The sequence below is a fragment of the Kaistia dalseonensis genome, assembly GCF_030814715.1.
Lineage (GTDB): Bacteria > Pseudomonadota > Alphaproteobacteria > Rhizobiales > Kaistiaceae > Kaistia > Kaistia dalseonensis.
Window position 1 is genome coordinate 226748 of sequence record NZ_JAUSVO010000006.1, and the last position, 57671, is coordinate 284418.

The 57671-nt window shown below is 65.1% G+C and carries 47 protein-coding genes and 1 other RNA gene (1 of these 48 cut by a window edge); 12 read left to right on the forward strand and 36 right to left on the reverse strand.

Going from position 1 to position 57671, the window contains the following annotated elements; all coding sequences use genetic code 11:
- The 3 genes from QO014_RS20565 to QO014_RS20575 form a co-directional block, all read right to left on the reverse strand.
- Positions 1 to 584 carry the 5' end (the start) of an AsmA family protein gene (locus QO014_RS20565; RefSeq protein WP_307258996.1) on the reverse strand. Its footprint begins 3259 nt before the window's first position, so the window shows 584 of its 3843 coding nt (coding positions 1-584); its start codon is at positions 582 to 584; the stop codon falls past the left edge of the window.
- Between the two features lie 25 nt (positions 585 to 609).
- The gene (locus QO014_RS20570) at positions 610 to 2025 is read right to left on the reverse strand and encodes an FAD-binding oxidoreductase (protein ID WP_266350629.1); all 1416 of its coding nucleotides are present in this window, start codon (positions 2023 to 2025) and stop codon (positions 610 to 612) included.
- 121 nt (positions 2026 to 2146) lie between these two features.
- Entirely contained in the window at positions 2147 to 3133 is a 987-nt protein-coding gene (locus QO014_RS20575) for a zinc-binding dehydrogenase (protein ID WP_266350630.1), read from the reverse strand.
- Positions 3134 to 3635: 502 nt separating this feature from the next.
- On the opposite strand from QO014_RS20575, the gene QO014_RS20580 reads away from it, so the two are divergent.
- A complete protein-coding gene (locus QO014_RS20580) occupies positions 3636 to 5987 on the forward strand; it encodes an ATP-dependent helicase (RefSeq protein WP_266350631.1) in 2352 nt (783 codons plus the stop codon).
- Here QO014_RS20580 and QO014_RS24605 read toward each other — a convergent pair.
- The 3 genes from QO014_RS24605 to QO014_RS20590 all read right to left on the reverse strand — a co-directional run bounded on the left by QO014_RS24605 (position 5984) and on the right by QO014_RS20590 (position 7639).
- Positions 5984 to 6454, reverse strand: a complete 471-nt coding sequence (locus QO014_RS24605) for a zinc-ribbon domain-containing protein (protein WP_370877184.1) — start codon at positions 6452 to 6454, stop codon at positions 5984 to 5986. The genes QO014_RS20580 and QO014_RS24605 overlap by 4 nt on opposite strands.
- The gene (locus QO014_RS20585) at positions 6426 to 7067 is read right to left on the reverse strand and encodes a GYF domain-containing protein (protein ID WP_266350632.1); all 642 of its coding nucleotides are present in this window, start codon (positions 7065 to 7067) and stop codon (positions 6426 to 6428) included. The genes QO014_RS24605 and QO014_RS20585 overlap by 29 nt, the downstream gene beginning before the upstream one ends.
- A 173-nt stretch (positions 7068 to 7240) precedes the next feature.
- Entirely contained in the window at positions 7241 to 7639 is a 399-nt protein-coding gene (locus QO014_RS20590) for a GNAT family N-acetyltransferase (RefSeq protein WP_266350633.1), read from the reverse strand.
- A 69-nt stretch (positions 7640 to 7708) separates the two neighbouring features.
- Between QO014_RS20590 and QO014_RS20595 the strand changes: the two genes are divergently transcribed.
- Entirely contained in the window at positions 7709 to 8584 is an 876-nt protein-coding gene (locus QO014_RS20595) for a 50S ribosomal protein L11 methyltransferase (RefSeq protein WP_266350634.1), read from the forward strand.
- 152 nt (positions 8585 to 8736) lie between these two features.
- Here the strand turns inward: QO014_RS20595 and scpC are convergent, their stop codons facing one another.
- Complete coding sequence (scpC, locus tag QO014_RS20600; protein WP_266350635.1) at positions 8737 to 10230, reverse strand: succinyl-CoA:acetate CoA-transferase ScpC; 1494 nt, start codon at positions 10228 to 10230, stop codon at positions 8737 to 8739.
- A 614-nt stretch (positions 10231 to 10844) separates the two neighbouring features.
- Here scpC and QO014_RS20605 point away from each other — a divergent pair.
- From QO014_RS20605 to QO014_RS20615, 3 genes are all read left to right on the forward strand, one after another.
- Positions 10845 to 12686, forward strand: a complete 1842-nt coding sequence (locus QO014_RS20605) for an aminopeptidase P family protein (protein WP_266350636.1) — start codon at positions 10845 to 10847, stop codon at positions 12684 to 12686.
- 120 nt (positions 12687 to 12806) lie between these two features.
- Positions 12807 to 13331: a PRC-barrel domain-containing protein gene (locus QO014_RS20610; protein WP_266350637.1), complete on the forward strand. Its 525-nt coding sequence runs from the start codon at positions 12807 to 12809 to the stop codon at positions 13329 to 13331.
- Positions 13332 to 13521: 190 nt separating this feature from the next.
- On the forward strand, positions 13522 to 14466 hold the full coding sequence (locus QO014_RS20615) for an acetamidase/formamidase family protein (protein ID WP_266350638.1): 945 nt from the start codon (positions 13522 to 13524) through the stop codon (positions 14464 to 14466).
- Between the two features lie 15 nt (positions 14467 to 14481).
- Here QO014_RS20615 and ligA read toward each other — a convergent pair whose 3' ends face one another.
- The 3 genes from ligA to aceA all read right to left on the reverse strand — a co-directional run bounded on the left by ligA (position 14482) and on the right by aceA (position 18223).
- On the reverse strand, positions 14482 to 16626 hold the full coding sequence (ligA, locus tag QO014_RS20620) for an NAD-dependent DNA ligase LigA (protein WP_266350639.1): 2145 nt from the start codon (positions 16624 to 16626) through the stop codon (positions 14482 to 14484).
- Between the two features lie 102 nt (positions 16627 to 16728).
- Positions 16729 to 16920 carry a DUF4170 domain-containing protein gene (locus QO014_RS20625; RefSeq protein WP_266350640.1) on the reverse strand — a complete coding sequence of 64 codons (192 nt, stop codon included), beginning with the start codon at positions 16918 to 16920 and terminating at the stop codon, positions 16729 to 16731.
- A gap of 13 nt (positions 16921 to 16933) precedes the next feature.
- Positions 16934 to 18223: an isocitrate lyase gene (aceA, locus tag QO014_RS20630; RefSeq protein WP_266350641.1), complete on the reverse strand. Its 1290-nt coding sequence runs from the start codon at positions 18221 to 18223 to the stop codon at positions 16934 to 16936.
- A 165-nt stretch (positions 18224 to 18388) separates the two neighbouring features.
- Between aceA and QO014_RS20635 the strand changes: the two genes are divergently transcribed.
- Positions 18389 to 19837, forward strand: a complete 1449-nt coding sequence (locus QO014_RS20635; protein WP_266350642.1) for a helix-turn-helix domain-containing protein — start codon at positions 18389 to 18391, stop codon at positions 19835 to 19837.
- Between the two features lie 3 nt (positions 19838 to 19840).
- On the opposite strand, the gene QO014_RS20640 is transcribed toward QO014_RS20635, so the two are convergent.
- From QO014_RS20640 to QO014_RS20680, 9 genes are all read right to left on the reverse strand, one after another.
- A complete protein-coding gene (locus tag QO014_RS20640) occupies positions 19841 to 21115 on the reverse strand; it encodes a multidrug effflux MFS transporter (protein WP_266350643.1) in 1275 nt (424 codons plus the stop codon).
- A 322-nt stretch (positions 21116 to 21437) separates the two neighbouring features.
- Positions 21438 to 23108 (reverse strand): DNA repair protein RecN, encoded by a 1671-nt coding sequence (gene recN, locus QO014_RS20645; protein WP_266350644.1) that lies wholly within the window; start codon positions 23106 to 23108, stop codon positions 21438 to 21440.
- A gap of 18 nt (positions 23109 to 23126) precedes the next feature.
- A complete protein-coding gene (locus QO014_RS20650) occupies positions 23127 to 23993 on the reverse strand; it encodes an outer membrane protein assembly factor BamD (protein WP_266350645.1) in 867 nt (288 codons plus the stop codon).
- A 197-nt stretch (positions 23994 to 24190) separates the two neighbouring features.
- Entirely contained in the window at positions 24191 to 25147 is a 957-nt protein-coding gene (lpxC, locus tag QO014_RS20655) for a UDP-3-O-acyl-N-acetylglucosamine deacetylase (protein WP_266350646.1), read from the reverse strand.
- Positions 25148 to 25412: 265 nt separating this feature from the next.
- On the reverse strand, positions 25413 to 27170 hold the full coding sequence (gene ftsZ, locus QO014_RS20660) for a cell division protein FtsZ (protein ID WP_266350647.1): 1758 nt from the start codon (positions 27168 to 27170) through the stop codon (positions 25413 to 25415).
- 97 nt (positions 27171 to 27267) lie between these two features.
- Positions 27268 to 28560, reverse strand: a complete 1293-nt coding sequence (gene ftsA, locus QO014_RS20665) for a cell division protein FtsA (RefSeq protein WP_370877191.1) — start codon at positions 28558 to 28560, stop codon at positions 27268 to 27270.
- Positions 28561 to 28589: 29 nt separating this feature from the next.
- The gene (locus QO014_RS20670; RefSeq protein ID WP_266350649.1) at positions 28590 to 29387 is read right to left on the reverse strand and encodes a cell division protein FtsQ/DivIB; all 798 of its coding nucleotides are present in this window, start codon (positions 29385 to 29387) and stop codon (positions 28590 to 28592) included.
- 107 nt (positions 29388 to 29494) lie between these two features.
- Entirely contained in the window at positions 29495 to 30418 is a 924-nt protein-coding gene (locus QO014_RS20675; RefSeq protein ID WP_266350650.1) for a D-alanine--D-alanine ligase, read from the reverse strand.
- Between the two features lie 96 nt (positions 30419 to 30514).
- A complete protein-coding gene (locus QO014_RS20680) occupies positions 30515 to 31387 on the reverse strand; it encodes a LysR family transcriptional regulator (RefSeq protein ID WP_266350651.1) in 873 nt (290 codons plus the stop codon).
- A gap of 125 nt (positions 31388 to 31512) precedes the next feature.
- Here QO014_RS20680 and QO014_RS20685 point away from each other — a divergent pair, with 125 nt between their 5' ends.
- The gene (locus QO014_RS20685) at positions 31513 to 32304 is read left to right on the forward strand and encodes an MBL fold metallo-hydrolase (RefSeq protein ID WP_266350652.1); all 792 of its coding nucleotides are present in this window, start codon (positions 31513 to 31515) and stop codon (positions 32302 to 32304) included.
- A gap of 62 nt (positions 32305 to 32366) precedes the next feature.
- Here QO014_RS20685 and QO014_RS20690 read toward each other — a convergent pair whose 3' ends face one another.
- From QO014_RS20690 to QO014_RS20750, 13 genes are all read right to left on the reverse strand, one after another.
- Positions 32367 to 36446, reverse strand: coding sequence for an autotransporter domain-containing protein (locus tag QO014_RS20690; RefSeq protein WP_266350653.1), 4080 nt, complete (start codon positions 36444 to 36446; stop codon positions 32367 to 32369).
- A gap of 226 nt (positions 36447 to 36672) precedes the next feature.
- Entirely contained in the window at positions 36673 to 37620 is a 948-nt protein-coding gene (gene murB, locus QO014_RS20695) for a UDP-N-acetylmuramate dehydrogenase (RefSeq protein WP_370877192.1), read from the reverse strand.
- Positions 37614 to 39026 (reverse strand): UDP-N-acetylmuramate--L-alanine ligase, encoded by a 1413-nt coding sequence (gene murC / locus QO014_RS20700; RefSeq protein WP_266350655.1) that lies wholly within the window; start codon positions 39024 to 39026, stop codon positions 37614 to 37616. Before murC ends, murB begins: the two co-directional genes overlap by 7 nt.
- Complete coding sequence (gene murG / locus QO014_RS20705) at positions 39023 to 40147, reverse strand: undecaprenyldiphospho-muramoylpentapeptide beta-N-acetylglucosaminyltransferase (RefSeq protein WP_266350656.1); 1125 nt, start codon at positions 40145 to 40147, stop codon at positions 39023 to 39025. The genes murC and murG overlap by 4 nt, the downstream gene beginning before the upstream one ends.
- Before the next feature lie 4 nt (positions 40148 to 40151).
- Positions 40152 to 41312 carry a putative lipid II flippase FtsW gene (ftsW, locus tag QO014_RS20710; protein WP_266350657.1) on the reverse strand — a complete coding sequence of 387 codons (1161 nt, stop codon included), beginning with the start codon at positions 41310 to 41312 and terminating at the stop codon, positions 40152 to 40154.
- On the reverse strand, positions 41312 to 42712 hold the full coding sequence (gene murD / locus QO014_RS20715; protein WP_266350658.1) for a UDP-N-acetylmuramoyl-L-alanine--D-glutamate ligase: 1401 nt from the start codon (positions 42710 to 42712) through the stop codon (positions 41312 to 41314). The genes ftsW and murD overlap by 1 nt, the downstream gene beginning before the upstream one ends.
- Before the next feature lie 13 nt (positions 42713 to 42725).
- Positions 42726 to 43808: a phospho-N-acetylmuramoyl-pentapeptide-transferase gene (gene mraY / locus QO014_RS20720; protein WP_266350659.1), complete on the reverse strand. Its 1083-nt coding sequence runs from the start codon at positions 43806 to 43808 to the stop codon at positions 42726 to 42728.
- Positions 43808 to 45259, reverse strand: a complete 1452-nt coding sequence (locus QO014_RS20725) for a UDP-N-acetylmuramoylalanyl-D-glutamyl-2,6-diaminopimelate--D-alanyl-D-alanine ligase (RefSeq protein WP_266350660.1) — start codon at positions 45257 to 45259, stop codon at positions 43808 to 43810. Before QO014_RS20725 ends, mraY begins: the two co-directional genes overlap by 1 nt.
- Positions 45256 to 46716: a UDP-N-acetylmuramoyl-L-alanyl-D-glutamate--2,6-diaminopimelate ligase gene (locus QO014_RS20730; RefSeq protein WP_266350661.1), complete on the reverse strand. Its 1461-nt coding sequence runs from the start codon at positions 46714 to 46716 to the stop codon at positions 45256 to 45258. The genes QO014_RS20725 and QO014_RS20730 overlap by 4 nt, the downstream gene beginning before the upstream one ends.
- Before the next feature lie 53 nt (positions 46717 to 46769).
- Complete coding sequence (locus QO014_RS20735; RefSeq protein ID WP_266350662.1) at positions 46770 to 48506, reverse strand: peptidoglycan D,D-transpeptidase FtsI family protein; 1737 nt, start codon at positions 48504 to 48506, stop codon at positions 46770 to 46772.
- A complete protein-coding gene (ftsL, locus tag QO014_RS20740; RefSeq protein ID WP_266350663.1) occupies positions 48503 to 48880 on the reverse strand; it encodes a cell division protein FtsL in 378 nt (125 codons plus the stop codon). Before ftsL ends, QO014_RS20735 begins: the two co-directional genes overlap by 4 nt.
- Positions 48877 to 49887: a 16S rRNA (cytosine(1402)-N(4))-methyltransferase RsmH gene (gene rsmH / locus QO014_RS20745; protein WP_266350664.1), complete on the reverse strand. Its 1011-nt coding sequence runs from the start codon at positions 49885 to 49887 to the stop codon at positions 48877 to 48879. The genes ftsL and rsmH overlap by 4 nt, the downstream gene beginning before the upstream one ends.
- Positions 49884 to 50348: a division/cell wall cluster transcriptional repressor MraZ gene (locus QO014_RS20750; RefSeq protein ID WP_266350665.1), complete on the reverse strand. Its 465-nt coding sequence runs from the start codon at positions 50346 to 50348 to the stop codon at positions 49884 to 49886. Before QO014_RS20750 ends, rsmH begins: the two co-directional genes overlap by 4 nt.
- A gap of 389 nt (positions 50349 to 50737) precedes the next feature.
- Here QO014_RS20750 and QO014_RS20755 point away from each other — a divergent pair, with 389 nt between their 5' ends.
- From QO014_RS20755 to QO014_RS20775, 5 genes are all read left to right on the forward strand, one after another.
- Entirely contained in the window at positions 50738 to 51616 is an 879-nt protein-coding gene (locus QO014_RS20755; RefSeq protein ID WP_266350666.1) for a helix-turn-helix domain-containing protein, read from the forward strand.
- A 97-nt stretch (positions 51617 to 51713) separates the two neighbouring features.
- On the forward strand, positions 51714 to 52169 hold the full coding sequence (locus tag QO014_RS20760; protein WP_266350667.1) for a VOC family protein: 456 nt from the start codon (positions 51714 to 51716) through the stop codon (positions 52167 to 52169).
- A gap of 63 nt (positions 52170 to 52232) precedes the next feature.
- Positions 52233 to 53273 (forward strand): ABC transporter substrate-binding protein, encoded by a 1041-nt coding sequence (locus tag QO014_RS20765; RefSeq protein ID WP_266350668.1) that lies wholly within the window; start codon positions 52233 to 52235, stop codon positions 53271 to 53273.
- Positions 53274 to 53369: 96 nt separating this feature from the next.
- A complete protein-coding gene (locus QO014_RS20770) occupies positions 53370 to 54200 on the forward strand; it encodes an ABC transporter ATP-binding protein (protein ID WP_266350669.1) in 831 nt (276 codons plus the stop codon).
- Positions 54197 to 54958, forward strand: a complete 762-nt coding sequence (locus tag QO014_RS20775; RefSeq protein WP_266350670.1) for an ABC transporter permease — start codon at positions 54197 to 54199, stop codon at positions 54956 to 54958. The genes QO014_RS20770 and QO014_RS20775 overlap by 4 nt, the downstream gene beginning before the upstream one ends.
- Positions 54959 to 54972: 14 nt before the next feature.
- On the opposite strand, the gene rnpB is transcribed toward QO014_RS20775, so the two are convergent.
- From rnpB to QO014_RS20795, 4 genes are all read right to left on the reverse strand, one after another.
- An RNA gene (gene rnpB / locus QO014_RS20780) (RNase P RNA component class A) lies at positions 54973 to 55365 on the reverse strand.
- Positions 55366 to 55445: 80 nt separating this feature from the next.
- A complete protein-coding gene (locus QO014_RS20785; protein WP_307258956.1) occupies positions 55446 to 55952 on the reverse strand; it encodes a lytic transglycosylase domain-containing protein in 507 nt (168 codons plus the stop codon).
- Positions 55953 to 56079: 127 nt separating this feature from the next.
- Complete coding sequence (locus tag QO014_RS20790) at positions 56080 to 56871, reverse strand: N-acetylmuramoyl-L-alanine amidase (RefSeq protein ID WP_266350671.1); 792 nt, start codon at positions 56869 to 56871, stop codon at positions 56080 to 56082.
- Positions 56868 to 57572 carry a J domain-containing protein gene (locus tag QO014_RS20795; protein WP_266350672.1) on the reverse strand — a complete coding sequence of 235 codons (705 nt, stop codon included), beginning with the start codon at positions 57570 to 57572 and terminating at the stop codon, positions 56868 to 56870. The genes QO014_RS20790 and QO014_RS20795 overlap by 4 nt, the downstream gene beginning before the upstream one ends.
- Between the last annotated feature and the right edge of the window lie 99 nt (positions 57573 to 57671).

Below are 57671 nucleotides of genomic sequence, written 5' to 3' on the forward strand. Positions count from 1 at the left end.
GTCGGCGTGCCGGCTGCGTCGAGACCACCCTCGATCTTCCAGGGACCAAGCAGGGAGCGCGCATCGACGGAGGCGTTGATGTTGGTGAAGGATGCGGTGCGACCCGATCGCGTATCGACGTAATCGAGCGAGCCGTCGGAGATATCGACGCGATCGAGCGTGACGGCGTCCGGATTGAGCGCCTTGGAGGCTTCCGAGCGCTTGAGCCAATCCGGCGTGCCGTCGCCATTGATCGTCACGGTCAGATGCGGCCGCTCGATCGCCATGTCGACGACCTTGACCGTACCCGTGATCAGCGGAATGAGTTCGATCCGGACGGCAAACCGGTCAACCCGCATCATCGGCGCATCGGGCGTGCCGCCGACGCGGACATCGGTGAAGGTCAGTGACGGCATCGGGATCAGCGATGCATCGGCCGAGCCGAGCACGCGGACCGGCTGCCCCAATATCTTCTCGGCCTCGCGCTCGAAGGTCGAACGATAGGCGTCCCAATCGATGAACCACGGTACGACCAGCGCCGCGACGAGGATCGCGATGATCGTCCCGCCAAAGATCAGGTAAAGCCTGTTCAGGACAGCCTCCAGACTAGCGCGGTCGGTGCCAGATCCATCACAGGTCGGGAAGGATCTTGCCGGGGTTCATGATACCGAGCGGATCGAGCGCAGCCTTGATGGTGCGCATGATGCCGACTCCGGCGCCATGCTCCTTTTCCAGATATTTGCGCTTGCCCTGTCCGACACCGTGCTCGCCGGTGCAGGTGCCTTCCATCGCGATCGCGCGCTCCGTGAGGCGGCCGATGAAATGCTCCACCCGCTCGATCTCCTCCGCGTCATTGAGATCGACCAGAGGCTGAACGTGGAAATTGCCATCGCCGACATGGCCGACGATCGGCGCGATCAGGCCGCTCTCGGCAATATCGGCAACGGTTTCGGCAACACATTCTGCAAGCCGCGAAATTGGCACGCAAACATCCGTTGCGATCGAGGCGCCGCCGACGCGCAGCCCCTTGGCCGCAAAATAGGAATCGTGCCGCGCCTGCCAGAGTCGGGAGCGATCTTCCGGACGTGTCGCCCAGGTAAAATCGCCGCCGCCGAAATCCCGTGCGATTGCACCAAAGGCCTCGGACTGTTCGGCGACAGACGCTGTGGAGCCATGGAATTCGAGGAAGAGATGCGGCGTCTCGGGCATGTCGAGATTGGCGAACTGGTTGGTGGCGCGGATCATCAGCGCGTCCATCAATTCGATCCGGGCGACCGGAATGCCGCTTTGAATGGTCAGAATCGTGGCGTTGCAGGCGTCCTCGACCGTCGGGAAGGCGCAGATGCCGGCGGCAATCGCCTCCGGAATGCCCTGCAGGCGCAGCGTCACCTCGGTGATTACGCCGAGCGTGCCCTCCGAGCCGATCAGCAGACGCGTCAGGTCATACCCCGCGGAGCTCTTCTTGGCGCGGCTCGCGGTCTTCAGGATCGTGCCATCGGCCATTACGGCGGTCAGGTTGATGACATTGTCGCGCATCGTGCCGTAGCGCACGGCATTGGTGCCGGAGGCCCGCGTCGCCGCCATGCCACCGAGGCTGGCATCAGCGCCGGGATCGATCGGAAAGAACAGGCCCTGGTCGCGGATATATTCGTTGAGCTGCTTGCGCGTGACGCCCGCCTCGACGGTGCAATCGAGATCTTCAGGGTGGACGGCCACGATCCGGTTCATCTGCGAAAGATCGAGCGAAATGCCGCCAAACGGCGCATTCACGTGACCTTCGAGCGAGGTCCCGGTGCCAAAGGGGATGACCGGTACGCCATAGCGCGCGCAGAGCGAGACAATCTCGGCGACCTCATCGGTCGATGCCGCATAGACCACGGCGTCGGCAGGCTCGTTTGGCAGCCAGGTGGTCGTGTTCGCATGCTGGCGCCGGATCTCGAGGCCGCGCGAGAAGCGTTGGCCAAACCGCGCCTCGAGTTGGCCGAGCACAGCCGCGAGGCCGTCGCTGCCGAGCCCACTCCGTTCGCGCAGCGTTGAAACCACCATCTCAAAGAGCCTCCATCAAACCCGGCGCTGTCCGCGCCGGGGCAAACTAGCAAAACCATCCAGCCGCGCCAAAGACTTCCTGGATTTTTCGACTGCGTCGAAGGGTCTGTCGCCGCTCGCGTCAGGCCGCACCGCCCCGCAGCGCAATCTTGCCTGATCGGCCCGGCTGATCGCTCGCCTTCGCCGCCGCCGCGGCGTCGGTGAGATCGAATATGGCATCGACAGAGAGGCTGAGCACACCGACGGTCGCCATCTGGATCAGTTCGCCGATCATGCGGGCCATGTCGCCACGCTCGGTCATTGCCGAGCGCTTGGCGCCCCAGAAGCCGCGAACCGTGATCTGCTTGAAGATCAGATGGCCCGAATTGATCTCTAGCGGCTTGCCTGACATGGAGCCGAAGGCGATCAGCGCGCCACCTTCGGCGAGCACCCCCATCAGCTGGTTGGCTGCTTCGCCGCCCACCGATTCGAGCGCCCGCAGGATCGGCTGGCCACCCGTGATCGCCTGGACGCGTTCTTCCCATCCGGCTTGCTCGGTCGAGACGGCATTGCCGATGCCCGCCGCCGCCAGTTCATCAATGCCTGCATCGCGCCGAACCACATTGACGACGTGGATTCCGCGCGCCCGCCCAAAGGTGGCGACGAGCTTGCCGACGGCGCCGTTTGCGGCGTTCTGGATCATCCATTGGCCACTGGAGAGATCGATATCTTCCAGCAACATCAAGGTGCTGAGCGGCATCGCAATCAACTGGCAAGCCGTCTCGTCATCAATTTCGGGCGGAATCGGCACGACGCGAGCAGCCGGCGCGAGAAAATAGTCGGACCACACACCGTTGACGCCGGCAACGACAATACGCTGCCCGATCGCCGGGGCGGTTACACCCTCGCCATGCGCATCAACAATGCCGAGCGCCTCCGTTCCACCAACTGCCGGCAGGGCCGGCTTGTAGCCATAGGAACCCCGAACCGTCCAAAGATCGTGATTATGGATCGGCGACAGAACCATGCGGATGCGGACCTCACCCGGGCCCGGCTCCGGCAAGGGGCGCTCGGCGGTTGTCAGGACGAGGGCCGGATCGCCAAAGGTCTCATGAATGACGCTGCGCATGGTTCTCTCCGATCCAGTCTGTTCAGCGTGACTTCTATCTGATCATGCACCGACATGCCCAGATGATCCGCCTTCGCAAATCGTCTCGCTCGGCCAGCCTTCAAGGGGCTTTCTTCTGTTCGTCCAGGCAGTCGCGCAGAAATCTCGACGATCCGCGTCTGCTATCCTGGTCCCGATGCCCGGAAGATCGCCACCATGAGACCATTCGGGAGGCCCACAGCAATAGTGCGCGTCTCGCCATACGCGAAGCGCTCATCCGGCCCGTTCGACTGTGCGCCCCACAAAAAACCGCTGCATTATCGAGGATAATCGAGCCGCTTATCGCACGGCGCTGCCTCACGCCTCGTCGGATCAGGAACGATCTGCGCTCGTTTTCCATGTATGCAATCAGTGAGGTGGCTCTGCGAGCTGGGTGCGAGTTGCCGCGGTCGCTGGAAAGAGGCCGCCCGAAAGTCCATATTCTCCAAATGTTCACGGTATCGAATCGTATGCGGGACGCCGCATGACCGCCTCTTCCGACATCACCGCTCCCGGCCCGCGCCCCGGCGGGATCGCGGCACGCGCGCTCGGCGCCAAGCCCATTCCCGACTATGTCGCCCGCCTCAACCCCGAGCAGCGACTGGCCGTCGAGACGACAGATGGCCCTGTCCTCGTGCTGGCCGGCGCCGGCACGGGCAAGACGCGCGTGCTGACGACGCGCATCGCGCACCTGCTCGCCACGGGCAAGGCCCATCCGAGCCAGATCCTCGCCGTCACCTTCACCAACAAGGCGGCGCGCGAGATGCGCCACCGGATCGGCGATCTGATCGGCCCCTCGGTCGAGGGCATGAACTGGCTCGGCACCTTCCATTCGATCGGCGTGAAGATCCTTCGCCGTCATGCCGAGCTGGTTGGCCTCAAATCCAGCTTCACCATCCTCGACACCGACGACCAGATCCGCCTGATGAAGCAGGTGATCCAGGCGGAAGGCATCGACGAGAAGCGCTGGCCGGCCAAGCAGTTGGCGGCCCTGATCGATGGCTGGAAGAATCGTGGCCTCGTGCCGAAGGATGTCCCGCCCGGCGATGGCGGCTCATTCGCCAATGGCAAGGCGGTGAAGCTCTACATTGCCTATCAGGAACGGCTCAAAGTCCTGAACGCCTGCGATTTTGGCGATCTGCTGCTCGAAAACCTGCGCCTGTTCCGCGAGCATCCCGACGTGCTCAAGGAATATCACCAGCGTTTCCACTACATGCTGGTCGACGAATATCAGGACACCAACGTCGCGCAATATCTCTGGCTGCGACTGCTCGCTCAGGGGCGGCGCAACATCTGCTGCGTCGGCGACGACGACCAGTCGATCTATGGCTGGCGCGGCGCCGAGGTCGACAACATCCTTCGCTTCGAAAAGGACTTTCCGGGCGCCGTCGTGATCCGGCTCGAGCGGAACTATCGTTCGACCTCCCATATCCTCGGAGCGGCCTCGCATCTGATCGCTCATAATCAGGGGCGGCTCGGCAAGACGCTCTTCACTGAGGCGAACGACCCGGATTCGGTCAAGGTCCAGGTATCCTCATCCTGGGATTCGGAGGAGGAAGCACGCGCGATCGGCGAGAAGATCGAGGATTTGCAGCGCCAGGGCCACAGGCTCAACGACATGGCGATCCTCGTCCGAGCATCGTTCCAGATGCGCTCCTTCGAAGACCGCTTCATCACGCTGGGCCTCAATTATCGCGTCATAGGCGGTCCGCGCTTCTATGAGCGACAGGAAATCCGCGATGCCCTCGCCTATTTCCGCGTGGTGGCGCAGCCCGCCGACGACCTCGCCTTCGAGCGCATCGTCAATACCCCGCGCCGAGGCATCGGCGATACGTCGATCAAGCTGCTCTATGATTATGGACGCTCGCGCGGCATCCCCATCACGCAGGCGGCCGAAGAGCTTGTGCAGACCGAGGAGGTCAAGGCCAAGACACGCACGGCGCTCCGCGATCTGATGGCGTCCTTCGAGCGCTGGCGCGGCAAGCTCGGCACGATCAAGCATACCGAGCTCGCCGAGATCATCCTGGACGAGAGCGGCTACACCGAGATGTGGCAGCAGGACCGCTCGGCCGATGCGCCCGGCCGGCTCGAAAACCTGAAGGAACTCATCCGTTCGATGGACGAGTTCGAGAGCATGGAAGGCTTCCTAGAGCACATTGCCCTCGTCATGGACAAGGACAATGCCGAGAACCAGGATGCCGTGTCGATCATGACGCTCCATTCGGCCAAAGGTCTCGAATTCGAGACCGTGTTCCTGCCCGGCTGGGAGGAAGGCCTGTTCCCGCACCAGCGCGCGCTCGATGAGAGCGGCCGCGCCGGGCTCGAAGAGGAACGTCGCCTCGCCTATGTCGGCATCACGCGAGCCAAGAAACGCGCCTCGATCTGGTTCGCCTCCAATCGCCGCATCCACGGCCTCTGGCAGTCGAATGTTCCCTCGCGCTTCCTCGACGAATTGCCGGAGAAGCATGTCGATGTCGTCGAACAGACGTCGAACTATGGCGGCTACAATGTCGGCGGCGTCGGCAATTATGGTGCGAGCCGCTTCGACCGGGCGGACCCGTTCCAGAATACGTATTCAACGCCGGGCTGGCAGCGCGCGCAGGCGAACCGCGCCGCGGGCGCGAAACCTGCCGCGAAGTCAAACACCCGACTGATCGAGGGGGAACTGATCGCGAAATCGACGGGCTCGAAGTCGGACTATGCGATTGGCGAGCGCGTATTCCACCAGAAGTTCGGCTATGGCCATATCGAGGATATCGAGGGCAACAAGCTGACGGTCGCCTTTGAAAAAGCCGGCACCAAGAAGGTGGTGGATAGTTTTGTGAGCAAGAACTAGATGCTAAGGCCGCTGCCCTTACTATTTGGAACCGATTGCAGCCAATTCATGAACGAGCCCAAATGGTCAGCAATCTGGTTTCCTGCCCACCACCAGAAGAGAAGACTTACTAAGATGTTTACCAGCGCCAGAGTGTAAACCCAACGACGCTGCTCACCTTGAGGCTCTCCAGCATACGCCGCGATGGCTACCGCCAAGATTGGCGAGACTACCAAAAGGGGGATGACGCTCAGAAACCAAACGAGTATCGGAACCGGATCGCTGCGAATTGCGCCGAAACCGGGCCAAGCTTTCCGAAGACTCGCAGTCTTCAGATCTCGAAGCGCGACCTCCAGCTGTAGCAGCGCCCCACAGGTCGGGCATGTTCTAGCACCTTCCAGAATCTCGTTGGAGCAGGAAGGACAAGAATTCGTGCGTCGAAGGCGGGGCGCGCCCACCTCAGCCTCGGTAGCCGATCGGGGCTCCACCCGTCAAAATCATATGGTAGCGCAGGTTCATCGCTTTTGCGGTCCTGTAAGCGTCAACGGCGGACCAAATCCAAACAATCCAGCCAAGAAAAACGAACCACAACGCAACCATCATGATGAACATCAAAATGCCTTTGCCAACCTGGCCATTATAAAACTGCCCAAGACCAGCGCACAAAAGCGAAAGCAGGAGCGCTACACCGGCCGATTTATTTGCCGCAGGACCGTCGAGAAGGACGGCAGCAACGTTACTCGGCTGCTGACCAATAAGGTTGGTCACTTGTACGACAGTTGAACCCTCTGCCGCGCTAACTCGATGATCGGGGATTACTTGAGAAGGCGGTAACGGCGACGCCGATTTAGTCAACAGGCGACCCAGAATTGGATCGTCCTTAAGCGTCGACCATGTCGTGCCATCCTCGGCAATGACCTGTGTATTTTCGGAGACGCGTTGCTCGGACAGGAAGCGGCCGAAATCATGGCCGGGATAAGGGCCGTAGTTCTTTCCCTCATAGCTAATATACCACCGCCGATCCAACGGATGTGGCGGGGGCCCATCAGCACCTCCGGAAACCGAGTGATTTAACGAATCCGGAGCAACAAGATTTGTCATTGCCACTTTCCCCCTAGGTGCAGCGAAGATAACCTATGATTGTGCAATGTCCAGACGGCGCGCGGACGAGTTTGAGTTTCGCTGCCTAGGTAATGGCGGGGGTAGCCACAGGGCAGCAAACCAAACAGACTTTCGATGCGATTCCATCTGCATGGCGACCGCCCCAGAAGGCGCTAGGTCCGCCCAAGCCGCATTAGCCCGGCTTCGGTCGGCCGAAAGCCGCAGGCCCGGTAGAAGCCCGCAAGATGCGGTTCATAGTCGACATGAAGCCAATGCGCGCCACGATCGGCGGCGATCCGGGCCGCTTCCCGCACCAGGCGCATGCCGAGGCCGTTGCGCCGATAGTCGGGATCGACGGTTGGATCGAGCAGGAAGGCATGGATGCCGCCATCCCAGGCGACATTCACATATCCGACCAGCCGATCGCCATCATAGGCGCCGAGATGGACGAGACTGCGCGACAGGATTGCATGGGGATCGGCAGGCCCGGCACTGTTCCAACTGGCCCGCCAAAGCCGGTCCAGGGTGGAGGAATCGGGAAATGGGTCGGTTTCGATACGGATTTCGCTCAAGGGGCGTTTCCAAGATGGTGAATGCACGGATATGAAGCATCTCCGTTTTGAAAGACAAGGCCGTCAGCCGTGACCCTCATCGCCTCCCTGCACCTCGCCAAGGAAACTGACGCACAAGCGCTGGTCGAAGCCATCGGCGCGAGCGAGGCGTTGGATTTCCCGACCGCCGCCACCACGGAGCAGGACGACAAGAGCTGGGTTGTCGACATCTACTTCGAGGCTCAGCCCGACGAGGCTTTGCTCGCCTCGATCGTCCGCGACGTGCTGGGCGAAGAGGCCGGCACCTTCGTCGTGGCGCCGCTGCCGGATGAGGACTGGGTGGCGAAGTCCCTCGAGGGGCTGAAGCCCGTGCGCGCCGGACGCTTCCTCGTCCACGGCAGTCACGACCGCGACAAGATCCAGCCCGGCGACATCGCGATCGAGATCGAGGCCGGCGAAGCCTTCGGCACGGGCCATCATGGCACCACCGCCGGCTGCCTGGCCGAGATCGACCGGCTCGGCGCGCTCTATGACTACAAGAGCATTCTCGACCTCGGAACCGGCACGGGCGTGCTTGCAATTGCCATCGCCATGGCGTGGCACAAGCCTGTGCTCGCGACCGACATCGACCCGATCGCGACCCGCGTCACGGCGGAAAACGCCGCCCTGAACGGCGTTGCGACGCTGATCGAGGCGGCCACGGCCGAAGGGTTCGGCAATCCGGTCTTCGCCGCTCATGCGCCATTCGACCTGATCATTGCGAACATCCTCGCCGGACCGCTGATCGCGCTGGCACCCGAAGTGGTCCGTCATCTCGCCCCGGAAAAGGGCACGATCGTGCTCTCAGGGCTGCTGGTCGCACAGGGGCCGAGCGTCACAGCCGCCTATGAGGCTGAGGGCATGAAGCTGGCGCGACAGGGCGAAATGGAAGGCTGGCTGACGCTGACGCTGGAGCGGGCGTCGTAGGCCACCGCCGTCGCCGCACCGTCATCCCCGCGAAAGCGGGGATCCATCCAGCCCATACCTATCCGGGAAGGGTCCAGTTGGATGGGTCCCGGGTCTGCGCTACGCTCCGCCCGGGATGACGGACGGAGTGGAATCGACAAGGTCGCCATCCCTTACTTCGGCAGCATCGAGCCCGTCTCCTCCAGCCGCGTATACCAGGTGAACGCCTCGGCAAGCTTGTGCGGCGTCTGTCCGCCATGCTTCAGCGCTTCGCGATAATAGTCCTCGGCCAGGTCGCGGAAATTCGCGTGGATGCAATTGTCGATGATGACCCGCGCGCGCTCGCGCGGCGCGAGGCCGCGCAGATCGGCGAGCCCCACCTCGGTCACGACCACGTCGACGTCATGCTCGTTATGGTCGACATGCGGCACCATCGGCACCACGCGCGAGATCGTGCCACCCTTGGCGAGCGACTTCGTCACGAAGATGCCGAGATAGGCGTTGCGGGCGAAATCGCCTGAACCGCCAATGCCATTCATCATGTGCGTGCCGCCGACATGGGTCGAATTGACGTTGCCATAGATGTCGAATTCGAGCGCGGTGTTGATCGCGATGATGCCGAGGCGGCGGATGACCTCGGGATGATTGGAAATCTCCTGCGGCCGCAGGATGAGACGGTTCTTGTAGCGGCCGATTTCGGGAAAGACGCGCGCCTGGCATGCGGCGGACAGGGTGATCGACGAGCCGGACGCGAAAGCGAGCTTGCCGGAATCGAAGAGGTCGAAGGTGCTGTCCTGCAGCACTTCGCTATACATCGTCATGTCGTGGAACGGGCTCTCGATCAGCCCGTGCAGCACCGCATTGGCGATCGAACCGATACCGGCCTGAAGCGGGCTCAGCCGCTCGGTCAGGCGCCCCTTGCGCACCTCGGAGCCCAGGAACTCGATCAGATGGCCTGCGATCGCACGCGTCTCGTCATCGGGCGGCGTCGTCGCGGCGGAACTATCCTGCTGGTTGGTGACGACGATCGCAGCGATCTTTGCTGGGTCGATCGGGATGAAGGGCAGTCCGATGCGGCTATCCGGCGACACGACCGGAATCGGCTCCCGGAACGGCCGCCGCGTCGGAATATAGATATCGTGAATGCCCTCGAAATCGATCTGCTGGCCGAGATTGATCTCGATGATCACCTTCTCGGCAAGAATAGCGAAGGTCGCGGAATTACCGACCGAGGTCGTCGGCACGATGCCGCCCTCGCGCGTGATCGCGGCCGCCTCGATGACGGCGACGTCGACCGGCCCCATCTGGTTCGACCGCAACAGCTCGACGGTCTCCGACAGGTGCTGGTCGATGAACATCACCTCGCCGCGATTGATCGCCGCGCGCAGGACGGAGTCGGATTGGAACGGCAGGCGCCGCTTCAGCACATGCGCCTCGGTCAGCACGCTGTCGATGCCGCTTCCGAGCGAGGCGCCGGTGATGAGCGTGATACCGAGCGGCTCGGTCCGTGCCCGTTCGGCCAGGGCCAGCGGCACGGCCTTGGCGTCGCCGGCCCGCGTGAAACCGCTCATGCCGACGGTCATGCCGTCCTTGATCAAAAGCGCGGCTTCCGCCGGCGACATGACCTTGTCGAGAAGCGAGGAGAGGCGAATACGATCCTGAAGCATAATGGTCCGCTGTCCAATTGTGACGCGACCATAGTCTCCCCGGCGCGATGCTGCACCTCAGGAACTATCCGCAGTGGCGCGACGACCCGTCGCGTACCCCAGATGAAAAAGGCGACGCCCGGCGCCGCCTTCCTAGCCCTTACCCGATCGATCGCCGCTCAGAGCGGATTGCTCATCAGACCGCGTTCGAACGTTTCACGATCAAAGCCGAACGTGGCGATCGTCGCATCGTCGAGGGAGAGCTGATAACCGTTCACATAGCGCGGCATCTGCCGCTCGCGGACGTGGTTCATCCGTGCAACGGCGCGCCGGACGACGCCATGCCCGCGGCTTCCCGCTCGCGCAACGCCAATCTCACCATATGCCGCAACCATTGTCATCGATCCAATCCTTCAAGCCGGAAAGCTCTAGCCCCCCTCGGTTGAAGCGACCATAGCGGCTGCCGTCACATCAAAGAACAGACGGATCGGAATGACAGACATGCGCTTTTCGCATCGCACAATCTTCCGCCGCAATTATGCCGCGTTGCAAACAAGTCTGTTACCGGTTTGCGACAGGGCGCCGACCCGATAATCTCGCCGCGCTGATTTCGTCGCGTGAAAGGCCGATCTCCCATGTTCCAGAATTTCGATGCGCCCAGCCGGGCGGAGCCGATCTCCGGCCGCCTCGTCGCCCTGCGCGCACGCCTCGCCGACGCCGGCCTCACGGGATTTCTGGTGCCCCATGCCGATGAATATCAGGGCGAGTATATTCCCGCCTCGGCCGAGCGCCTCGCCTGGCTGACCGGCTTCACCGGTTCCGCCGGCGCCGCTGTCGTGCTGGCGAACGAAGCGGCGGTCTTCGTTGACGGTCGCTATACGCTGCAGGCCCGCAATCAGATGGACAGTGCCGATTTTTCGCCTGAGAGCCTGATCGACAACCCGCCGCATGCCTGGCTGAAAGGCCGGCTCAAGAAGGGTGACCGCCTCGGCTACGACCCGCGCCTGCTGACGCTGGCCGAAACGCGCCGCTTTGAGAGCGCCTGCGCCGCTGCGGGCGCCGCTTTCGTGGCGCTCGACGAGAACCCGATCGACGCGATCTGGGCCGACCGCCCTGCCCCGCCGCTCGCTCAGGTCTCGATCCAGCCCGACGAACTGGCCGGCGAGACGGCGAGCGCCAAGATCGAGCGACTGCGGACGATCCTGGCCGAGAAGGATGTTGCCGCCGCGATCATTGCGCAGTCCGATTCGATCGCCTGGACCTTCAATATTCGTGGCGCCGACGTGCCGCACAATCCCGTCGCCCTCTCCTACGCGCTGCTGCGCCGTGAGGGGCCGCCGACCCTCTATATGGACGGCCGCAAGCTCTCCAATGCCGTCCGCGATGCGCTGGCGGGCCTTGCCGACATCAAGGAGGAGCGCGCCCTGCTCGGTGATCTCGCAGCGCTGGGCCGCGAGGGCGCGCGCGTTCTCGCCGATCCACAATCGACCCCGGCGATCCTCGCTCAGGCACTCACCGAAGCAAACGGCACGATCGTCGAAGGCAGCGACCCGGCCGTGTTGCCCAAGGCGCGCAAGAACGCGATCGAGCTCGACGGCAGCCGCAGGGCGCATCGTCGCGACGGCGTGGCCGTCACGCGCTTCCTTGCCTGGTTCAACCAGAACGCTGGCAGGACGCCCCTGACGGAGATTGCCGTCGCCCGGAAGCTCGAGGCCTTCCGTGCCGAGACGGGCGCCGAAGACGGAATGCCCCTCCTCGACCTCTCCTTCGATACGATTGCCGGCACGGGTCCGGACGGCGCGATCGTGCATTACCGCGTCAATGAGGCGACCGATCGCGCGCTGGAGAACGACACGCTGTTCCTGATCGATTCGGGCGCCCAGTTCCGCGACGGCACCACCGACATCACCCGCACCATCGCGATCGGCACGCCGACGGACGAAATGCGGCAGCGCTTCACCCTCGTGCTCAAGGGCCATATCGCGCTCGCGACCGCGCGCTTCCCGAAGGGCACGACCGGGGCGCAACTCGATACCCTCGCCCGCCATGCACTGTGGCAGGCGGGACTCGATTTCGACCACGGCACGGGCCACGGCGTCGGCGTCTTCCTCTCGGTACATGAAGGACCGGCTCGGATCTCGAAGAGCGGAACCGTGCCGCTCGAGCCGGGCATGATTCTCTCCAACGAGCCCGGCTACTACAAGACCGACAGCTTCGGCATCCGGATCGAGAACCTGATCGTCGTGACACCGCCGGCGCCGATCGAGGGCGGCGAGCGCGAGATGCTGGGCTTCGAGACGATCACGCTCGCCCCCATCGATCGCAGGCTCGTCGACACAACGCTTCTGAGCCGGGCCGAGATCGCCTGGTTCGACGCCTATCATGCGCGCGTCCGCGAGGCCCTCGCTCCGTCGCTCTCCGGCGAAGCGCTGGATTTTCTTGTCGCGTCAACACAACCCTTGGCTGCCGTCACCTGACAGAGGTTCCATCACGTTTGGAAACATTTGTTTGTGGTACGTGATGGAACGTGACCATGACTGCTCCGTTGTCCGGGTGAGCAATCGCTCGAACCTATTTGAAAACACGGAGATACGACCATGAAGAAGCTCTTGACCGCCACGGCTTTGGTCGGCCTTCTGGCCGCCCCCGCCTTCGCCCAGGACGCCGTTTCGCCTTCGATGACGACGCCCTCCACAACCGGCGACACAACCCAGCCTCTCAATCCCCTCCCCGGCGACAAGTTCATCACGAGCCAGGCTTCGGATGACTGGAACGCGGCCAAGGTCATCGGCTCGACGGTCTACGGCGCCGGTGACGAAGATCTCGGCAAGGTCAATGATCTGGTTGCCGGCAGCGACGGCAGGCTCAAGGCGGTCGTCGTCGGCGTCGGCGGCTTCCTCGGCATCGGCGAAAAGAATGTCGGCGTCTCGCCGGCGGCCCTGCAGCGTGTTGCCGATGGCAACAACTGGAAGTACACGCTGACGACCACAAAGGAAGAGCTGGCCGCGGCGCCCGAGTTCAGGATGCCGGAGGGCATTGACGGCTCGACCACGTCGAGCACGACGCCCGCCGATCCGGCCGCTCCGATGGCACCGGCCACACCGGCGCCCGCTGCACCGTAAGGCCTCAGCGATCAATCAGGAAGAGCCCGCCCATTCGGCGGGCTTTTCTTTGCCTGCCCGAAAGCCGGATCGAAGCCAAGACGACAACTTCTTCGCGAAATCACCGCCGCAATCGACCAAGACTCGGTTTGCACGGGATTTTGCCCATGCTCTAATCATGCCCAATCAACATGCAGGATCGGGCAGGCTCATGTGCGTCGCGTGCGACTATACCATCCATGGCAATCAGCATCATTTCGGCTGGAACCACGATTTCGAGCCCGCGCTGGTGATGCAGCCAGGAAAAAGCGTTCACCTCGAATGCGTTGATTCCTCGGGTGGCCAGATCGACGGCAATTCGACGGTCGCGAGTGTCGCTGCCCTGGATTTCTCCAAGGTGAACCCGATCAGCGGGCCGATCTATGTCGAGGGTGCCGAGCCGGGCGACGCGCTCAAGATCACGCTGCACCATTTCGAACCCTCGGGCCTCGGCTGGACCGCGAACATCCCCGGCTTCGGACTGTTGGCCGATCATTTCAATGAACCCGGGCTGCATGTCTGGAAATACGATACCGCCTCCATGGCGCCCGCTCTCTATGGTCCGGGTGGCCGCGTCCCCCTGAAGCCCTTCGTCGGAACCATCGGCGTTGCCATGGCTGATCCGGGCCTGCACTCCGTCGTGCCGCCCCGCCGCGTCGGCGGCAATCTCGACATACGCGACCTTGCGGCGGGGACGACCCTCTACCTGCCCGTCGAGGTCGAGGGCGCCCTTTTGTCGATGGGCGACACGCATGCGGCGCAAGGCGATGGTGAGGTTTGCGGCACGGCGATCGAGAGCCAGATGAACATCGACGCGACCATCGAACTGGTTAAGCATGCGCGGCTCGCAAGCCCGCGCTTCACGACGCCCGGCCCGGTCACGCGCCATCTCGACGGCGCCGGCTATGAGGTCACGACCGGGATCGGTCCCGACCTGATGACGGCCGCACGCGAGAGCGTCCTGCGCATGGTCGACCTGCTCGGCAAGGAGCGCAGTCTCGCCCCGCTCGACGCCTATATGCTCTGCTCGGTCTGCGGCGACCTGCGGATCAGCGAGATCGTCGACATGCCGAACTGGGTCGTCTCGTTCTATTTCCCGCGCATCGTCTTCGAATGAACAGCGAGGCGGGTTTCAATCGGCCCCGACGAGCTTGAACCAGCCATCCTCGTCGATCACTTCGATATTGTTTTCCGCTGCCACCTTCAGCTTCGATCCGGCGCCCGGCCCCGCCACGACGAGATCGGTCTTCTTCGAAACCGAGCCCGAGACCTTGGCGCCGAGGCGTTCCGCCATCGCCTTGGCCTCGTCGCGCGTCATGCGCTCCAACGACCCGGTGAACACGACGGTCTTGCCGGCGACCGGGCTTTCCGTTTTGGCAGCTTCGAGCGGCTCCGGCTTGACCTCTGCGAGCAAGCGGCGCAGTGCCTCGACATTGTGCGGCTCGCCGAAGAAATCGACCACGGCCTCTGCGACGACGGCGCCGATGCCCTCAATATCGACCATTTCGGCCCAGGCTTCATTGCCCTTGGGAAAAGCTTCGCCCGGCGCGATCGCAGCGCGGGCCGCCTCCTCCAACGCCTCGACGCTCGCATAATGGCGCATCAGCCGCTTGGCGTTGGTCTCTCCGACATGGCGGATACCGAGCGCATAGACGAAGCGGTTGACGGCGATCCGCCGCCGCTCATTGATCGCGGCGAAGAGATTGCGCGCCGAGGTATCGCCCCAGCCTTCCCGGTTCTTGAGCTTCTGCAGGCTGCGCTCGTCGCGCTGTTCCAGCGTGAAGATATCCGCCGGCTGGGTGATCAGGCCCCATTCATAGAAGGCCTGTACCTGCTTCTCGCCCAGCCCCTCGATGTCGAAGGCGTTGCGCGAGACGAAATGGCGGATGCGCTCCACCGCCTGGGCCGGGCAGATCAGGCCGCCCGTGCAGCGGCGGACGGCCTCGCCTTCCTCGCGCACGGCATGACTGCCGCAGGCCGGGCAGATGGTCGGGAATTCGTAGGGCACGGAATCGGCCGGCCGCTTTTCGAGCAGAACCGAGACGATCTGCGGGATCACGTCGCCGGCGCGCTGCACCACCACCGTATCGCCCACACGGATATCGACGCCGTCGCGGATCGGCTGGCCGTCGCCGCCAATGCCCTTGATATAATCCTCATTGTGCAGCGTCGCGTTCGAGACGACCACGCCGCCCACCGTGATCGGTTCGAGCTTGGCGACGGGCGTCAGCGCGCCGGTGCGGCCGACCTGGATGTCGATGCCGTTCAGGATGGTGAAGGCTTGCTGCGCGGCGAATTTGTGCGCGATGGCCCAGCGCGGACTGCGCGAGACGAAGCCGAGACGGTTCTGCAGCGCGAGATCGTTGACCTTGTAGACGACGCCGTCAATGTCATAGCCGAGCCGGGAGCGGTCCTCCTCAAGCCCGTGATAGAAGGCGAGCGCCTCGTCGACGGCCTGACAAAGCACCATGCGCGGATTGGTCGGCAGGCCCCATCCGCTGAAGGCCTCGACCATGCCGAGTTGCGTCGAGGACGGCAGCGCGCTCATCTCGCCCCAGGCATAGGCGAAATAGCGCAAGGGCCGGGACGCCGTGATCTTCGGATCGAGCTGGCGCAGCGAACCGGCGGCCGCGTTGCGCGGATTGGCGAAGACCTTGCCGTTCTCCTCCAGCATGCGCGCATTCAGCGCCTCGAAATCGCTGTGGGCCATGTAGCATTCGCCACGGATCTCGACGATCTCCGGCACACCCTTCGGCAGGGTGTTCGGAATCTCGTCAATCGTGCGCACATTGGCGGTGACGTTCTCGCCCTCGAAGCCGTCGCCACGCGTCGCCGCCGTCTCCAGACGGCCATTCACATAGCGCAGCGACAGCGAAAGCCCGTCGATCTTCGGCTCTGCCGTGAAGGGAACGGGCGTCGCCGGATCGATGCGCAGGAAGCGCTTGGCGCGCTCGACGAAGTCGATCACATCCTGGTCGGCGAAGGCATTATCGAGCGAGAGCATCGGCACGACATGGCGCACCTTGCCGAATTTCGCCGATGGCGCGGCACCAACCGCAGCGCTGACAGCCGATTTGAGGCCGGGGAACCGCGCCTCGATCGCATAGAGCCGACGGCGCAACGCGTCATAATCGGCATCCGAGATGACCGGCGCGTCTTCCTGATGATAGCGGATGTCGTTTTCGGTGATCTCGGCGGCGAGCGCCGCGTGATCGGCGGCGGCCTCGGCCTCGCTCAGCGCTTCGACGTCCTTCATACGTGCAATGTCCGACGGCATGGCTTCGCTCCCTCTAGCTGGAAGCTATGCCGCGCCGTCGGACACCTCGCAAGGGGCGAGAGCGGCGGGATCGCCCGAGCCCCTTGGGGTTAGGCTAAAGGCTCATCGCTCCGCCGCGATCGTGAACCGCATCAGGCATTGCGAACGGCTCTCCTCGGAGAGGCGGCGCCAGGCCTCCTCCGCCGCGCGCCGCTCGCCATAGGGCCCGAACACGCGCTGCGTGCCCTCGATCAGCCTGTCGAATGCCATCGACGCATATTCGCCGCCGACGATCCAGAAACGTGGTGCTTGCATGGTGCTGTCCTCCCTATTCGGCAGCATTCAGGAACTGGGCGCTCTCGGTCGATTCGGCCATGGCCGTGGTCGAGGAGAGACCGCCTGTGATCGCCATCGACACCTGGTCGAAATAGCCGGTGCCGACCTCGCGCTGGTGCCGCGTCGCCGTGTAGCCGCTCGTCTCGGCGTCGAACTCCGCCTGCTGCAACTCGCTATAGGCCCCCATGCCGCGATCGCGATAACCGCTCGCAAGCGTGAACATGGAATGGTTCAGTGCGTGGAAGCCCGCGAGCGTCACGAACTGGAACTTGTAGCCCATGGCGCCCAGCTCGCGCTGGAACGTGGCGATCGTCTCCGCGTCGAGCTTCGCCCGCCAGTTGAACGAGGGCGAGCAATTATAGGCCAGCATCTTGCCCGGATATTGCGCATGCACCGCCTCGGCAAAGGCGCGCGCATCGTCGAGATCGGGATGCGATGTTTCCCACCAGATGAGATCGGCATAGGGCGCGAAGGCGAGGCCGCGGGCGATGCAGTGTTCGAGGCCCGTCCCTTCCTTCAGGCGGTAGAACCCCTCGGCCGTCCGCTCGCCCTCGACGATGAACGGGCGGTCGCGCTCGTCCACGTCGGAGGTGATGAGGCGCGCCGATTCGGCGTCGGTGCGCGCGACCACCAGGGTCGGAACGCCCATGACATCGGCCGCAAGCCGGGCGGCGACGAGATTGCGCTCATGCGCTGCCGTGGGGATCAGCACCTTGCCGCCGAGATGGCCGCACTTCTTCTCCGAGGCCAGCTGATCCTCGAAATGCACCGCCGCAGCGCCCGCCTCGATATAGGCCTTCATGATCTCGAAGGCGTTGAGCGGCCCGCCGAAACCGGCCTCGGCATCGGCGACGATCGGCGCAAACCAGTCGCGCGAGACCTTCCCCTCCGCCTGCTCGATCTGGTCGGCGCGCTGGAGCGTACGGTTGATCCGCCGGCAGAGCTCGGGCCCGGCATTGGCGGGATAGAGACTCTGATCGGGATACATCGCGCCGGCCGTATTCGCGTCGGCCGCGACCTGCCAGCCCGAGAGATAGATAGCCTGCAAGCCCGCGCGGACCATCTGCATGGCCTGGTTGCCGGTGACGGCACCGAGCGCATGGACATAGGGCGTCTCGGTCAATTGCTGCCAGAGCCGGTTCGCGCCCTTTTCGGCGAGCGTATGGGCGACCCGCACCGAGCCGCGCAGCCGGACCACATCGGCAACCGAATAGGGCCGACGAATACCGTCGAACCGTCCGGGCGCATGATTGGAAATGAGCTGATCGAAAGTCGGTGCCATGGTTCTCTCCCATTTACAACATTTGACAACCGGGAGCGGATGCCTTCAGTAATGTTGCTGACAGGCGGGAATGTGACATCTGCGATTTACCGGAACAAGCTGACTTTCTGGAATTCGGGTCGCGGTGTCACAGCCATTCAGTGAACTTTGTAAGATTGTAAAACCGTGACAATCGACAGTGAGCGAAAACTCTTCATCGGCCCCAAGCTGCGCCGCATCCGGCGCGAGCTCGGGCTCAGCCAAACGAGGATGGCCGAGGATCTCGGCATCTCGCCGAGCTATGCCAATCTGATGGAGCGCAATCAGCGGCCGGTTTCGGCGCAGATCCTGCTCAAGCTCGCCGATGTCTATGATCTCGACGTGAAGATGCTCGCTTCCTCCGAGGACGATCGCAGCCGCGCCGAAATCGGCGAGATCTTCGGCGATCCGTTGTTTCGCGACCTCACCATTGCGCCGCAGGAGTTGCGCGAGTTGGTCGAGAGCTGCCCAACCGTCGCCGATGCGCTGCAGCGCCTTTATTCCGCCTACCAGCAGACACAAGGCGGTGGCACGAGTGGCGGCGAGGCTGCCGATGGCGGGCCCGTCACGGCCCCCGTCGATATCGTCCGCGCGGCGATCGAGACGAGCCGCAACTATTTCCCAGCGCTCGACGAAGCCGCCGAAGCGCTCGCGGGCGAATTGGCCGTCGGCGATGCCGCGCTCCTACCGGCGATGATCGATCGGCTGCGCGCGCGGCACGGCGTGCGCGTGCGCGTCCTGCCCGCCGATGTCATGGCTGACGCACTGCGCCGCTTCGACCGTCATCGGCGCCAGTTGCAGCTTTCAGAGATGGTCGGCCCCTCCGGGCGGACCTTTCAAGTCGCCTTCCAGCTCGCCATGATCGAGCAAGCTGAAATCATCGACCGCACCGTCGAGGACTGCGCGCTCGCCGATCCGACGGCGCGGCGCATGTTCCGGATCTATCTCGCCAACTATTTCGCCGGTGCGCTGATGATGCCCTATGGCCGCTTCTTTGCAGCGGCGGAGGCGAGCCGCTATGACCTTGCTTTGCTATCGCGCCGCTTCGAGGCGAGCTTCGAGCAGGTCTGCCATCGCCTGACCACCCTGCAGCGGCCGACCGCGAAGGGCGTGCCCTTCTTCATGATCCGTGTCGACGATGCCGGCAATGTCTCGAAGCGCTATGCCTCGGGGCGCTTCCATCTCTCGCGCTATGGCGGAACCTGTCCGATCTGGAACCTGCACGAGACCTTCCGTGCGCCGAACGAGATCCTGACGCAGCGGCTCGAGCTCGCGGATGGCAGCCTGTTCTTCTCGATCGCAACGGCGGTGGCGGGTACGCCGCAGGCCTTTCCACGCCGGGAAGCCCGCTTCGCGATCGGCCTGGTCTGCGAGATGAAATACGCGCCGCGGCTCGTCTATGCGGATACCGAGGGGCCGGCGGCGCCGATCGGCACCAATTGCCGGCTGTGCGAGCGCAATGACTGCGCACAGCGGGCGGAGGCGCCGGCGAGCCGGCCGATCCTCATCGACGAGACGATGCGGCGCGTCGTGCCGTTCTTCTTCGATCCGCGGCGCGGTAGCCGCGGACCGGTCAGGGACGATTCCGCAAGCTGACCGTCAGTGCAGGGCAATGCCCGGCAGCGGATCGGCGTGGTGCGGCGAGAACAGCTTGCCCTTCTCGGTCCAGAACACCACCGCAAGCGCCACCGCGCCCGTCACCAGAAAGCCGAGCGCAAGCGGCGTGACCGTGCCGTCGAAGCTCTGGCTGATCAGCATGCCGACCAGAGCACCGACAATCGTCGTGTAGAAGCCGATCACCGAGGAAGCCGTGCCCGCGATATCGCCGAGCGGCTCCATCGCCATCGTGTTGAAGTTCGGCATGGTCAGGCTGAACAGGAACTGGCATCCGGCCAGTATGACCGCGAACAGCAGCAGCGGCGGCTTGCCGTTGAAGACCAGGGCGACCACCACCATCAGCGCCGCCACGGCGGCAAAGCCGACAACGCCGATATGGGACAGCCGACGCATGCCGAAGCGACGCACGAGCTTCGAATTGACGAAGGAAGCAACGCCCATGACAGCCGCAATCGACCCGAACACGACGGGGAAGATCGCGCCGAGGCCATAGACCTCCGTTTCGAAGATTTGCTGCGTCGAGCCGAGATAGCCCATCAGCGCGCCGAACATCAGCGCCATGGCCGTGGCATAGCCGAAGGTCGCCCGCTCGGTGACGCAGCGCCGCGCGCCATCGGCGATCCGCTTGACCGAGAACGGCATGCGATACTCCGGCCGCAGCGTTTCCGGCATGCGGCGTCCGAACCAGACCGCAAGAATCACGGCCAGCACGAGCATGGAGACGAAGATCGTGTGCCAGGTGCCGAACAGCAGAAAGAAGCTGCCGATCGCCGGCGCGAACACCGGGACGATGATGAAGATCATCATGGTGATCGACATGACGCGGGCCATTTCGCGGCCCTCATAACGGTCGCGTACGATCGTGACCGACAGAATGCGCGTCGCGGCCGAGCCCATGCCCTGGATCAGGCGGGCAACCAGCAGCATCTCGAAGCTGTGGGCGAAGAGCGCGATGGCACTGCCGATCGAGAAGATCACGAGGCCGATCATCAAGGTCGGCCGGCGCCCGACAATGTCGGAGATCGGGCCATAGAAGAGCTGCATGACGGCGAAGCCGATCATGTAGACGGTCAGGATAAGCTGCACCTCATTGGCGCTCGGAAGCGCATAATCGGCCTGGATCGGACCGAAGGCTGGCAGCAGATTGTCGATCGACATCGAGCCGAGCGCCATCATGAAGGCGATCAGAGTGACGAACTCGAAAAAGGACGGCTCGGAAACAGGACGCGCAGTGGCGCCCACGGACGTGGCGGACATTTCACATTTCTCTAGTCGGATGCCCAGGCGAAATGGCCCGGACGTCGTGTGTCATCCGCCGAGACTTCGGTGATCCGGTATCCGAACGGGCGACATGAAGGACGTTGATAGGCCTCGGGCGACAACAATGCCGTGACGCTCATCACAGCATCGGACCCGAGAGCGGCCGTTTCAAGCGACCCATACTCCCATGGGTGCCTTACGATCAATCAGAAAGAGCCGGCGCATTCCGCTTTTTCGGGCATTGAAGCAATTTCGTCGCGCTCCGGTCGGTCACGCGGTCCAGATCGCGCAAAGCAACGGCCGAAGCACCGGTCCCCGTTCAGATATTGCCGTGAATCAGCCGTTCGGCCGCGGCGCGTGCCTCGTCGGTAATCACGCTGCCGGCCAGCATGCGGGCGATCTCCTCGCGGCGATCAGGACCGGCCAGCGGCTTGACACCCGTCGCGACACGCTCCTCGCCGGCGACCCCCTCCTTGGCGATCAGCATATGGCTGCCCGCCCGCGCGGCGACCTGCGGCGCATGCGTCACGGAGAGAACCTGCACCCGCTCGGCCAGCCGCGCGAGGCGCTTGCCGATCGCCTCGGCGACGGCTCCGCCGACCCCCGTATCGATCTCGTCGAAGACGAGCGTGGGCGCGGAGCCGCGATCGGCGAGCGCGACTTTGATCGCGAGCAGGAAGCGCGAAAGCTCGCCGCCGGACGCGACCTTCATCATCGGCCCGGCGCGCGTGCCTGGATTGGTCCGCACGAAGAAGGAGACGATATCGATGCCGCTTTCGCTGCGCGCCTCGGCATCGCTCTCGATCGAAACGATGAAGGCGGCACGCTCGAGCTTCAGCGCCGGCAACTCCTCGGCGACACGCACCTCCAGATCCGCCGCTGCGCCGCGCCGACGGGCCGAGAGAGCCGCCGCCCGGGCGTCGAAGGCCCGCTGCGCCGCTTCAGCCGCCGCTTCCAGCGCCGCGAGACGCTCCTCGCCCGAATCGAGCGCCGCGAGATCCGCCGTCATGCGGTCCCGAAGCGCGATCAAACCCTCGACGGGGACATCGAATTTGCGCGCAGCACCACGCAGCGCAAAGAGCCGCTCCTCGGTCCGCTCGAGTTCCTTCGGATCGAAAGCACTCTCGCGAATGCTGCGGGTCAGGATCGTCTCGGCCTCTTCCAGCGCGTCGATCGCCTGGTCGATCGCCTCGACCACGCCGTCGAGCAACCCGCCCGCCTGATCGCGCTTGCGCTCCAGACGCCGTGCCAGGCTTGCCAGCGTCGGCACGGGCGAGGAGGAGCCGGCGATCGTGTCATGCGCGTCGGCCAGATCGCCCGCGACCTTTTCCGCTTGCATCATGTGGTGGCGCTGTTCGGCGAGTTCGGTTTCCTCGCCCGGCTGCGGCGCAAGCTTCGCCAGTTCCTCGACCGAGGCACGGAGGTAATCGCCCTCGCTGCGCGCGGAGCTGATCCGCCGCCGCAGCGCCGTGACTTCGCTCTCTGCCTTGCGCCAGGCGCGATAGGTGTCGGCGACGCCGGCCACCTCGCCATCCAGCCCGCCGAAGACATCGAGCAGGTTGCGATGAATGGCCGGATCGACGAGCGCGCGGTCGTCATGCTGGCCGTGGATCTCGACCAAGGCGGCGCCGACATCGCGCAGGAAGGCGACGCTCACTGGCTGATCGTTGATGAAGGCGCGCGTGCGGCCGTCTTCGGTCTGCACGCGGCGCAGGATGATGCCGCCATCATGATCGATGGCGTTGCCGTCGAGCAGGCTGCGCGCCGGATGATCGGCCGGAACCTCGAACACGGCCGTGACCTGGCCCTGATTGGCGCCATGGCGCACCAGCCCGCCATCGCCGCGCCCGCCGAGCGCCAGCGACAGCGCATCGAGCAGGATCGACTTTCCGGCGCCCGTCTCGCCCGTCAGCACGGTCATGCCGGGCGCGAAGGCAAGCTTGAGCCGATCGATCAGAACGATGTCACGGATCGACAGCTCAGCAAGCATGGAATGCCTCTCGGCCGATCAGCCCGTTACGACCTTGAACGCCTTGCTCATCCACGAGCCCTCGTTCTCCTGAGGCTTCACGCCGCCCGACTGCAGCAGCGAATAGGCGTCCTTGTACCAGCTCGAATTCGGGAAGTTGTGTCCGAGCACGGCGGCCGCCGTCTGGGCTTCCTGCACGATGCCCATCGCCAGATAGGCCGATGTGAGACGATAGAGCGCCTCTTCGACCTGACGCGTATTGGCATATTGCGTCACAACGATCTTGAAGCGATTGATCGCAGCCGGATATTCGCGCCGCTCCAGATAATAGCGACCGATCTGCATCTCCTTGCCGGCGAGCTGGTCGCGGGCAATGATGATGTCGCGCTGTGCATCGTCGACATATTCGGAGGTCGGGTACTTATCGATCACCTCCTGCATTGCCTGCAGGGCGCGCTGCGTTGCGTCCTGATCGCGCGTCACGTCCGGGATCTGCTTGAAGTAGGACTGGCCGATCATGTACTGCGCGTAACCCGCATCCGGGCTGCTCGGATAGAGCGAGATATAGCGCTTCGCAGCCGAAACGGTCTCGTCGTAATTGCCGAGGCGGTAATTGGTGAAGGCGCTCATGATCAGCGCCTTGCGGGCCCACTCCGTGTAGGGATGCTGCTTGTCGACTTCGTCGAAGCGCGCGGCCGCCTGCTTGAGCTTGCCGTTCTGCATCAACGCCAGCGCCTGATTGTAGAGCTGACCGGCCGGAATGTCGGGCTCGTCGACATCGTCCTTTTTCGTCAGGCATCCCGCCAGTGCGATCATGGAGCAGAGCACGATCGCACGGATCGCGACGGAAGCCGCACGACCGAAAGTCGGGCGAGCGAAGGAACGGGTCTGACCGGCTGCGTTCATTAACAAATCGAGCCGGCGGGACCGGCCTCGCCTCTTTCGACGGGTCAAAGCGTGCAGTTTCTTACCGGAAACCACGGCATCCTGTCACCAGCCCTGCCAGCGCATTGGCGCATTTTCGTGGCGAGCGGAGGGACCAACGCAATAAACCTGCTTCATCTGAAAAATCAGCAGCTTACTGCGTCCAAAAGGTCGCGCTATCAGGATTTGTCGGGACCAAATGCGGCCGCTTCGAGCCGAACGGGCATCTCGGCGCGAATCGGCCCGCGACGAACGGAAGCCGCGTTGTCGACGAACGTCCAAGCCTCGGGATCGGCGAGAAGCGTCTCGACGATCTTCGCGTTCAGGCGGTGGCCACCGCGATAGGACCGGTAGCAGCCAATGACGGGCGCACCGGCCAGTGCCAGATCGCCGACCGCGTCGAGCGCCTTGTGGCGCACGAACTCGTCGGCAAAGCGAAGCCCTTCGGGGTTGAGGACGCGGTCCTCACCGAGCACGACGGTGTTATCGAGCGAGGACCCGAGGGCGAGGCCCCGCGACCAGTAGAACTCGACATCGCGCATGAAACCGAATGTGCGCGCCCGCGCCAGATCACGGCGGAAGGCCGACGGCGTCAGGTCGACGACGAAAGCCTGGCGGCCGATCAGCGGCGATTCGAAATCGATCTCGATCTCGAAACGTCGGCCGTCATGCGGCAGCAACTCGGCGAAGGCGGAGCCCTGCTCGACCCGGATCGGCTTCAGCACCTTAATGGCGCGGCGCTTCGCGGGGAGCGTCATGATGCCCGTCTGGTCGACGAGCGCGACGAAAGCCTCGGCGCTGCCATCCATCATCGGCACTTCGGCGCCGTCGATCTCAACGACGACATTGTCGATGCCGAGACCGTTGAACGTCGCCAGGAGATGTTCGATCGTCGCGACCGACAGGCCCATGGAAGCGATCGTCGTGCAGGAATCGGTGGCGTGGAGATGCTGGATCGTGGCGCTGATCGCGACCGACACCGAACCGGATGTGTCGGTGCGCTGGAACACGATGCCCGTATCGGCCTCGGCCGGATTGAGGATCATGGAAACGGCACTACCGCTATGCACACCGATACCGGAGACCACAACGCGATCGCGAAGCGTGGTCTGTAGCGTGCTCTGCTGTCTTGCCATCAATGTGCCCCAAACGAGCTTGTCAAAATACGCGACTACCTGCCGTTCCCGCCCCTCGCTTCGGAACCAAAACCGGGATTGACGGGCCTTCAGGCTCTCTGTCGAATCACCAGATTCCTCAGCATCTTGCGAGGCTGAAGATAGGGCTGGACCAACCGGTCAACAAATCACGCTTTCTAACCGTCTGTAACGCATCGACCCCCTTACGAAACGAGGCCCGGCGGGGGTCAGTCGCCGGGCCTCGTCTCGATGGAGTTACTGGCTTCTAGTTCGCCTGGCGGCGCAGGAAAGCCGGAATCTCCAACTGATCGTCATCGTGGCGCTGCTCGCGCGGCATCACGCGGCCATGCGGGTCGAGCTCCTGCTGGCGGGGGCGGTAATTGGCCTCCGGAGCGGGTGCGGGAGCCTGCTGACGCGGAGCCGCCTGCTGCGGGCGCTGCTGCTGATAGCCGGCGGGCGCCTGCTGCTGCGGTGCACGCGGCGCCTGCTGCGGCGCGCGGGCCGGCTGGGGAGCCGAAACGCGGACCGGGGCAGGCTGCTGGGCCTGCGGCTCTTCCTCGCGACGGCCGAGGCCGACATGCGCCAGGCGGCGCAGCAGGCTCATCGGGCCGCGATCTTCCTCGTGATGTTCCTCGCCACGCTGCTGCGCGATCTCGCGCTGGGCCATGACGGGGAAATCCTCGACGCGCGGCATGCGGTTCGCAGCCGGAGCCTCGGCGGCCGGCGGAATGAAGTGCTGCGCCGGAGCGTGGTCGACGACCTGGGTCGGCTGCGGGACCATGTCGAACTCGTGATCGAGTTCGGCTTCCGCATAGGACATGGACGGCTGCGGCGCCATCGGAGCGATGGTGACGCCCGGATCACGCGCCGACGGCTGTTCGGCATAGGACTGGGCCGGGGCCGGCTGGCGGAAGGTCGGGGCCGGAGCGGCACGCGATTCCGTATTGACCGAAGGCGTACGCTGAGCCGGCTGGGCGGCAGCCTGCGCGGCGGCCTTCATGCGCTGGTTCATCTCGGCGATGCGCTGGTCGGAGGGAGGTGTCTCCTGCTCGCGGACATCGCTGTCGATGCCGGTCGCGACGACCGACACGCGGATGACGCCCTCGAGACTTTCCTCGAAGGTGGCGCCGAGAATGATGTTCGCGTCCGGATCGACTTCCTCGCGGATACGGGTCGCGGCTTCGTCGACTTCGAACAGCGTCAGGTCACGTCCGCCGGTGATCGAGATCAGCAGGCCACGCGCACCGTGCATCGACGTCTCGTCGAGCAGCGGATTGGCGATCGCGGCTTCGGCCGCCAGAATGGCGCGGCGATCGCCCGAGGCTTCGCCCGTGCCCATCATCGCCTTGCCCATCTCGCGCATCACCGAACGGACGTCGGCGAAGTCGAGATTGATCAAGCCTTCCTTGACCATCAGGTCGGTGATGCAGGCGACGCCCGAATAGAGCACCTGGTCGGCCATCGAGAAGGCGTCCGCGAAGGTCGTCTTCTCATTGGCGATGCGGAACAGGTTCTGGTTCGGAATGACGATGAGCGTATCGACGCTCTCCTGCAGCTCCTTGATGCCGGCCTCGGCGACGCGCATGCGCCGCGCGCCTTCGAACTGGAACGGCTTGGTGACGACGCCGACGGTCAGGATGCCGTGCGAACGTGCCGTCCGCGCGATGACCGGGGCAGCGCCCGTGCCCGTGCCGCCGCCCATGCCGGCGGTGACGAACACCATGTGCGAGCCGGCGAGATGGTCGTTGATCTCGTCAATGACCTCTTCCGCGGCGGCGCGGCCGACATCCGGCATGGAACCGGCGCCGAGACCCTCGGTCACGGCGACGCCCATCTGGATGAGCCGCTCGGCGCGCGACGATGTCAGCGCCTGGCTATCGGTGTTCGCGCACACGAACTCGACACCCTCGAGTCCCGAGCGGATCATGTTGTTGACGGCGTTTCCACCCGCACCGCCAACGCCGAAGACCGTGATCTTGGGCTTCAGCTCAGTAATATCCGGCATCTTCAGGTTGATCGTCATTGGTGACCTCGTCGTCTGACCCCTGTGGCCGGTGGCGTAAACCGGCCGTCTTTCCGTTCTTCGGCATCGCTTCGCCAGGAGCGTTGCCGTCTAACCCCTAGAAACTCTCGCGAAACCAGCTTCCGAATCGGGAGAAGTATCCCCCGGTCCCGGTCATGGCCAAGCGATGTCCGCGCATTGCCGAGACCTGCTCGATCTGGGCGACCTGCGGATAAATCAACAACCCGACGGCAGCCGAGAATGCCGGCCCCTTGGCCGCTTCCGGCAGACCCGTCACACCGAGCGGACGACCGAGGCGCACATTGCGCGCCAGGATGCGCCGCGCAGCCTCCGTGATTCCCGTAAGCTGACTCGCGCCGCCCGTCAGCACGATCCTGCGGCCAACCATCGTCTGGAAGCCGGACGCATTGAGGCGGTCGCGGACGAGTTCGAGGATTTCCTCGATGCGTGCCCGGATGATCCGCGTCAGCGCCGCGCGCGGCATCTGGTTCGGCACATCGCGCTCATCGTCGCCGATCGGCAGGACCGACAGGATGTCGCGCTCGTCCGACACGCTCGGCAGCGCGCTGCCATGCATGGTCTTCAGCCGTTCCGCATCCTCGATCCGGGTGGAGAGGCCGCGGGCGATATCCGTCGTCACATGCTGGCCGCCGATCGCGATCGCGTCGGCATGGACGAACTGGCCGTCCATGAACACCGAGATCGTGGTCGTGCCGCCGCCGAGATCGACACAGGCGACGCCCAGTTCGGTCTCGTCGTCGACCAGAGCCGAAAGGCCGCTGGCATAGGGCGTCGCGACCATCGCCTCGACCGAAAGATGGCAGCGGGCGATGCAGAGCTCGAGATTGCGCAGCGGGGCGGATTCGCCGGTGACGACATGCATGTCGACGCCAAGCCGCTCGCCCATCATGCCGCGCGGATCGCGGATACCGTTATTGCCGTCGATGGCATAGCCGATCGGCAGCGAATGGATGACCGAGCGCTCGGCGGTGACCGAATGCTCACGCCCGGCCGCCAGCACGCGCTTGATGTCGGCCTCGACCACTTCATGGCCCGAGAGGGAGACGCTGGCCGAGAAGGATTCGCTGGCGAGCCGGCCACAGGACACGTTGACGATCAGCGATTCCACGGTGACGCCGGCCATGCGCTCGGCCGCGTCGACCGCAAGGCGGATCGCCTGCTCGGCCTTGTCGAGATCGACGACGACGCCAGACTTGATCCCGCGCGAACGCTGGTGGCCGATGCCGAGCACCTCGACCGCATGGGTGCGGCCCGGCAGCACGTCGCCGGTCTCGCGCGGCTTCAGCCTTGCGATCAGGCAGCAGATCTTCGAGGAACCGACGTCGAGAATGGAGACGACGGTGGACTTCTTGGCCGGAAGCGGACGCATACGGCTATCTGAGGATACGAAAAGCGACATCAGGTGCTCGCCCCCTTACGCTTGGCGAGCTTGTCGCGCTCCTTGAGTTCGGCCGCGCGGCGCTCCATCGCGGCCGGCGAAAGCCGGACGAACATGCGGTCACCGAGGCGGAGATCAACCCGCACGATGTCGCGCGAGAGCAGTTCGTCGCTCTTGTCGAAATTCTCGATGCGGGCCAACGCGCCCTGGGGATTGTCCTGCGGCAGCATCAGCGTGACGCCGTTGTCGAGGATGAAATCCCAGCGCCGCTCACCGACCAGCACGGCCGCCTTGAGACGGGCACGGATCGCCGGTGCGCTGTCGGCGAGAGCCAACGCTTCGCTCGCACGCGTCTCGGCGCCCTGCCCGATCACGCGGACCAGATCACCATAGGACTGGTCGCCGGCCTCGCCAATGACCCGGCCATGATCGTCGATGACCGAGAGCTTCTGGTCGTGTTGCCAGAGGACGAAGGGCTTGCGCTCCTCGATCGTGATGTTGAGCGTGGCCGGATAGACCTTGCGCAGCGTCGCCTTCGCCACCCAGGGCAGCGTCTCGATCCGGTCGCGGGCCGACGCCACGTCCAGGAAGGGCAGCGATGCGTCGGGCGGCAGTTGCAGCTTGTCAAGCACGGAAACCTCCGAGGTCTCCATCTGCCCGGTGATCTTGACGGAATCGATCAGCAGACCGCTCGCGGCGCTGACGCCACCGAAGACTTCGTCGAGGCGATCGGCCGCGATCACGCCGGTGACACCGGTCGCGACGAAGAGCAGGATCGTGGCCTTGAGGCCGACATGGCGCGGAAGACGCGCTTCCACGCGTTTCAGGCCCCGCAAGCGTCGATTGAGCCACAAGCCGAGCCTGGCCCCTGACGAAACCGCCTCGTCGGCTGCCCCGCCTTCCACCTGCCCCATGGCTCGCCGGCTCATCTGCCGCAAGACGCGTCCTCCACCATCCAACTGACCAGCGCCGGGAAGTCCATTCCGGCATGTCGCGCCATATCCGGGACCAGAGACGTCTCCGTCATGCCCGGCTGAGTGTTCACTTCGAGACAGACGAGTTGCCCCGTGCCCCCCGGTCGATCGTCGTATCGGAAGTCCGCCCGGCTGATGCCGCGACACCCGAGAGCCTGATGCGCCCGCACTGCTAGATTCCGTATACTTTGGTAAATATTTGGTGAAAGCGGCGCAGGAATTATGTGGCGGGCACCGTCGGCGGAATACTTGGAATCATAGTCGTACCAGCCGCCGTCGGCGGTCTCGAGCTCAATGATATCAAAGGCTTCGTCGCCCTTGACGCCACAGGTGAGCTCGCGTCCCCCGACGTAACGTTCGACCATGACGATGTCGCCGAAGCCCCAGTCATCCGCAAAAAGTTGTTGAGGCGGGTAAGCCGCATCCTCGCGCACGATCAAGACGCCGAAGCTCGACCCTTCGGCGACGGGCTTCACCACATAGGGCGGCTCCATCGGATGGGCCCTGGCGACATCGAGGCGGTGCATGAGGACAGATTCGGCGACCGGAATGCCGGCCGCCTTCATGACGTCTTTAGCCCGCGCCTTGTTCATAGCGAGCGCCGAGGCGAGCACGCCGGAATGTGTATAGGGGATGCCGAGGATCTCGAGCACGCCCTGCATGCAGCCATCTTCACCGAAGGGACCGTGCAGCGCGTTGAACGCGACATCGGGCTTCAGTTCGGCGAGGACCGAGGCGATGTCGCGCTGGACGTCGACGCGCGTCACCTTGTAGCCGGCCGTTTCCAGCGCATCGGCACAGCCTATGCCCGAATTAAGCGACACCGGCCGCTCGGTCGACCAACCGCCCATGAGGACAGCGACGTGCTTCGCCAAGACGAGATTCCTTCGTTCGAATCAATTGGAAGGAATATGCCAGCGAAGAGGTAAGGAAACGTTAACCAGATGCGCCGCGCACCGAGGCAAAATGACTCAGCGCGGGACAACCGCCTCGGGCGCCACGGCGAAGGCCGCCTTTTCGCGCTGAAACAGGTCGATCAGGAACTCCCGTGCATGCCGGACGGGCGAGGCAGCGAGGCCATCACGCCGCGTCAGCAGCCAGAGTTCGCGCGTCGGCGGCGTCACGCCGAGATCGATCGGAACCAACCCCGGCTCCGTGCGTCCGAGAAAGCACGGCAGGAGCGCGACGCCGCAGCCTGACCGCGCCGCGATCGCCTGCGAGAGTTGGCTGTTGGAGCGGAACACCAGCCGCGCCGTCGGAAACCGGCCCGCGAGCCAGACAGCCTCCGGCAGATGAACGCTCGATTCGTCGAAACCGACAAAGAGCGGCGCTCCGCCGGCGGCAAGCCGTGCCAGCCAGGATGGATCGGCGTAGAAGCCGAACGCGATCGTCGCGACATGGCGGGCGATCAGATCGCCATCCGAGGGCCGCGCCAGCCTCAGGCCGATATCCGCCTCGTGACGCGAGAGGCTGACGCTGCGCCGATCGGCGAAGACCTCGACATCGATCTCGGGATGGGACGCGCGGAACGCCGCCAGGCGTGGGATGAGGAAGGCATCGGCGAGGCTCGGCGTCGCGGTGATGCGCACAAGGCCGCCCTGCGGCGCTCCGGCGGCGATATGGGCCAGTCCTTCTGCCGCGGCATCCATCGCCCCGGCAGCCGCCAGGGCGCCCTGCCCGGCCTCGGTGAGCTCATGACCATGCAGCCGCCGCTCGAACAGCTTCGCGCCAAGCGCCGTCTCCAGCGCGGCGATGCGGCGCGCCACCGTGGCATGGTTCACGCCAAGGGCGCGGGCGGCCGCCGAATAGCTGCCATGGCGGACGAGCGCGGTGAAGAAACGCACGTCCTCCCAGTCCAGCCTTGTGCGATTTCGATCGGCCATTGCGCGAATTTAGCGAATTTCGCTCAGGCCTCACAGTCCTATCCTCCGGCCATCAACCGACATCCCACCCGCTCCGGAGCAACGTCATGACTGCCCACGACCTGACCCTCACGCTGATCGGTGGTCCGACCGTCCTGATCGAGATTGGCGGGCTGCGCCTGCTGACCGACCCGACATTCGACCCGCCCGGCCATTATCATTCCGGCCCGGTCCATCTTGAGAAACAGAGCGGGCCGGCCCTTGCCCCCGACGCGATCGGCCCGATCGATGCGATCCTGCTCAGCCACGACCAGCATGCCGACAATCTCGACCATGCGGGCCGCGCCTTCCTGGCCCACGCCCCGCTCGTGCTCACGACGCGGATCGGCGCGGGCCGTCTCGGCGGCCATGCCCGGGGGCTCGATCCATTCGAGACCATCACGATCGGCGGGACCGATGGCCAGAGCACCCTCACCATCACGGCAGCGCCCGCGCGACACGGCCCGGCGGGCATCGAGCCGATAGCGGGCGATGTAATCGGCTTCCTGATCGGCCAGGAGCAGCCCGGCGACACGCTCTACGTCACCGGCGACACCGTCTGGTATGACGGCACGGCCGAGATCGCCCGCCGCTACGCGCCGGCCGCCGTCATCGCCTTTGCGGGCTCGGCCGAGCCTCGCGGACGCTTTCACCTGACCATGGACAATAACGACGTCATCGAGACCGCCAGCGCCTTTCCCCGCGCCCGCATCATCGCCGTCCACAATCATGGCTGGGCGCATTTCAAGGAGAGCGAGGCCGACCTGGTCGCGGCCTTCACCGCCCTCGGCATTGCCGATCGCCTGACATCGCTCGCTCCGGGCGTGCCGACGCGCCTGCCGCTCGGGCCTGCGAGCTGAATACCACCCCAAACGAAAACGGCCCGCCGAGGCGGGCCGTTCGATCGTGTTGATCGCCTGGATCAGAAGCGCACTTCGCCGGTGACCTTCACCGCATTCGAATCCGCATTGCTGGCGAAGGAGCCCGAATAGACCACGCCGAGGCTGACCCGCTGGTTGAAGGCGAGGTCTGCGCCGGCCTCGACGAGGAGCGAGTCCTGCGCGATCGGCGTGCCGATCACGGTGAAGCCCGTGGCGGTGTTGTTGAACAGCATCGCCGCCTCCGGCGGGACGTCGTCGAACGCATGCCGCCAGCCGAGCATGGCGCGCGGCGTCAACCGGTTTCCGTCCACGAGGAAATCGGTCGAGAAGCGGGCGCCGAGCGTCGAATAGGCGGTGCTGTAGGAAGCACCCGACGAACTCAGCCCCGTCAGCACGGCAGCGGTTTCCGAGAAGCTGTCGCCATTGACGCTGACCCAGCCGAGACCGGCATAGGGCTCGATGATCGAGCCGCCGACCTTGGCGTCATAGGCGACCTCGCCGAAGACGTTGCCGGTCGTCGCGTCATAATTCGCCTGCGGCCGTTCCGTGACGCCACCGGCCGTCGCGGTGCGCGTGGTGTCGATCGAGCTCCAGCCCATCGACGCGCCGCCCCGCAGCTTGACCGCATCGAGCGCGACGCCGCCATAGACTGCCAGCAGGGCCGTGTCGATATCGGCCGAACTCGACCAGTTCGACGTATCAGCCGAGCCCCAGCTATAGCCGCCCGCGAGACCGAAGGTGTAGTTGTCGTTCGAAAGATCGGCACCGACCAGGGCGCCGCCGACGCTCGAATCCGTATTCGCGCTATTGCCGTCGCCGTCGCGGTTGAGCCAGGAACCGAACGCCTGGGTCCAGCCGGAATAGTGCGGGCCGGAGGCTTCGAGCGCATCGAAGGCGGCGGTGTTGGGCTTCGCCTCCTCGCCATAGCCGAGCTTCTGGCTCGGCGCCGCGGTCTTGCCGGGCACGCCAATCTGGCGCAGGCGCTGCAGCAGCGTCAGCTCCGTCTGCATCGACTGGTCGAGCAGCGTGCCGACGAGATCGGCGTGGATCTCGCCCGAAAGCGAATCATAGGTCTGCGGCAGGAAGGCGCCCGTCGTGCTGTTCGCGATCAGATTGTAGAGCCCGCTGGCACTGGTGCCGGCGTCGAGCGCATTGGCGACAGCCCACTGGTTCGCAGTCTGGGCGAAGCTCGCAAAGGGCACGCCATTGCGATCGAGCGTGATCGTGACGGCATTCGGCTCCATGCCGAGTTGAGGCGTGATGAACAGCGTGCTCGGCGCCTGAAGCGACGAGAAGCCGCTTCCGGTCACGCCGCCGTCAGCGGACACGATCGTCGCCTTGGTGCCGACGACATAGGGACCGGGCGCGAGATCGAGCACGACCGTGCCGCCATTGACCGCCGCTGTGCCGGAAACCGCGAGCCGGTTCGACGCGCCATCGGCCGCCATGCCGACCATGAAGGTCGCGTCGTTGAGGCTGGCATCGCCGTTGACGGAGAGCGTACCGCTCGTTCCGGTGCCGGGCACGATCACGGCGCCGAGCCCCGTGGTCACCAGGCCCGAAACGCTGCCGCTTCCGGAAAGCCGGGCGCCACCCTGGACGGTCGTCACCGCGGAGAGCGTGGTGTTCACCGCAAGCGAGGCACCCGAATAGACCGTGACGCCGTCCGAATAGGACTGGTCGTCGCCGAAGGTCCAGTTGCCCTGACGGATCCCGAGCGTCTCGAAGGCGCTGACGCGCGACAGCGTCGCGACGTCGGATGACGAGGACCAGACGGAGAGGGAATCAGATCCATCGCCGCCATCGAGCGTGCCAGCGATCGACGAGCCATCATGCAGCTCGACCGTATCGTCGCCCGATCCCATCGCGACATTGCCGCCGATCGCACCCGAATTGATCAGCCAGTCCTTGCCATAGCTGAACGAGACATCGCCGGCGATGGAGCCGGAATTGGCCAGCACGTCGTCGCCGCCGGCAAAGGAAACCTTGCCGCCGATATTCCCCGCGTTGAGCGTGACGCTCGCCCCGTGCTCGACGCGGACGTCACCGCCGATGGCGCCTGTGTTGAACAGGAAATTGCCGCCGACGACATCCCCGCCGATGGTGCCGGAATTGGCGAACCAGCCCATGCCCCAATCGGCTGATACGCTGCCGCCGATCGAACCGGAATTAGCCAGCAGGCCGAAGCCGCTTCCGAACGCAATGTTGCCGACAATCGCCCCGGAATTGCTGACCAGATCGGTGCCACGGCCGAGCCAGATATCGCCGCCGATCCAGCCCTCATTGTGCACGGTGTCGTCGCCATTGCCGCCGGCCACGTCGCCGAGGATCGCTCCGCTATTGTCGAGCACGTTCCGGCCGTTGCCCAGCGCGACGTCGCCGCCGATCCAGCCGGAATTGTCCACCTTGTCGTCGCCAGAACCGGCAGCCACATCGCCGCGGATCACGCCGCTATTGTCGAGCGAGTTCCGACCCTTGCCCAGCGTAACGTCGCCGCCGATCCAGCCGGAATTGTCCACCTTGTCATCGCCCGAGCCGGTAGCCACATCGCCGAGGATCGCTCCGCCATTGTCGACCCTGTTCCGGCCATTGCCGAGCGTAACGTCGCCGCCGATCCAGCCAGAATTGTCCACCTTGTCGTTGCCGTCGCCGGCAGTGACGCCGCGGAGGATCACGCCATCATTGTCCAGCGAATTCCGGCCGCCGCCGAGGGTGACTTTCCCGGCAATCCAGCCGTCGTTCCTGACCTTGTCGTCGCCAGCGCCAGCGGCGACGTCTCCGAGGATCGCGCCGCCATTCTCCAGTGTGTCGTTGCCTGAACCCAGATCGACGCTGCCGCTGATCCAGCCCCAGTTCTTCACCGTGTCCGAACCGCCGCCCATGTCGACATCGCCGACGATGAAGCCGTAATTCTTGAGTGTGTCGGCGAAATCACCGCGCAGCGTGATGGCCTCTCCAATATCACTGACGATAGCGCCCGCATTGGTGATCGTCGTCGCGCCATAGGCCGAGCCGCCATCGCTGTCGTCGACGACGATCGCCTGGCCCTTACTATGGATCAAACCACCCCAATAGTTGGTGATGCTGCCACCACCGATCGCGATGGCCTCGGGGACGTTGATGTGGGCGGGATCGTCGGCCCAGACGCCGAGTGCGCCGGTCGATTCGATCGTGCCGTGGTTCTCGATATTGGCCAGATAGTCGATGTCGATCCCGTCGCCATCCGTGTTCCAGCGACTGGGATGGGAGAGATCTGTCGCCTCGCCCGTGATGGTGCCGTAGTTCACCACATGGACAGCCTTGAGCGTGGCGAGTTCCTCTGGCGTGTCGACGCCGTCGGGAATTGAGAACCTGATCGCCGGACCATTGCGGCCGATGATATCGCCATCGGCATAGTTAGTGATCTCGAACGAACCGGTCCCGGACTGCCCGGCGATGCCGCTCTTCGAACCAGAAATCGTGCCGGAATTGTAAACGGTGCCGCTGCCTGCCGTGTAGAAATCGACGGCATTGGCGCGGTTCCAGTAGGAGCCGGTCCAGACGCCATCCGTCGTATTCTGGATCGTGCCGGTATTGGTGATGGTGGCGTTGCCGCCCGTGCGGACGACGTCCTGCGTCCCCTTGGTTTCCATCAGGCCATTATTGGTGATCGAGATCGTGCCGCCCGTGGCCGGCCGGAACCCGATGGCCTGCCCGCCGGTCGAGCGGATGGTGCCGTCGTTGACGACCGTCACCGTGCCGCCATTAATCGACGAGCTGATGGCGAGCGCGTCGTCGGTGCCCTGGATCAGCGCGCCGGTTTCGTTCGTCAGCGACAGCGAGAACGAGCCGGAGAAATCCTCGGCGCGGATCGCGCGGCCATCGGTCGACGAAATCGTGCCGGAATTGTCGATCGTCAGGTTCGCATTCGAACCGGTGAGACGGACCGAGGGATCCCGCGACGTGGTGATCGCTCCACCAGAATCGACCGTCAGCGTGTCGGTCCCCTGCATGGTCAGGCGCGTGGTCCGCGTCGTGCCATTTGCAATGGTCGTATTGGCCGCAAAGGCTGACGGCGCCCAGACAATAGCCGTAGCCGCGAGGAGCGCACGGCGGCGCCCACGATCCGAAAGAAAGCTCATGAAGTTAACGTCCCAGCCCCCAAATCCCGTAACAGGGATCAGCACGAGCGTCGGCGAGCGCTGCCATCGCCGTCAAGAGGCGCGGACAAACTGCCGCAGCGTCAGGCTGGATGCCTCAAGCTATTGATAACAAGCCGTTCTTGGCAAGATCTAGCCCACTCATGGCGGTCACCCTGACGTGGCCTGATGATGCTATCAAGCGATGTTGTATTCGAGCAACGATCGCTCACGTACCGAGGAACGGCTCCACCGCACCACCGAGCAACGGCAGGCCGAGCCGCTTGATCTCCCAGTCGAGGCGGATGCCGCTCGTCGCGAACACCCGCGCACGGACCGTCTCGCCAAGCAGTTCCAGATCATGCGCGGTGGCGCCGCCCGTATTGATCAGGAAGTTGCAGTGCATCTCCGAGACCTGGGCACCACCGATGCGCAGGCCGCGGCAGCCCGCGGCGTCGATCAGCTTCCAGGCTGATTCGCCCGGCGGGTTCTTGAAGGTCGATCCGCCGGTCTTCTCGCGAATCGGCTGGGCGCGCTCGCGATGTGCCTCGACCTCGTCCATCGCCGCCTTGATCACGGCGGGGTCGGCCGGTTCGCCCTGAAAGACAGCCTCGGTGAAGATGAGATCATCCGGCGCCGCCGTATGACGATAGGTGAAGCCCATATCGGCGTTGGAGAGGACGTGCCGGCGCCCCTTACGGTCGACCGCCCTGACCTCGACGAGACGCTGGCGCGTCTCGCCGCCATTGGCGCCGGCATTCATCCTGAGCGCGCCGCCCATGCCGCCGGGTATGCCGTGATAGAAAGCAAAGCCGCTGAGGCCCTGCTCGAGCGCAAAGGCCGCCACCCGCTTGTCCGGCAGCGCCGTACCGACGCGGATGCGATCGCCCGCCTCTGCTACAGCCGATCCGAACCCCTTCGCCGAGAGGCGGATCACCACCCCGGCTATGCCGCCATCGCGCACCAGCAGGTTCGAGCCGACACCGACCACGAGCACCGGAATATCGTCGGCGAGCCGCTCCAGGAACAGCGCGAGATCGTCCTCGTCGGCCGGCTGGAACAGCGCCTGCGCCGGACCACCGACGCGAAACCACGTGATCGCATCGAGCGCGAAATTCGGCGTCAATCGCCCGCGCAGGCCGGCCAGGTCGATATCGAGCGGCGGAAAACTCACGATGCGCGGCCCAGAGCCTCGAGTTCTTTCGGCAGGGCCTGTGCCCAATTGGTGATCGAGCCAGCGCCGAGGCAGACGACGAAATCGCCCGGCTTGGCGATGTCGGCGATCATGCCGGCCAGTTGCTCCGGCCCTTCGAGCGGGCGCGCATCGCGATGGCCGCGCACCTTCAGCCCGTCCACGAGATGGTCGCGGTCGATGCCGGGGATCGGGCTCTCGCCCGCCGCATAGACCGGCGCGACGATCACCGTATCGGCGTCGTTGAAACAGGTGCAGAAGCCGTCGAAGAGGTCGTGCAGGCGCGAATAGCGATGCGGCTGCACGACGGCGATCACGCGGCCCTGCGTCGCCGAGCGGGCAGCCTTCAGCACGGCGCCGATCTCGACCGGGTGGTGGCCATAATCGTCGAAGATCTCGACTCCGTTCCACGAACCCGTATGGGTGAAGCGCCGCTTGACGCCGCCGAACGAGGCGAGGCCCTTGCGGATCGCCTCATCCGAAATGCCGAGATGATGCGCGATCGCGATGGCGCCGGTCGCGTTCTGCACATTGTGCTCGCCCGGCATTGGCAGCGAGAGCCCGACGATCTCCGACATCGCCCCGCTCGCGCGGTCACGGATGACGGCGGTGAAGCGCGAGGTCGCGCCCTCGGTGCGCAAATCGCGATAGCGGATATCAGCCTGCGGATTGGCGCCATAGGTGATGATGCGGCGATCCTCGATCCGGCCGATCAGCGACTGGACCTCGGGATGGTCGATGCACATCACGGCAAAGCCATAGAAGGGCACATTCTCGATGAACTGCTTGAAGGCGTCGCGCACCTTGTCGAACGAGCCGTAATGGTCGAGATGCTCGGGATCGATATTGGTCACCAGAGCGACATCGGCCGGAAGCTTGATGAAGGTGCCGTCGCTCTCATCGGCCTCGACGACCACCCAGTCGCTGGCGCCGATGCGAGCATTGGTGCCATAGGCGTTGATGATGCCGCCATTGATGACGGTCGGATCGAAGCCGCCGGCGTCGAGCAGCGCTGCGACCATGGACGTCGTGGTGGTCTTGCCATGGGTGCCGGCGATGGCGATGGCACTCTTGAGGCGCATCAGCTCGGCCAGCATCTCGGCGCGCCGCACGACGGGCAGCAAGCGCTCGCGCGCGGCCTTCAGCTCCGGATTGCTCGACTTGATCGCCGAGGACACCACGACGACACGCGCATCACCGAGATTGGCGGCGTCATGGCCGATCGTGATGGTGACGCCCTTGGCGCGCAGGCGCTGGACATTGGCGTTCTCGGCCGCGTCCGAACCCTGGACCCGATAGCCGAGATTGACCAGCACCTCGGCGATGCCGCTCATGCCGATACCACCGATACCGACGAAATGGACGGGACCAATGTCCCGGGGCATTTTCATGGAGAAACTCCGAATGGTGCATCGAGCGTGGCGCCGCTGACGACGCGCTCGACCAGATCGGCCAGACGCTCGTCCGCATCCGGCCGGCCGACGGACCGCGCTGCGTGCGCCGCCTCGACCAGACGCCCGGGCGCCACGAGAAAGGCGGACAATTCCTGCGAAAGACGGTCCGCTGTCAACTGCGCCTGCGGCACGACCCAGCCGCCACCGGCCTTTTCGAGCACGAGCGCGTTGGCGCTCTGGTCCTGGTCGATCGCGCCGGGCAGCGGCACCATGATCGCGGGCCGCCCGATGACGGCGAGCTCACAGACCGTCGAGGCGCCGGAGCGCGAGATGACGAGATCGCTCCAGGCGATGCGCGCGGGCATGTCGCGGAAGAACGGCGCCAGTTCAGCCGAGACGCCGAGCTTGTCATAGGCGGCGCGCACCCGCTCCATGTCCTCGGGTCGGCATTGCTGGACCAGGGAAAGGCGCGCGCGGGTCGCGGGATCGAGCTTTGCCAGCGCCTCGGGCAGCAGGTCGGAGAAGAAGCGCGCTCCCTGGCTGCCGCCGAATATCACCACCCGCAGCGGCCGGTCCGCCGAAAGCGCCTCCGGCGCGATGGCGCTCGCCTCGACCACGGCGCGGCGGACGGGATTGCCGGTCTGAACGACCGTCGTCCGGACGCCGGGCCCGAGCGCCACGCCGGGAAAGCTGGTCGCAAGCACCGTCGCGCGCGGCGCCAGCAGCTTGTTGGCACGGCCGAGCACGGCATTAGCGTCGTGCACGATGGTGGGAATGCCCTTATGCGCCGCCGCCAGCATGGGCGGAACGGTCGGATAGCCGCCAAAGCCGACGACGGCCTTCGGCTTCAGCGTGTTGAGGAGACTGCGCGCCTGCCAATAGCCGCGCCAGAGGCTCCATGCCGCCGCTGCCATCACGACGGGCGATTTCACCGAGGGCGTCGCGGAACGGATGATGTGCAGTTCCGTCGCGGGAAAATCCTGTCCATAGGTCTCGGCCCGGTGATCGGTCGCGAGATCGATGCGCCAGCCGCGCCGCTTCAACGCATGAGCGAGCGCCTCGGCCGGAAAGAGATGACCGCCCGTGCCACCCGCGCAGAGAAGGATCGTGTCGGCCATGAGGTCAGGCGGCCTTCGGCGTCACATTGTCGAAACGGCTGAACCCGCGGCTGAAACTTACCGGCTCGAAGCGGCGACGCGTCAGCGCCAGCACCAGCCCCATCTGGAAGGCGAGCGCCAGCATGGACGAGCCACCATAGGAGACGAAGGGCAGCGTCATGCCCTTGGCCGGCATCAGGTTCAGGTTCACCGACATGTTGATGCAGGACTGCACGCCGAAGAGCACCATCAGCCCGGCCGAGGCGAGGCGGACGAAGGCGTCCTGGTTCTTCAGGCTGTGGCTCAGGCCGCGAATGACGATGAAGGCGAAGACCAGCACCAGCAGCATGCAGAGAATGATGCCGAACTCCTCCGCCGCGACAGCGAAGATGAAGTCGGTATGACTGTCCGGCAGGATGCGCTTGACCACGCCCTCGCCCGGACCGCGTCCGAACCAGCCGCCGCGCAGCACGGATTCAAGCGCAGTATCGACCTGGAACGTGTCGCCCGTCGCGGGATCGAGGAAGCGGTTGATGCGGCCGGCAAAGTGCGGAAACACCGTATAGGCCGCCAGGATACCGAGCGCGCCGAGGCCCGCCAATCCGCCGATCCAGATCCAGGAAAGGCCGGCGAGGAAGAAGACCGTCGACCAGGCGATGACCACGAGCATGGTCTGGCCGAGATCGGGCTGCGCGACGAGCAGCGCGACCACTATGGTCAAAAGCAGGATCGCGAAGAGGTTGCCGGGGATGTCGCTGCCGCGCGAGCTTTCAGTGAACAGCCAGGCGGAGAGCACGACGAAGGCCGGCTTCATGAACTCCGACGGCTGCAGCGAGAAGCCGGCGAGATTGATCCAGCGCCGCGCGCCCTTGACCTCCTGCCCGATGAAGAGCGTCGCGAACATCAGCACGATCGCGATCACGAACACGATCAGCGTGGCCCGGCGGACATTGCGCGGCGAAAGCAGCGAGGTGGCGATCAGGATCGCCAGCGTCGGGATCAGGAATGCCACATGGCGCTTCACGAAGTGGAAGCTGTCGAGGCCGATGCGCTCGGCGACCGGCGGGCTGCCCGCGAGCGAGAGCACCACGCCGCCGATCATCAGCGCGATGACGCCGAAGAGCAGAAACTTGTCGACCGTCCACCACCATTCGGCAAAGACGCCACGATCGGCCCGGCTGACCATCACTTCACCTCTACAGTGGTTCTGGCTGGATTGAGCGCCTGCACGAGATCGCGGAAATGATCGCCGCGCTTCTCGAAGTTCCGGTACTGGTCATAGGAGGCGCAGGCCGGCGACAGCAGCACGACCGACTCCTTCGCCGCGTCGAGCGCCGCATCGCTGGCGGCAGCCTTGACCGCGGCCTCCATCGTGCCGGCCATCACGACCGGGACCTTGCCTTCGAGCGTTTTCGCGAATTCCTCGGCGGCCGCTCCGATCAGATAGGCCTTCGCGATCTTGGGGAAATAGGGCGCCAGGCTGGTGATGCCGCTCGTCTTCGCCTTGCCGCCCGCGATCCAGTAGATGTGGTCGAAGCTCGCCAGCGCCTTTTCGGCCGCATCGGCATTGGTCGCCTTGGAATCGTTGACGAACAGCACCTTGCCGATGCGCGTCACCTCTTCCATGCGGTGCGCTAGGCCGGGGAAGCTCTTCAGCCCCTTGACGATCATCGGCTCGGCCACGCCGATCACGCGGGCGGCCGCGATCGCGGCGGCGGCGTTCTGCGCATTGTGCAGCCCGCGCAGCGATCCGATCCCGTCCAGATCGGCAACCTGGTGCACGGTGGCATTCTCAGCCTCGAAGATCCGGCCGCGATCGGCAAAGAAGCCGTTCGTCACCGGCCGGCGGACCGAGATCCGCTCCACCGGCTTGCGCGCCCGGTCGAGATCGGTGGCGATCGTCGTGCACCAGTCGTCGTCAATGCCGATGACGGCCGTCTGTGCACCGAGCACGAGCCGGGCCTTGATCGCGGCATAGCGCTCCATGGAGCCGTGCCGGTCGAGATGGTCCTCGGTGATGTTGAGGAGCACGCCCACTGTCGGGTCGATCGAGGGCGTCAGGTCGATCTGGAACGACGAGCACTCGACGACATAGACGCGGTCGCTGTCGAGCGGCTCGAGCGAGAGGATGGCGGTGCCGATATTGCCGCCGAGCTGGACATCCCAGCCGTCGGTCTTGAAGAGATGGGCGATCAGCGCCGTCGTGGTCGACTTGCCGTTCGTGCCGGTGATGGCGATGAACGTCGCGCCCGGCGCCACGGCGCGGCGCTCGCGGCAGAAGAGCTCGATATCACCGATGATCTCGATCTTGGCCGCCTTCGCCTTGACGACGGTCCAGTGCGGCTGCGGATGCGTCAGCGGCACGCCGGGCGAGAGGATGAGTGCCTCGAGCGTGGCGAAATCGATATCGTGCAGATCCCGCGTCGGCACGTCCGACGCTGCGGCATTGGCGACCGAATCGGGATTGTCGTCCCAGGCGATGACGTCGGCGCCACCGGCGACCAGCGCCTTGGCGGTCACGAGGCCGCTGCCGCCCAAGCCGAATACGGCGACCTTCTTGTCCGCGAAGCTGGTGATCGGGATCATGCCGCCCTGCCCCTCAACGGATCTTCAGGCTGGAAAGGCCGATGAAGGCCAGCACGACCGCGATGATCCAGAAGCGGATCACGACCTGCGGCTCGGTCCAGCCGAGCTGTTCGAAATGATGGTGGATCGGCGCCATCCTGAAGACGCGCTTGCCCGTCAGCTTGAACGAGGCGACCTGGATGATCACCGAGACGGCTTCCAGCACGAACAGGCCGCCAATGATGGCGAGCACGATCTCGTGCTTGGTCGCAACTGCGATCGCGCCCAGAAGACCGCCGAGGGCGAGCGAGCCGGTGTCGCCCATGAAGATCGCCGCCGGCGGCGCGTTGAACCAGAGGAAGCCGAGGCCGGCGCCGAACATGGCGGCGCAGAGAACGGCAAGTTCGCCCGTGCCGGGCACGAAATGGATCTGCAGATATTCGGCAAAAACGGCATTGCCGGAGAGATAGGCCATGATGCCGAAGCTCGCCGCCGCCACCATGACCGGCACGATGGCGAGGCCGTCGAGACCGTCCGTCAGGTTCACGGCATTGCCCGCGCCCACGATGACGAAGGCGCCGAAGGGAATGAAGAACCAGCCGAGATCGATGACCCAGGACTTGATGAAGGGGAACGTCAGCGCATCGGCGAGCGGACCTGCCGAAAGGCGTGAAATGACGAAGCAGGCGATGGCCGCCATCGCGAATTCGACCAGCAGGCGCGACTTGCCGGAGAAGCCCTTGTGGCTCTGCTTCGTGACTTTGAGATAATCGTCATAGAAGCCGATCATGCCGAAGCCGAGCGTCACGCCCAGCACGGTCCAGACATAGAAGCTCGACAGGTTCGCCCAGAGCAGCGTCGAGACCGTCAGGCCGGACAGGATCATCAGGCCGCCCATGGTGGGCGTGCCCTTCTTGGCGAGATGGCTCTGCGGGCCGTCCTCGCGGATCGGCTGGCCGCGGCCCTGTTTCAGGCGAAGGCCGCGAATGATGCTCGGACCGAACAGGAACACGAAGATCAGCGCCGTCATCGCCGCCCCACCCGCCCGGAAGGTGATGTAGCGGAAGACGTTGAGCGCGGAGAATTGCGCGGAGAGGTCCCCCAGGAAATAGAGCATCAGTTGGGTCCTTGTAGGCCGGGATCACGCTCGGCATGGGGCGAGAAACGCGTCTTCAGGGTTTCGACCAATGGCGCCATGCGGCTACCATTCGAACCCTTGACCATCACCACGTCACCGGCGGCGACCTCTTCGACGAGAATCAATTCGAGTTCGCTCGCCTTTTCCGCATAATGGCCCTGCATGGCTGCCGGCAAGACCTCCCAGAGCGCATGCATGGACGGACCAGCGAGATAGACGCGGTCGACGCCCGCCTGCATCAGCGGATCGACGAGTTCGGCATGAAGGCGCTGCGTGTCCGGGCCGAGTTCCAGCATGTCCCCGAGCACGGCGATCCGCCGGCCCGCGCCAGCCGGCGCCGTGGTGGCGAGCACGGCCATGGCGGCCCGCATCGAGGTCGGGCTCGCATTATAGCTCTCGTCGATCAGCGTCGCCTGTCCGCCATCGATCCAGATCTGGTGCCGCGCGCCGCGTCCCTTGGGCGCCGCCATGGCACCGAGCGCGGTCGCCGCCAGCTCGATATCGGCACCGAGTTCGACGGTGGCGAGCAGCACGGCGAGCGCGTTCTGCACGAGATGCCGACCCGGCGCCCCGATCGTGAAGCTGATCTCATTGCCGAGAATATTGGCCGTGACGAGCGAATGATCCGCCTGCAGGTCGACCGCCAGCAGCCGCCCCTCGGCACCCGCGCCCTGTCCGAAGCCCAGCACGCGCTCGACGCCGGCATCGATCGCGAGCAGCGCCAGCTTTTCGAAATGCGGATTGTCGCGATTGAGGATCGCGGCACCGCCGGGCTCGATGCCGGAGAAGATCTCCGCCTTGGCTCGGACGATGCCGTCGATCCCGTCCTCGAAATACTGCAGATGCACCGCCTCGATGTTCGTGACGATCGCGACATGCGGACGGACCATGCCGACCAGCGGCGTGATCTCGCCCGGATGGTTCATGCCGATTTCGAACACGGCATAGCGCGCATCGGCAGGCAGGCGCGACAAGGTCAGCGGCACGCCCCAGTGATTGTTGAAGGAGGCCGGCGAATAATGCGTCGGGCCGCTCCCGGCGAGCGCGCGGGCCAGCATTTCCTTGGTCGAGGTTTTGCCGACGCTGCCCGTGACCGCGACGATCCGCGCCATTGAGCGCGCCCGGGCCGCGAGGCCGAGCGCCTCGAGCGCGTGCAGAACGTCGCTCACCACCACGAGCGGCAGTGTCATGCGGCCGAGGGCGGCCAGCCGCTCCTCCGCAATCACGGCCACCGAGGCGCCATGGGCGGCGGCGCTGCCGACGAAATCATGCCCGTCGAACTGGTCGCCGCGGATGGCGAAGAAGGCATCGCCCGGCGCCGTCGTGCGGCTGTCGATCGAGATGCCGGAAATGACGCCGGGCTCAAGCCCGGTCGGTCGGCCATTCATGGCGGCGACGAAATCGGCGAATGTCCACAGGGGCTGGGTCATGCGGCGACCTCCGTTGCGAGCGCGGCGGCCACCACCTCATGATCGGAGAAATGATGCACGACGCCGGCAATGATCTGCCCGGTCTCGTGCCCCTTGCCCGCGACGCAGAGAACATCGCCCGCTTCGAGCATGCCGATCGCTTCCGAGATGGCGCGGCCCCTGTCGCCGATCTCGATCGCATCGGGCGCGCCGGCCATGACGGCCTTGCGGATGGCGGCGGGATCTTCCGAGCGTGGATTGTCGTCCGTCACGATGACGAGATCGGCATGGCGCGCCGCCGCCTCGCCCATCAACGGGCGCTTGCCGGCATCGCGGTCGCCGCCCGCGCCGAAGAGCGCGATCAGCCGGCCCTTGGTGACCGGCCGCAGCGCTGCCAGCGCGTGATCGAGCGCGTCGGGCTTGTGGGCATAGTCGATGAAGACCATCGCCCCCTTCGCCGTCGTGCCGACCAGTTCGAGCCGGCCGGGCGCGCCGACGAGACGGCCGAGCGCCGCGATCGCCGTTTCCGGCGCGACGCCGGCGCCGATCGCAAGGCCCGCCGCAACCAGAGCATTGGAAACCTGGAAATCGCCGAGCAGCGGAAGTTCGACCCGCATCGACTGGCCGAAGACGATGAGATCGAGGCTCTGGCTGAAGCGGTCCGGCGTCGCGGAAACCAGCTTGATCGCCCTGCCCTTCGCGCCGACATCGATGAGCCGCTGCCCGCGCCGCGCGATGGTGGCCATCACCGCCTCCGCATAGCCGCCATCGGCATCGACCACGGCCGGCGCGCCCTCGGGCAGCAGATCGCCGAAGAGCCGCATCTTGGCGGCGAAATAGTCCTCGACCGTCGGATGATAATCCATGTGGTCGCGGCCGAGATTGGTGAAGCCGGCAGCGCTGATGCGCACGCCGTCGAGCCGGTGCTGGTCGAGCCCATGGCTCGACGCCTCGATCGCGGCATGCGTCACGCCCTCGCGCGCCAGACGGTCGAGGATCTGATGCAGTTGCACGGGATCGGGCGTGGTGAGGCTGCCATAGTTCGAGCCGGCCGGCGACACGACGCCGATCGTGCCGACCGAGGCCGCCTGATGGCCCGCCGCCTCGAAGATCTGGCGGACGAAGGCGGCGACCGAGGTCTTGCCGCTGGTGCCGGTGATGGCGACGATGTGCTCGGGCTGCAGCGGATAGAACCGCGCCGCGAGCAGAGAGAGCGCGATGCGCGGATCCGCGGCGCGCAGCACGGGCACGCCGATATCGTCAGGGACGAGGGAATCGAGGCCGCAAAGGACAGCGGCGGCACCGCGCTTGACCGCGTCGGGCGCGAAGCGGGCGCCATCGGCGGCAACACCCTTCAGGGCGGCGAACAGCGTGCCGGGGACGATGGCCCGGCTGTCCGCCGAAATCCCCGTGATCTCGACGGCTGCGGCCGTTGGGGTGATCGGGAAGAGGGTCGAGGCTAGGTCGCCTAGGCGCATGAGCTGCGAGGTCCTGTCTATCGTTGGAACGGACGGCCCCCGCTCATCCGCGCTCAATACGACACAAGCATGGCATCGGGGTGGCCTTCCTGCTCCGTACGCGGCGTAACGCCCAGGAATTGGGCAGAACGACGAATAACATTGCCGGCGACGAAGGCAGCATTCCAGGCGGCGAGCGCCGGCAGGTTCGGCTTCTCCGGCTTCGGATCATCGACGGAGACCAGCAGCACATATTGCGGGTCGTCCATCGGGAAGCTGGCGAGGAAGGAATTGAGGTAGTGGCCGTTGACGTAGCGCCCGTTGACGATCTTTTCCGCCGTTCCGGTCTTGCCGCCGACGACATAGCCGGGCACGTCGGCATGGCGGCCCGAGCCATTGACGGCGTTGAAGCGGAAGAGCCAGCGCATTTCGTCGCTCGTCTTCTTCGACACCATCACGGTCGAATCGGCGAAGGCCTGCTCCTGCGTCCGGGGGAAGAAGGTCGGCGACAGGAGATGACCGCCATTGACGAGCGCGACGTCGCCCATCACGGCCTGCATCGGCGTGATCGCGATGCCGTGGCCGAAAGCGACGGTCATGGTCGTTACGTCGCTCCAGCGCTTCGGCAATTGCGGCGTCGCCACTTCCGGCAGATCCGTCTGCAGCTTGGTCGCGAGGCCGAACTGCTTCAAATATTGCTGCTGCAGCGTCTGGCCGACCGTCATGGCCATGCGGGCCGTGCCGATATTCGACGAATACTGGAAGATCTCCGGCACGCTCAGCACGCGGCCGAGGCTGTGGGAATCATGGATGGTGAAGCGGCCGACGCGCAGCGGCGCCCGCGCATCGAAACTGTCCGTCATCTTCACCTTGCCGGATTCGAGCGCCATGGCGAAGGTGAAGCTCTTGAAGACCGAACCGAGCTCATAGCTGCCGGCCGTCATGCGATTGAGGCGATCGGGCTTGTTGGCGTCGACCGGGTTGTTCGGGTCGAAATCCGGCAGCGAGGCGAGCGCCAGGACCTCGCCGGTCTTGGCGTTGACGATCGCGCCCATAGCCGCGGCCGCCTTGTATTTCTCCATTGCGCCGACCAGTTCGTCGCGCAGCACGTGCTGCACGCGCAGGTCGACGGAGAGGCGCACGGGCTCGAGCGCCGCGCTCTTCACCGCGAAACCCGCCTGGTGCAGGTCGCTCAGCCCGCGCTCGTCAATGGCGCGCTCAATGCCGGCAATGCCCTGATTGTCGGTGTTCACGAGGCCGACAATGTGCGCGGCGGCGGGGCCGCCGGGATAGAAGCGGCGGTTCTCGGTCAGGAAGCCGACGCCGGGAATGCCGAGATCGTGGATCTGCGTCTGCTGCTGCGGCGTGATCTGGCGCTTGACCCAGACGAAGCCGGCCTGCGTCGAGAGCTTCTTGCGAAGCGCGGTCGCATCGAGATCCGGCAGCACGCTGGTGATCAGCTCGGTCGCCTCGTCCGGATCGATGATCTTGTTGGGCTCGGCGAAGAGCGAGGCCGACTTGATATCGGTCGCCAGGATTTCGCCATTGCGATCGACGATGTCGGGCCGCGCGGTGGACACCGCCTGCGCGCCGCCGCCACGACCGCCCAGCGTCGACTGGTCGGTCATGCCGAGCATCATCAGCCGGCCGCTGATCACGCCATAGACCAGCATGAAGGCGCCCATGGCGAGGATCACGCGGCTGCGGGTCTGGTCGCTGCGCGCCTTGCTCGCACCCTTGAGCTTGGCCACTTTGCGACGGCCCGAGGCGGGGCTGAAGACGTCGGGATGGTCCGTGAGCGTCATGGTCATGGCTGGATCCCCGATTGCGCGACCGAGGACGGGGCCTTCGGTATCGTTGCAGTTCGCATGGTGTCGAGGCCGGCATCCGGCGTCGGCGGCTTGGCCGGCACGTCGGCGATGGAGGCAAGCTGGCGCACGTCGAGCGGCTGAAGATTGAGATAGCTGCCATAGCGCGCGACCAGCGACTGGAGCCGTGCCGGCTGGTCGAGCACGCTCCACTCGGCCTTCAGCACCGTCAGCTGTTCCTTCTCGCGCGCGATGTCGGCTCGCAGCGCCATCACGCGGTCGGCGGCGCGGCCGGCGCCGTCCTTCATCGCATAGGTGAAGACGGCACCGGTGACCATCAAGGCGACCCAGACGACGTTGACCGTCTTCGACATCATGGCTTCTCCGCCTTGAATTCCGGCAAGGATGGAACGCCCGCGGCCTCCGCATCGAAGGGGCGCGAGGGCGCCTCGGTGCGGATGCCGGCGCGCAACTTGGCCGATCGGGCGCGCGGATTGCGCGCCGTCTCGGCATCGCCCGGCAGCACGGGACCCTTGTCGATCAGATGGAATGTCGGCGCGGCGACCGTGCGCTCCGGCATGTGGCGCGAACCGCCCGCCCTCACCTCGCTCCGCTCGGCGAAGAAGCGCTTGACGATCCGGTCCTCGAGCGAATGGAAGCTGACGACGACGAGGCGGCCGCCCGGTTTCAGGATGCGCTCGGCCGCGACCAGCGCGTCGCCGAGTTCATCGAGCTCCTGGTTGACGTAGATGCGCAGCGCCTGGAACGTGCGCGTCGCCGGATGGATCGGGTCGGACGGCTTCTTGCCGACGACGCGCTCCACCAGCCCCGCCAGTTCGCTCGTGCGCAGGTATGGCTTGATCTTGCGGTCCTCGGCGATGGCGCGGGCGACCGATCCGGCGCGCCGTTCCTCGCCGAGCGCGGAAATGATCCGCGCGAGATCGCGTGGGTCCATCTGATTGACGACGTCGGCGGCGCTCGGGCCCGAACGGCTCATGCGCATATCGAGCGGGCCGTCGAAGCGGAAGGAGAAGCCGCGCTCGGCCTCGTCGAGTTGCATCGAGGAGACGCCGATATCGAGCACGACGCCGTCGACGCTCGCATGGCCGAGTTCCTCGGCGACCTGATCGAGCTCGCCAAAGCGGCTCTCGACCAGTTGCAAGCGGCCACCCGCTTCCTTCACCAGTTCGGCGCCGCCGGCGATGGCCGTCGGATCGCGGTCGATCGCGATCACGGAGGCGCCCGTCGCCAGGATGGCGCGCGTATAGCCGCCAAGGCCGAACGTGCCGTCGATGAAGACACCGCCCGGCGCTGGGGCCAGATGCGCGATCACCTCGTTGAGAAGCACCGGCACGTGCCGCGCATTGGCGTCCGCGCCGCTCATTGCTGCACTCCCGACGAACGGCCACCGATGCGCTTGCGCAGATCGCGCACGCGGTTCTTGGCTTCCTCGCGATAGGCGATGAAGCGCTGCGGTTCCCATATCTGAAATTTGTAGCCCTGGCCGACGAAGGTCACCGTATCGGCGATGCCGGCATGCGCCTTGATGGCCTCGGACAGACCGACACGCCCTTCCGTATCGACCTTCAGGATCTCGCTCTCGCCGATCAGCGTCGTCGACAGGAATTCGTGATCGTCCGAGAACGGCTCGAAGAGAGCGAGGCTCGCGCGGATCTGCTCCCGGAGACGATTGCCTCCCGCATCCACCGCATTCTGATCGAGCGTCGGACAACAATAGAGCCCCTCGAAGCCGTCACGCATGAGCACAGACCGGAAAGAGGCCGGGATGGACACCCGGCCCTTGGAATCCAGCCGGTTGGTGAAGGTGGAAACGAACTCGTCCATTGCCCCTCCCGCCCGACCTGTCCTGACACACGACCGCCCTACCCCTGCCCAGCCTCCGGGCACGGATCGAAACCGACGGACGCGGACAGGGAACGCACGCCTGGTACGCAAACGGAGAGCCAGCGCCGGCCGCTACAGACCGTCGGGTACGCCCTCGAACCAGGATGATTTGGGATAGCATGGGACAGTATGGGCGTCAATGGAATCGGCCCCCACGGGATGTGGAAACCATGGTCAGTGATTGAACTCCGTTAAGCTTAAGGTTTGGTTGCACGGCCGGATTTGCCCACCGCGAGGATGAGCTTCCGTGGCGGAAAACAGCGGATCCGCGAGGTCCGGCACGAGGATTGCATTGAAAATTCAATGGAGATCGAAAGACCGAGCCCGCCATGCTGGAGAACCCCTTCGCCTCGGAAGCCTTCGCGATCAGCCGGCCGGCGCTGTCCGGCTATGCGGCGGTGTCGCGATCGGGCCTGACCGTCGAGGCCTATCACAGCGAAGCCGGGCAGATGCTGTCCTGCGGCGCCATGCATCGCATATCGATCAACCGCACCGCGCACCGCCGTTATGCCTTCCGCCTCGGCGAGGACGGAACCACCCATACGGTGAAGCGGCCGGCCTTCTCGCTCGGCTTCCAGCCGGCCGGGCGGCCACTCTTCGTCGATGGCGACAGCGCCGATTATATTTCCATCTTCCAGGACCCGGACCTCTACCGGTCGATCGCGCCGGGACGGTTCGCGCCGGAGGAGATCGACGAGCGCGCGCTGCTGATGCCGACCGACCCCGTCACGCGCCATCTCGCCTGCGCGCTGGCCGAGACCGCCAGCCGGCCGGACGGCACGGATTCAATGCTCTCCGAACAGATCGGCATCGCCTTCGCCGTTTCGACCGTCCGCCTGCTCACCAGCGGCGCGACGATCGCCACCACCGATCGCGCGCCCGCGCTGTCACCGCAGCGCCTGCGTCGGGTGAGCGACTATGTCGATGCGCGGCTCGGCGAGACCGACCTCTCCATTTCCGATCTCGCGGCGGTCGCTAATCTCAGCCCCTTCCATTTCAGCCGTGCCTTCAAGGGCGCGACGGGCAAGACGCCGCATCAATTCGTGACCGAGCGGCGGATCGAGCAGGCGAAGGCGATGATGCCGAACCGGGAATGCGGCCTCTCCGAGATCGCCTACGCCGTGGGCTTCTCCAACCAGGCGCATTTCTCCACGGTCTTCCGCCGCGTGACCGGCACGACACCGAAGACCTATCGCGACCAGCTCTGAGGGCTGCGCAAGATCAGAGAAACATAGCGCAGGAACTCGAAAGCCCGGCCGGGTCCAGCAGGCGACACTTCAGGCCTGTTGATCGTCCGGAGCTCCCATGACGCCCTTCGCCCAAGCCTTTCCGATCACCGACATCTGCTTCCTGGTGGAGGATGCCGAACGCTCCGTCGCCTTCTACACGGAGAAGATGGGCTTCAAGCTGCGGCGCCGCGCCGAGGGCTTCGCCGATTTCACCGGCGCCGGCGTGACGCTCGCGCTCTGGGAGATCGGGCATATCTCGCAATATACCGGCGTTTCGGGCCTGCGCGCCCCGCCCCATGTCCACAAGGCCTGCGGCGCGTTCGAGCTGCCCTCGCCCGCCGCCGTCGATGCCGCCTATGCCGAACTGGCCGGTCGCGGCGTCGTCTTCCATGCGCCACCCTCCGACTTCGTCTGGAATGCACGCTGCTGCTATTTCGCCGATCCCGACGACAATCTCTGGGAGCTCTATGCCTGGCTCGATGGCGGGCCGGTCGGCGATGTCGAACCCGAGAAGGCCGAACTCACCGCCTGATACCGCGACGACGCGACGAACGACGCTCTTTCCACCCCGATGCGATGCTCCGAGGAGCCAGACATGACCAAGACCCGAAATGGTATCGATCGCCGTTCTCTCCTGAAGGGCGGTGCCTTCACGCTGGCCGCGGCCGGCTCCGGCTTCAGCCTGTTCCTGCCGGAAAAGGCGAGCGCGGAAAATGCCAAGGTCGTCGTCCAGTATGACTGGCTGATGAGCAACGGCCAGATCGGCGATATCGTTGCGCTGAAGAAGGGCCTGTTCGAGGCGGCCGGCCTCGATGTCGAATTCTCGCCCGGCGGCCCGAATTCCTCGACCGTTCCGCCCGTCGTCACCGGACAGGCCGCGCTCGGCCAGTTCTCGGATTCCGCCCAATTGCTGCTTGCCCGCGCCTCCGGCGTCCCGGTCAAGATCATCGCCTGCGGCTTCCGCCAGGGCCCGTTCGCCTTCTATTCGCTGCCCAAGGCGCCGATCCGCACCGTGCAGGACATGGTGGGCAAGCGCATCGGCATCCAGCCGACGGCCCGCTTCGTGCTCGACGCGATCCTCGCCAAGAACGGCATCGATCCGTCATCGCTGACGATCACCAATATCGGCTTCGACATGACGCCGCTGGTCGCGGGCCAGGTCGATGCCGTGACCGGATGGATCACCAACACGCAGGCTCTCGCCGTGATCGGCCCTGATCGCATCGATCTGATGATGAGCGACACCGGCCTGCCCTCTTATTCCAACGTGTATTTCGCGACCGACGACGCTATAGCCAATCACTCGGACACGCTCGCCAAGTTCATCGGCGCCGTCGCCAAGGGCTGGGGCTGGACCCATGCAAATCCCAAGGAAGCGGTCGAGCTGACGGTCGCGGCTTACCCCCAGCTCGATCTCGCGATCGAACTCGCCACCGTCCCGCGCATCCTCTCGCTGAGCTTCGACGCCGCCACGGCGAAGGATGGATGGGGCACGTTCGATCCGGCTTCGATCGCCGAGCAGATCGCGATCTATGACAAGATCGGCCAGTTCAAGGGCACGGCGCCCAAGCTCGACGATGTCATGACGACGAAGATCCTCGAACTGACCGCGGCCGAGCGGCCCAAGATCGGCTAGGCCAAGATCGGCTGACGCATTTCAGACGCTTTGCGCATCGCGCTGACGATGCGGCAAGACATGGTGCCAGGGCATATCGGGCGAACCGGCCTTCGCATGAAATGCTCTGGCCAAGAGGAGCGAAATCCGGCCGTGACATCTCCCATCATCGCGATCGAGGCAGCCGGCCTTGCGGTCGGCTATCCCGACGAGAGCGGCGCCGTCGCGCCGGTCCTGCAGGGCGTCGACCTCTCCGTTGCGCGCGGCGAATTCCTGACCATTCTCGGACCCTCCGGCTGCGGGAAATCGACCCTGCTGCGCGCGGTCGCCGACCTGCTGCCGCCCTCTTCCGGCAAGCTGAGTGTTCTGGGCGGCACGGCGGAGCAGGCGCGGCGCCGGCGCAAGGTCGCCTTCGTCTTCCAGGACGCGACCTTGCTGCCCTGGCGTACCGTCCGCCAGAATGTGGAACTGCCGCTCAAGATCGGGCGCGGCGCGATCGAGACCCCGATCGAGACCGACGCCGAGGAATGGCTGGCGCTTGTCGGCCTCGCCGGCTTTGCCGACCGCTATCCCAACCAGCTTTCCGGCGGCCAGCGCCAGCGCGTCGCCATCGCCCGCGCGCTGCTCTGCAATCCCAGCATCCTGCTGCTGGACGAGCCCTTCGGCGCTCTGGATGAAATCACCCGCGACCGGCTGAACGATGAATTGCTCGCGATCTGGCGCCGGACGGGTACTACGATCCTGTTCGTCACCCATTCGATCATGGAGGCGGTCTATCTCGGCGGCCGCGTCATGGTGCTGGCGGCCCATCCCGGCCGGGTCCAGGAAATCCTCGATCTCTCGGCGATGAAGGATGCGGATGGGCGTTCGGCCCGCGAGGCGCCCGAGGCGATCGCCGCCATGGTCCATCTGCGCGGCCTGCTCGCCGCCGGAGCGTCGGCATCATGAACACGCTCAACAAGCGCCGTCTCGGCGCCGTCGCCCTGCCGGTCTTCGGCGCCGCATCGATCCTGCTGATCTGGCAGTTCCTCGTGCCGGCGCTCGGCATGCCGGCCTATATCCTGCCGACGCCGCTCGCCGTCGCCGCCAAGCTCGTGACCGACTGGCGCTTCCTGCTCGAGAATGCGCGGCCGACCATCATCGAAAGCGCGCTCGGCTTCCTGTTCGGCAATGCCGTCGCGATCCTCCTCGCCATCGTCTTCGTGCACAGCCGCACGATCCGGGGTGCCTATTTCCCGGTCGTGCTGGTCTTCAACACCATACCGATCCTGGCGCTTGCGCCGATCATCATCCTGATCTTCGGCCTCGGCATGCTGCCCAAGGTCATCATCGCGGCCGTGATCTGCTTCTTCCCGACGCTGGTGAACATGGTGCGCGGCCTGCAATTGCAGAGCGCCAACGAGATGGAACTGATGCGCGTCCTCTCCGCCAACCGGGTCGAGGTGTTCCTGCATCTTAGGCTGCCGCGATCGGTGCCGCTGCTCTTCGCATCGCTGCGCATCGCCGCCACGAGCTGCGTCATCGGCGCCATTGTCGGCGAGTGGATCGGCTCCAACCAGGGGCTGGGCGCACTGATCATCCAGTCGACCTTCAACTACCAGTCCGACCGGCTGTTCGCGGCCGTCTTCATCGCCTCGGCGCTCGGCCTGATCTTCTATGGCCTCGTCGCAGCGGTCGAGCATCGCTTCGTGCGACGCCCGCGATAGCCCGGGGCCAGATTTTTGCCAGCTGGCCTATAAGCCGGGTTCTGTAAGGCGGCGGTTGCCCGCCGCGCGACGACCATTCATCTTGGACGCCCGTTGCCGGACGTCTCACGCGACCAACCCGGGCGGCGGGTCCGGAAACAGACTGGGCTTTCGCCCGTGCCGCCCCTATTCGGTCTTGCTCCCGGTGGGGTTTACCATGCCGTTCCCATTGCTGGGACCGCGGTGGGCTCTTACCCCACCCTTTCACCCTTACCCGACGCGCGAACGCACCGGGCGGTCTGCTCTCTGTGGCACTTTCCCTGGGGTCGCCCCCGCCGGGCGTTACCCGGCACCGTGTTTCCATGGAGCCCGGACTTTCCTCCCCTGCAACCTTTCGGTTTCGCAGGAGCGGCCGTCCGGCCAGCTGGCTCAGGGGGCTTAGGGGGGAGACGGGTGCGGGTCAAGCCCGCCCCGTTATTCGAAGCCGCCGAAGCGACCCGTCCGCCGATCAGTTGGAGGCGATCAGCTGCTGGACCTTGCCGCAATAGCGCAGCGGCCCCTTGGACATGCGCGTCGCGCCATGGCCGCCATTATATTTCAGGATCGTGCCGCAGAGGTCGCCGCCGGCGAGCTTGCGGGCCTGGCCCAGATACAGCATGCCGTAGCGGATATTGGTCGCCGGCTCGTAGAGGCCCTTGGCCGTGCCGGTATAGCCCATGCCGCGCGCCGTCTGCAGCTTGACCTGCATCAGGCCGATCTCGCCGGCCGAGCCGCGCATGTTGGGCTGGTAGTTGCTCTCGACCGTGATGACGGCGTGAGCAAGAGAGAGGGGAACGTTGTTGGCCGTCGCATAGCTTGCGATCAGGCTGTCGAACCGGCCATCGCTGCGATCGGCAGCGGCAATGCGGGTCTCGTTGGACTTGAGGAGGCGGCCAGAGGCGGCCTGGGCGGAAGAAACCGAGAGGCCGCCGAGAACGACAAGGGCGGCAAGACCAGTTACGCAGAACTTCTTCATCCGGGAGATGCACTCACATCGTTGACGATGGCGCATCCTTTCCGTGCCCAACCGCACCGAAATGGGGCGGGCGAACTAAAAACAGATTACAGCCTTTAACATTTCGTGATTATAGCCTTGCTGAAATTTATCCCCCACCCTGCGCCCCTGCCGCAGCGTCAGGCACCGCCCGGGGTGGCAAGGCGCGCGCCAGGCGGTGCAACGTGGCGATGGTCGAGGCATCGGCGATGCCATCCACGCGCTCCGGCCGGAAATGGCGCTGGAATGCCGTCACGACAGTCTCGGTATGGGCATCGAATCGGCCATTGATCTCAATTGCATAACCGTAGAACGCCAGCAGGGCTTGCAGCGCCGCGATCGGCTCGCCGGCCTCGCCGCGCTGGAAGAATCGGCCGCCGCGCATCGGCTCGGGCGTCACGAAATGGCCAAGCCCGGAGGCCGCCAGATCGGCCCAGGGAAACTTCTCGCCAGGGTCGCGCTTGCGCGTCGGTGCAATGTCCGAGTGTGCGAGAACACGTTCCGGAACGATCCCGTTTCGAGCGCAAATGTCGCACCCGAGCCGGATCACGGATTCGATCTGGCGCGCCGGGAAATCCGGATAGCCATGATCATGGCCCAGATTGGCGATCTCGATCCCGATCGAACGGGAGTTGATATCGGTCTCGCCATGCCAGGATGAAACGCCGGCGTGCCACGCCCGTTCCCGCTCTGCGACAAGCTGCGTCACCGTGCCGTCCTCGGCGACGACATAATGGCAGGAGACCTGAGAGGCGGGATCGCTGAGGAGGTCGATCGCGGCCTCGGCGCTCGCCATGTCGGTATAGTGCAGGATCAATATGTCGATCGGCTTGCCTTCGGCGCGCGGGCCGAAATTCGGCGAGGGCCGCAACTGATCGACCAGCCGGCTGTCGGGGGTCATGCGAAGGCGCGCTCCTGGCGGATGCGATCATAGGCGCCGTTGAGCGCGGCGAGCTTGGCGGTGGCGATCGCGATGAACTCGGCCGGCACGCCGCGCGCGATCAGCTTGTCGGGATGGGTCTGCGCGACGATCCGCCGGTAATGCTTCTTCACATCGTCATTGGAGGCCGAGCGATCGATGCCCAATATGGCATAGGGATCGCCCTCCTCCGGCACGATATGGCGGTCGGCGATACGCTGGAACGCCGCCTCCGTCATGCCGAATTCGGTTCCGACCCGCGCCAGGAAGGCGAGCTCGTCCTCATGCACCATGCCGTCGGCCTTGGCGATGTGGAACAGCCCGTCGACAATGTCCTCGAAGATCGGGTCGCCATCATCGAACAGGCCGCGAATGCGACGCGCATAGGCGTCGAAGCCGCCAATATCCTGCTTGGCGAGATTGAACAGCCGCGCGACATTCTTCCGCTCATTGTCCGGAATCTCGAACAATTGCTCGAAGGCGCGGATCTCGTCGCCGGTCACGACGCCGTCGGCCTTCGCCATTTTCGCGGCGAGCGCGATCATCGAGATCGAGAAGGATGCATGCCGCCGTTCGGACGCCGTGCCGAATGTCGCCCGCACCGCATCGACGATATGGTCGATCAGCGTGCAGGTGCCGGGAATGCTACAGATGATTTCGCCGAGGCGCTGCCAGATGCTCATGGCTCCGCAACATAAGGCATGCCCCGACGGGAAGCGAGTGTCCGGGCACCCGATCCACCCGCCCGCTTTGCAAATTCACCCGCCGCCATGAGCCCCCCG

Bases quoted from the DNA above. Each gene is read 5' to 3' on its own strand.
- QO014_RS20760 (WP_266350667.1), top strand. From the start codon at position 51,714: ATGACGCCCTTCGCCCAAGCCTTTCCGATCACCGACATCTGCTTCCTG.
- QO014_RS20755 (WP_266350666.1), top strand. From the start codon at position 50,738: ATGCTGGAGAACCCCTTCGCCTCGGAAGCCTTCGCGATCAGCCGGCCG.
- QO014_RS20685 (WP_266350652.1), top strand. From the start codon at position 31,513: ATGACTGCCCACGACCTGACCCTCACGCTGATCGGTGGTCCGACCGTC.
- recN (WP_266350644.1), bottom strand. From the start codon at position 23,108: ATGCTTGCTGAGCTGTCGATCCGTGACATCGTTCTGATCGATCGGCTC.
- QO014_RS20775 (WP_266350670.1), top strand. From the start codon at position 54,197: ATGAACACGCTCAACAAGCGCCGTCTCGGCGCCGTCGCCCTGCCGGTC.
- QO014_RS20610 (WP_266350637.1), top strand. From the start codon at position 12,807: ATGAAGAAGCTCTTGACCGCCACGGCTTTGGTCGGCCTTCTGGCCGCC.
- mraY (WP_266350659.1), bottom strand. From the start codon at position 43,808: ATGCTCTATTTCCTGGGGGACCTCTCCGCGCAATTCTCCGCGCTCAAC.
- rsmH (WP_266350664.1), bottom strand. From the start codon at position 49,887: ATGAGCGGCGCGGACGCCAATGCGCGGCACGTGCCGGTGCTTCTCAAC.
- scpC (WP_266350635.1), bottom strand. From the start codon at position 10,230: ATGCTTCAGGATCGTATTCGCCTCTCCTCGCTTCTCGACAAGGTCATG.
- QO014_RS20735 (WP_266350662.1), bottom strand. From the start codon at position 48,506: ATGACCATGACGCTCACGGACCATCCCGACGTCTTCAGCCCCGCCTCG.
- QO014_RS20730 (WP_266350661.1), bottom strand. From the start codon at position 46,716: ATGCGCCTAGGCGACCTAGCCTCGACCCTCTTCCCGATCACCCCAACG.
- ftsA (WP_370877191.1), bottom strand. From the start codon at position 28,560: ATGCGTCCGCTTCCGGCCAAGAAGTCCACCGTCGTCTCCATTCTCGAC.
- QO014_RS20585 (WP_266350632.1), bottom strand. From the start codon at position 7,067: ATGACAAATCTTGTTGCTCCGGATTCGTTAAATCACTCGGTTTCCGGA.
- murC (WP_266350655.1), bottom strand. From the start codon at position 39,026: ATGAAAATGCCCCGGGACATTGGTCCCGTCCATTTCGTCGGTATCGGT.
- QO014_RS20790 (WP_266350671.1), bottom strand. From the start codon at position 56,871: ATGACCCCCGACAGCCGGCTGGTCGATCAGTTGCGGCCCTCGCCGAAT.
- ftsW (WP_266350657.1), bottom strand. From the start codon at position 41,312: ATGGTCAGCCGGGCCGATCGTGGCGTCTTTGCCGAATGGTGGTGGACG.
- QO014_RS20615 (WP_266350638.1), top strand. From the start codon at position 13,522: ATGTGCGTCGCGTGCGACTATACCATCCATGGCAATCAGCATCATTTC.
- aceA (WP_266350641.1), bottom strand. From the start codon at position 18,223: ATGGCACCGACTTTCGATCAGCTCATTTCCAATCATGCGCCCGGACGG.
- QO014_RS20765 (WP_266350668.1), top strand. From the start codon at position 52,233: ATGACCAAGACCCGAAATGGTATCGATCGCCGTTCTCTCCTGAAGGGC.
- QO014_RS20795 (WP_266350672.1), bottom strand. From the start codon at position 57,572: ATGAGCATCTGGCAGCGCCTCGGCGAAATCATCTGTAGCATTCCCGGC.
- ligA (WP_266350639.1), bottom strand. From the start codon at position 16,626: ATGCCGTCGGACATTGCACGTATGAAGGACGTCGAAGCGCTGAGCGAG.
- QO014_RS20625 (WP_266350640.1), bottom strand. From the start codon at position 16,920: ATGCAAGCACCACGTTTCTGGATCGTCGGCGGCGAATATGCGTCGATG.
- QO014_RS20650 (WP_266350645.1), bottom strand. From the start codon at position 23,993: ATGAACGCAGCCGGTCAGACCCGTTCCTTCGCTCGCCCGACTTTCGGT.
- QO014_RS20785 (WP_307258956.1), bottom strand. From the start codon at position 55,952: ATGAAGAAGTTCTGCGTAACTGGTCTTGCCGCCCTTGTCGTTCTCGGC.
- QO014_RS20750 (WP_266350665.1), bottom strand. From the start codon at position 50,348: ATGGACGAGTTCGTTTCCACCTTCACCAACCGGCTGGATTCCAAGGGC.
- QO014_RS20580 (WP_266350631.1), top strand. From the start codon at position 3,636: ATGACCGCCTCTTCCGACATCACCGCTCCCGGCCCGCGCCCCGGCGGG.
- murG (WP_266350656.1), bottom strand. From the start codon at position 40,147: ATGGCCGACACGATCCTTCTCTGCGCGGGTGGCACGGGCGGTCATCTC.
- QO014_RS20605 (WP_266350636.1), top strand. From the start codon at position 10,845: ATGTTCCAGAATTTCGATGCGCCCAGCCGGGCGGAGCCGATCTCCGGC.
- QO014_RS20725 (WP_266350660.1), bottom strand. From the start codon at position 45,259: ATGACCCAGCCCCTGTGGACATTCGCCGATTTCGTCGCCGCCATGAAT.
- murD (WP_266350658.1), bottom strand. From the start codon at position 42,712: ATGATCCCGATCACCAGCTTCGCGGACAAGAAGGTCGCCGTATTCGGC.
- QO014_RS20570 (WP_266350629.1), bottom strand. From the start codon at position 2,025: ATGGTGGTTTCAACGCTGCGCGAACGGAGTGGGCTCGGCAGCGACGGC.
- lpxC (WP_266350646.1), bottom strand. From the start codon at position 25,147: ATGGCAAGACAGCAGAGCACGCTACAGACCACGCTTCGCGATCGCGTT.
- QO014_RS20690 (WP_266350653.1), bottom strand. From the start codon at position 36,446: ATGAGCTTTCTTTCGGATCGTGGGCGCCGCCGTGCGCTCCTCGCGGCT.
- ftsL (WP_266350663.1), bottom strand. From the start codon at position 48,880: ATGATGTCGAAGACGGTCAACGTCGTCTGGGTCGCCTTGATGGTCACC.
- QO014_RS20575 (WP_266350630.1), bottom strand. From the start codon at position 3,133: ATGCGCAGCGTCATTCATGAGACCTTTGGCGATCCGGCCCTCGTCCTG.
- ftsZ (WP_266350647.1), bottom strand. From the start codon at position 27,170: ATGACGATCAACCTGAAGATGCCGGATATTACTGAGCTGAAGCCCAAG.
- QO014_RS20770 (WP_266350669.1), top strand. From the start codon at position 53,370: ATGAAATGCTCTGGCCAAGAGGAGCGAAATCCGGCCGTGACATCTCCC.
- QO014_RS20640 (WP_266350643.1), bottom strand. From the start codon at position 21,115: ATGTCCGCCACGTCCGTGGGCGCCACTGCGCGTCCTGTTTCCGAGCCG.